Below are 55,716 nucleotides of genomic sequence, written 5' to 3'. Positions count from 1 at the left end.
CGTAGTCCTTCCGCGACCGGGCGGCCTGCCGCTGGTCGAGCACGAGGCGGACCAGCGAGTCGACCACACCGTGCAGGTCCTCGCCGCGCTCGGCACCGCCGGACCAGCGCTCGTCGAGCGGGTCGAGGCCGAGCACGCCGAGCATCGCCCGCAGCTCCGCGAGGCGTGCGACCGCCGCCTCCTTGTCGTCGGCGGTCAGCGCGGAGTTGCCCTGCCGGACGGTGGTGTGCACGATCGCCAACGCCTGCGGGACGCCCAGATCGTCGTCCATCGCCTCGGCGAAGGCGGGCGGCACCTCGGCGGCGGGCTCGACGGTCTTGCCGGCCTTCTCCACGACACGCTGGACGAAGCCCTCGATCCGCGCGAACGCCGCCTCGGCCTCGCGCAGCGCCTCCTCGCTGTACTCGATCATCGAGCGGTAGTGCGGGGTGCCGAGGTAGTAGCGCAGCACGATCGGGCGCCAGCGCTTGACCATCTCGCTGACCAGCACGGAGTTGCCCAACGACTTGGACATCTTCTCGCCGCTCATGGTCACCCAGGCATTGTGCGACCAGTACGCGGCGAAGTCGTCGCCGAACGCCTTCGCCTGCGCGATCTCGTTCTCGTGGTGCGGGAAGACGAGGTCGACGCCACCACCGTGGATGTCGAAGGCACTGCCCAGGTACTTGTGCGCCATCGCGGAGCACTCCAGGTGCCAGCCCGGGCGGCCGCGGCCCCAGGGCGTCTCCCAGCTGGGCTCGCCCTCCTTGGCCGCCTTCCACATCGCGAAGTCCCGCGAGTCACGCTTGCCGGTCTCGCCCTCGCCCGACGGCTGCCGCAGGCTGTCCAGCTCCTGGTTGGACAGCTCCAGGTAGCCGGGGAAGGAGCGCACGTCGAAGTAGACGTTGCCGTCGGCGGCGTAGGCGTGGCCGCGCTCGATCAGGCCGCGCATCATCTCGATCATCTCGGGGATGTGGCCGGTGGCCCGCGGCTCGTAGGTCGGCCGCAGGCAGCCGAGCGCGTCGTACGCCTCGTTGAAGGCGACCTCGTTGGCGTACCCGATCGACCACCAGGAGCGGCCCTGCTCGGCGGACTTCTTGATGATCTTGTCGTCGATGTCGGTCACGTTGCGGACGAACGTCACGTCGTAGCCACGGTAGCTGAACCAGCGGCGCATGATGTCAAAGTTCAAGCCCGACCTGATGTGCCCGATGTGCGGCGCAGCCTGCACCGTCGCGCCACACAGGTAGATCGAGACACAGCCCGGAACGAGCGGGGTGAAGTCACGGATCTGCCGGGCGCTGGTGTCGTACAGGCGAATCGTCACGGAACCAGGGTAGTCGGAACGAGGGAGTGCCCCGTGCCCCCTGGGGCCACGGTTTCCGAAGCGTGACGCTCGCCCGTTTCGAACCGGATGTGAGGGTGCGTGCCCGGTGCCGCGCACGCGGTCCGGTACCCCGGATTCCGCGCCCGGACGCAGCCGCCCCGCGATCACCCCTCGACGGCGGCGCGCCCGCCGTCCGCTCAGATCCGGCCCACCACTTTGCGCGGCGTGATCCGTACGACCACCTGATCGCCGCTGTCCGCCATACCGGGACGGAAGTCGGCGTAGTCCTGTCCGGTGTACTTCTGCGACAGCTCGTCCATCAGCTCCCGGCCGCCCTCGGTGGTGAGCGTGGCCGTGCCGCGTATCTCCGCGTAGAGATAGGGGGCGTCGGGCGACTGGACGAGGACGCCGATGCGGGGGTCGCGCCGGAGGTTCTCGGTCTTGCGCCGGCCGAGCGTCGTGAAGATCAGCAGCTCCTCGCCGTCCCGCTTCACCCAGACCGGGGAGAGCTGCGGACTGCCGTCCGGCTGGATCGTCGCCACGGTCACGAAGACCGGGGTGTCGAGAAGCCTCTTCAGATCGTCGGAAAGGGCGGTCGTCACTAGGGATCCTTCCTGGGAATCGGGCCGGTCGCGGACACTCCGTTCCTTCCCCAACTCCCCGCCGCCGAACGGCATTCCCGCCGTTGTCAGGGATTTGCCGGGGCTCCCCGTAGGGGCCGCGCCCAGCCCTCTGCGGGAAGACCCCGGTGTACGTCCCCTACGAGCTCACACCGCTCGCGGCCCGGTCGTTCGCGGACCGGATCACTCCGACCGCCCGCAGCCTCACGCCGTGCGGACCACCAGCGCCGTCGCCACCGCCGCGAGGCCCTCCGCGCGGCCGGTGAGGCCGAGGCCGTCCGACGTCGTGCCGGACACCGAGACCGGCGCCCCGACGGCGGCGGACAGCGCCCGCTGCGCCTCGTCCCGCCGCTTGCCGATCTTCGGCCGTACGCCGATGACCTGCACGGAGACGTTGCCGATGGCGAACCCTTCGGCCCGTACGATGCGCGCCGCCTCGGCCAGCAGGGTCACGCCGGAGGCGCCGGACCACTCGGGGCGGTCGGTGCCGAAGTGCGCGCCGAGGTCGCCGACCCCGGCGGCGGAGAACAGCGCGTCGCAGGCGGCGTGCGCGGCCACATCGCCGTCGCTGTGCCCGGCGAGGCCGTACTCGGCGCCCTCCCAGAGCAGCCCGGCGCACCACAGCTCCCGCCCCCGCTCGAAGGCGTGGACGTCGGTGCCGATCCCGACGAGCGGCATCCCGGGCAGTCCCACGGCGCCCCCCGCCTCCGGCCCGGACTGCTCGACCGGCTCAGACATACCCATCAGTGGCCCTCCTACGGGCGAGTACGGCCTCGGCCAGGACGAGGTCCAGCGGCCGGGTCACCTTGAACGCTTCCTCATGGCCGGGGACGACGACGACCGGGGCCCCGAGCCGTTCCACCAGGCCCGCGTCGTCGGTGGCGCCCTCGCCCTCGACGACCGTGTCGTGCGCCTTGAGCAGGGTCTCCCGGTCGAAACCCTGCGGCGTCTGGACCGCGCGCAGCAGCGCCCGCTCCGGGGTGCCGGTCACCGGTTCCGCCTCGCCCCGGGGGCGCGGTTCGACCTGCTTGACGGTGTCGGCGAGCGGCAGCGCCGGGACGACCGCCGGGGCGCCGGAACGGACGGTGGCGATCACCGCGTCGACGGTGTCGACGGGCACCAGCGGCCGCGCCGCGTCGTGCACGAGGACCACGTCGATGCCGTCGGGCAGCGCGTCGAGCCCGCGGCGCACCGACTCCTGCCGAGTCTCACCTCCGGGCACCACCAGCAGCTCGGTGCGGCCGAAGGAGTGCTCGTCGAGGAGGGCACGCACCTCGGGCGCGCCGTCCGGCGGCGCGACCACGACGACGAGGGAGACAGCGCGGGACGCGGCCATCGCGCGGACCGCGTGGACCAGCATCGGGGTGCCGCCGAGGGTGCGCAGCGCCTTGGGGGCGCCGGGTCCGAGGCGGACGCCGCGACCGGCCGCGGGGATCACCGCGGCAGTACGGATCGGACGGGAGGGATCTGGCATCGAGGGCTCCGGAGTCCGGGAGGTCCCGGAATTGGGGCAGACAGGTTTGTTGTCGCGGCCGACGTGGGTATGGCCTCACCGTGCCGGGCGCCACGCCTCAACCGCCCCTTCCGTGACAGTGGTCGAGGCAGTGGCCCGAGCCCGGCGCACCACTTCGCCGCCCGGCTGGCGCCAAAGCCCCGGGACCGGCCGCGCGGGCGCAGATATGCCGCAGCGCCCGGCAACAGATCCTGGGATCGTCATCGGGCACCGCGGCATCACTGCGTGCTCTTCACTGCGGCGCGTCCTCCACGCCGCTCACCACGCCGGTCCGTCCGTGTCGTCGCACGGAGCGCTGCGGCGCGGTCTGCGCGTCGTCAGGACGCGAGGACCTCGTCGAGCAGGGCCTCGGCCTTGTCTTCGTTGGTGTTCTCCGCGAGGGCAAGTTCGCTCACCAGGATCTGGCGGGCCTTGGCGAGCATGCGCTTCTCACCGGCGGACAGTCCGCGCTCACGCTCCCGGCGCCAGAGATCGCGCACCACTTCGGCGACCTTGATCACGTCACCGGAGGCGAGCTTCTCAAGATTCGCCTTGTAACGACGGGACCAGTTCGTCGGCTCTTCGGCGTACGGTGCGCGGAGCACCTCGAAGACCCGGTCCAGCCCGTCCTGGCCGACCACGTCGCGCACACCGACAAACTCCGCATTGTCCGCCGGTACACGAACCGTCAGATCACCCTGGGCGACCTTCAGCACCAAGTAGGTCTTGTCCACGCCTTTGATCTGGCGAGTTTCGATGGCCTCGATCAGCGCGGCCCCGTGATGGGGATAGACCACGGTGTCGCCAACCTTGAACGTCATGTGACAGGTACCCCTTCCGTGGCTATCCATGCTAACACGGGAACGGACCGTTCTGAATGGCGTTTTCGCAGGTCAGGGCACATCTCGGGGCTTGACAACAACGGCCGCCCCGTGCTGCACAGGGGGTCGGAATGCGGGTATCCGCAGGTGAGAGGCGCTTCTTCAGTGGACGGAAACATGCCCGCAACGCGCCCTGAAGCCCTCGCCGGAGAGGGCGAAAGGCCCGCTTTGCACCGATCCGTATGAGCGACTTCCGCTACTCCGTTCGATCTCCGTCGACCTCTCGGACGGGTTTCTGGAATTGATCACCTTCCGGCGTGCCGACCCGGTGATCAATTCTGTGGGCGGACGGTTTTCCCGGCGAATACTTCTTTCGTAGGGGAACGGCACGGAATCCGGCCGCCTGGACGCGGTAACACGCTCTCCGCGCATATTCCCGTCACGAACCATGCGCCGTCACACCTCGCCGGAGACACATCCTGAGGGGACGCTTCCGGCCCGTCGGGGCGGCTCGTGATCGCGCTGGGGGCGGGTCGGGTGCGGCGGCGCGAAGACGGCTCGGTAACCTAGCGGCGCTGACACACCCTTAGGGCGGCTTTACGTATGCGTCGACCGTGACGCGTACGCTGCGCCGCCCAGCCGTCCACCCGCGACCGGACGCCGTTCGGCCGCCGAAGATCGTCCAAGGAGATGCCGCCGCCGTGAGCCGCAGCCTTCGACGCGGCGTCCTCGCCGCCACCGTCCTTACGCTCTCCATCGCCTCGCTCTCCGCGTGCGGCGCCGGGAACAACGCCCAGACACTGGAGGTCGAGCCGGACAACGCCGAGACCTCCGTCGGTGACATCAAGGTCCAGAACGCGAATGTGATCACCCAGCCCGACCTGAAGGCCAAGGGCCCGGCCGTGGTCACCGCGACGCTGTTCAACAACGGCACCAAGGACCAGAAGCTCGACTCCGTCACCCTCCCCGGCACCGGCCAGAGCGCCGAGCTCAGCCCGGCGAAGGGCGCCAAGGGCCCCCTGACGGTGCCCGCCGGTGGCTACCTGGTGCTCGGTGGCAAGGGCAACGCGTCGGCGGTCCTGGCCAGCGGCCGGGAGGCCGCGCAGGACGGCAACGCGCAGCCGGTCACCTTCACCTTCAGCAGCACCGGCAAGGTCCGGATCCCGGCGCTGGTCGTGCCCGCGCACAGCTACTTCAAGGACTTCGGCCCCGAGATCGTCCCGCAGCCCGGTGTGACGCCGACCGAGTCCGGCCAGCCCTCCGAGAGCGGCAAGCCCTCGGAGTCGGGCAAGCCGTCGGAGTCCGGGAAGCCCTCCGAGTCGGGCAAGCCCGGCGAGCCCGCCGGGAACGGCGAGGCGGCGCACTCCGGCCACTGAGCCACCGCTCTCCGCAGCAACACGCCACTGGGGCGCTCCTCCGATCCGGAGGGGCGCCCCAGTGGCGTCCGGTGGCCGCCCCGGAGGGCGGCCGGGGCCGGTCACGGCTCGAACTTGTAGCCCAGTCCGCGGACGGTGACGAGGTAGCGGGGTGCGCCCGGGTCCGGCTCGATCTTGGCCCGGAGCCGCTTGACGTGGACGTCCAGCGTCTTGGTGTCGCCCACGTAGTCGGCGCCCCAGACACGGTCGATGAGCTGCATACGGGTCAGCACCCGTCCGGCGTTGCGCAGCAGCATCTCCAGGAGGTCGAACTCCTTGAGCGGCAGGTCGACCTTGGCGCCGCCGACGGTCACGACGTGCCGGTCGACGTCCATGCGGACCGGACCGGCCTCCAGTGCCTGCGGTGCGACCTCCTCCGGCTCGCCGCGGCGGCGCAGCACCGCGCGGATCCGGGCGACCAGCTCGCGCGAGGAGAACGGCTTGGTGACGTAGTCGTCGGCTCCTATTTCCAGGCCGACGACCTTGTCGATCTCGCTGTCCTTGGCGGTCACCATGATGACCGGGACGTTGGAGCGGCCCCGCAGCTGGCGGCAGACCTCGGTGCCGGGCAGGCCCGGCAGCATCAGGTCGAGCAGGACCAGGTCGGCGCCGTTGCGCTCGAACTCGTCCAAGCCGTCGGGGCCCGTCGCCGCGATGGCGACCTCGAAGCCCTCCTTGCGGAGCATGTACGACAGTGCGTCGCTGAACGATTCCTCGTCCTCGACGACGAGCACTCGGGTCACGGAAGGACCTCCGGGGCGGGGTGAGCAGGAAGTGGATCGTTGAAGGTCTCGTACGGGCGGTCCTCTTCGTCGAGGCCCTCCGCAGCTGTGCGGTCGGCGGGCCGTTCGCGGTCGCGTACGGCACCGGCTTCCGGGAGACGCAGGGTGAAGGTGGAGCCCTGTCCCTCAGCGCTCCACACGGTGACCTCTCCGCCGTGGGAGGCGGCCACGTGTTTGACGATGGCGAGGCCGAGGCCGGTCCCGCCGGTGGCGCGCGAGCGCGCCGGGTCCACGCGGTAGAACCGCTCGAAGACGCGGTCCCGGTCCTTCTCGGAGATGCCGATGCCCTGGTCGGTCACGGCGATCTCGATCACGTCGCCGCCGGGCGCGGACACCCGGCGGGCGGCGATCCCGACGCGGGTGTGCGCCGGGGAGTAGTTGACGGCGTTCTCGACGAGGTTGCCGAGGGCCGCGGCGAGCTGGCCGCGGTTGCCCCAGACGTTCAGGTCGGGAACGGGCAGCGGGCGCCGGCCGCTCTCGCTCTCCGCGGTGGCGCCGGAGGGCACGCCCATGTTGGAGGCCATGGTGATCTGCTTCGTACCGGCCGGCTGGCGGCAGCGGTCCATCGCCTCGGCGACCAGCTCCTGGACCGGCACCGGCTCGGCGTCCTCCAGCGGGTCGTCGTTCTGGACCCGCGAGAGGTCGATCAGCTCCTGGACGAGGTTGGTGAGGCGGGTGGCCTCATTCTGCATCCGGCCGGCGAAGCGGGTGACGGCCTCGGGGTCGTCACTGGCGTCCATCACCGCCTCGGACAGCAGGGAGAGCGCGCCGACCGGGGTCTTCAGCTCATGGCTGACGTTGGCGACGAAGTCGCGGCGGACCGCCTCGATGCGGCGGGCCTCGGTGAGGTCTTCGACGAGGAGGAGCACCAGCCGGGAGCCGAGCGGGGCGACCCGGGCGGAGACCGCGAGGGTGTCGCCGCGGCCGGTGCCGCGGCGTGGCAGGTCCAGCTCGACCTGGCGTATCTCGCCGTCGCGGCGGGTGTCGCGGGTCATCTGCATCATCGGCTCGACGGCGAGCTTCCCGCCGCGGACCAGCCCGAGGGCGTACGCGGCGGAGCTGGCCTTGACGACGGCGTCGGACTCGTCGAGCACGACGGCGGAGGAGCGGAGTACGGAGAGGACGGTGTCGACGCCGGGCGGCAGGACCGCGTCGGTGTGCAGGGAGGTGCGGGTGGGTTTGACCTGGTCCCGCTCGCTCCAGCGGAACGCCAGCATGGCGAAGACGCCGGTCCCCAGACCGGCGATCGCTGCCACTGCGGCGAAGGCCGCGTCCACGTTCATGACTCCAGGTTATGCGGCAGGTCCGACACTTCCCCAGCCGTCCGGGTGTCTGCTCGAACACCCGTCGCCCAGAGTTCACCGTGGCGTCAGAGGTGGTTCATTCCGGCGGCCGGGGATCGGCCGTTCAGGGCGAATCCCGACCGTTCCGGGCGCATCGGCAGCGCCGAACGGCTCCGTACGCTCCCCCGGAAGTGCCCTCTTCCGGGCCTGCGCCGCGCCCAGAGGGCCGTTCCGCGCGCCGCACCGGCCGTGGCCACGTCGCCCAGAGTTCACCTTGAGGCCGCCCCTGCTTCACCCCCGGTGGCACCGCTCGTCGTGATGCCCGCGCACTGTGAAGCCGTGCGGATGCGGGCGCGAAACGGTCCCGCAGCAGCGGTGCGGTCCGCCGGAGCCATCGCTTCCGGCGACCGCTCCGGATCCGGCGCCCGGGCGACCCTCCGGGGCCGGTCCGGTCCGTCCGGGGCCCCCTTCCCCGGGCCCCGGGCGGCCGACGGGCTCTTCGCGGAGTCCGGTCCGTACGCACACCGTCCGTGGGAGCGTGGGAGCGGAACGTGTGTGCGCACCGTCCGCGCCCCCGTTCGCCCACGCCACCAGTCGATGCGAGAGAAGGTCACAGATGCGGGACGCGTACCACGAGGAGCTGGATTCGATCGGCGAGGGCCTGGTCGAGATGGCCCGCCTCGTCGGCTCCGCGATCGGGCGCGCCACCACGGCGATCCTGGACGCGGACCTCAAGCTGGCCGAGAGCGTGATCGCCGCCGACGAGAAGGTCGACGACCTCCAGCGCGATCTGGAGGCCCGGGCGATAACCCTGCTCGCCCGGCAGCAGCCGGTCGCCACCGATCTGCGGATCGTCGTCACCTCGCTGCGGATGAGCGCCGACCTGGAGCGCTCCGGCGACCTCGCCCAGCACGTCGCCAAGCTGGCCCGGCTGCGCTTCCCGGAGACGGCCGTACCGCGTGATCTGCACGCCACCATCCTGGAGATGGGCCAGCTGGCGCAGCGCCTGATGGCGAAGGCGGGTGAGGTCATCATCACCAAGGACGTCGACCTGGCGCTCCAGCTGGAGCAGGACGACGACGCGATGGACCGGCTGCACCGCGCGCTCTTCCAGCACCTGATGGACGACCGCTGGAAGCACGGCATCGAGACGGCCGTGGACGTGACCCTGCTGGGCCGCTACTACGAGCGGTTCGCCGACCACGCGGTCTCGGTGGCGAAGCGGGTCGTCTATCTGGTGACCGGTGAGCACGCCGACGAGATCGCCCCGCCGACGGCGGTCGAGGGCGCGTGATCCGGCCGCTCACGGCGTAGGGGGACGGGCCCGGAGGCGGGTCGGCCGGTGCGGGGGCGCCGGTCGGCCGGAGGCGGGTGCCGGCGGCGTGCGCCGGGGCAGTGTGCCTCTGCGCGCCGTTGACGCGCCGCGGTGCGCGGGCTTGGAATGGCGGCAGGTGATCCAGAGGAGGCAAGTCATGGCACGCAGTACGGAGACCCACGACACGACGGCCCGCACCGAACAGATCCCCGGCGAACGGCCCCGTCTGCCACTGCTCGGCGCATGCGGCTGCGGCGCCGGATGCAGCTGCGGCTGCCAGGGCGGCGCACCCTGCCAGTGCGGCGGATCCTGCGGCTGACATCGGGGCGGCCGCCCCTTGAGCACGACGGCCCCGCGCGCCTTTCCGGCGCGCGGGGCTTTGTGCTGTCGGCCGCCTGCTGGACCTACTTCTTCTTCCCCTGGTTCTTCACCGCTTCGATAGCGGCCTTGGCGGCCTCCGGGTCGAGGTAGGTGCCGCCCGGGGTGAGGGGCTTGAAGTCGGCGTCCAGCTCGTAGGAGAGGGGGATGCCGGTGGGGATGTTGAGGCCGGCGATGTCGGCGTCGGAGATGCCGTCCAGGTGCTTGACCAGGGCGCGGAGGCTGTTGCCGTGGGCCGCGACCAGGACCGTCTTTCCGGTCAGCAGGTCGGGGACGATGCCGTCGAACCAGTACGGGAGCATGCGGACGACGACGTCCTTGAGGCACTCGGTCTGCGGGCGCAGCTCCGGCGGGAGGGCGGCGTAGCGCGCGTCCTCGAACTGGGAGTACTCGGCGTCGCGGGCGAGGGCCGGCGGCGGGGTGTCGTAGGACCGGCGCCACTTCATGAACTGCTCCTCGCCGAACTCGGCGAGGGTCTGCGCCTTGTCCTTGCCCTGGAGCGCGCCGTAGTGGCGCTCGTTCAGGCGCCAGCTGCGGTGGACGGGGATCCAGTGGCGGTCGGCGGCCTCCAGGGCCAGCTGCGCGGTGCGGATGGCGCGCTTCTGGAGGGAGGTGTGCACGACGTCGGGGAGCAGACCGGCGTCCTTCAGCAGCTCTCCGCCGCGGACCGCCTCCTTCTCGCCCTTCTCGTTGAGGTTGACGTCCACCCAGCCGGTGAACAGGTTCTTCGCGTTCCACTCGCTCTCGCCGTGGCGGAGGAGGATCAGCTTGTACGGTGCGTCGGCCATGCCTTCGAGCCTAATCGACGCCTGTCCGGGGACCGCCCCGAGGCCGGGCCGGGCGGGGAGCGGCCCCCGGGGCCGCCGTCGGGCCGAAGCCGCAGGTGGGCGGGGGGGCCGGGCGACCGCGGCCGGTGCGTGCGGTGGGCCGCGCGCCCCCGGGGCGGACGCCCGGAGCGTCCCGCATGCCCGGAGCCGCCCCCGCCGGAACGTCGCGTCCGGGGCCTCTCGCCGGGCCATCGGTCCCGGAGCCCCCGCCCGGCCGCCGCGCCCGGAGCGGGCCGCGTGCGCCGGGGGCGCGCGTCCGGGGCCTCCCGCCCCCGGACGTTTGACGGCTCCCGTCAATTGGATGGCCGCGGGGCGGGGGCGCTCAGTAGCTTTCCGGTCGGTGGCGGCGCCCGGTGGGGGCGTCGCCGTTCCGGTCGGGTGCCGTGCGCGGCGCCGTCATCCGTTCACCGTCGGGGGTACACGTCATGTCCGCAGCATCGCGGCTCACCAGGGCGCTGCCCGCGAGTTTTTCGGGTCTTCCGGCGCAGTTCTGGTGGCTGTGGACCAGCACCCTGGTCAACCGCCTCGGTGGCTTCGTCGCGACGTTCCTCGCCCTCTATCTGACCGTCGAGCGCGGCTACTCCGCCTCGTACGCCGGGCTGGTCGGTGCGCTGTACGGGCTCGGCGGCGTGGTGGGGTCCCTCGGGGCGGGGGTGCTGACCGACCGGGCCGGGCGGCGGCCGACGATGCTGGTGTCGCAGCTGGCCACCGCCGTGTCGGTGGCGACGCTCGGCTTCATGACGCATCCGGTGGCCATCGCGGCGGTGGCGGCCGCCGTCGGCGCCGCCGCCAGCGCCTCGCGGCCCGCCGTCCAGGCGATGATGGCGGACATCGTCGCGCCCGAGGACCGCACCCGTGCCTTCGCGCTCAACTACTGGGCGATCAACATCGGCTTCGCCGTCTCCTCGACGGTCGCCGGACTGATCGCCGAACACGGCTATCTGACGCTGTTCCTCGGCGAGGCGACGCTCGTGCTGGTCTGCGCGCTGGTGGTGTTCGGCAAGCTGCCGGAGTCCCGCCCGCGGGTGGCGGAGCCGGGCGCGGAGGCGCGGGAGGCGCCCGCGCCGGTGTCCATGCTGACGGTGGCGCGCGACGGCCGCTTCATGACCGTCGTCGGCCTGAACCTCCTCCTCGCGCTCCTCTTCCAGCAGGCGTATGTGTCGCTGCCGGTGTCGATGGGCCGCGACGGGTTCGGCAGCGGCGACTTCGGGCTGGTCATCGCCGTCAACGGCGCGCTGATCGTGCTGCTCCAGATACCGGTCACCCGCTTCATCGAACACCGCAGCCCCGCGATGCTGCTGATCGGCTCCGCGCTGCTGGCCGGGTACGGCTTCGGGCTGACCGCGGTCGGCGGTTCGGTCGCGGTGTACGCGGTGACGGTCGCCGTCTGGACGCTCGGCGAGATCATCAACTCCCCCACACAGATGGGGCTGGTGGTCCGCCTCTCCCCCACCCATGCCCGCGGCCGCTACCAGGGCATGTACTCCCTGTCGTGGTCGGTCGCCTCGCTGACCGCGCCGCTGGTCGGCGGCACCGTCATCGACCGCTACGGTCCCGACCTCCTGTGGGCGGGCTGCGCCGTCGTCGGCACCGTCGCGGCGGTCGGCTACGCGCTGCTGCTGCGCCGTCTGCCGGGCACCGGCGCCTCACAGCCGCAGCGCACGCTGCGCGTCGTGAAGGTTGGGCGGGAAGACCGCGCCCGGATGTCCGTACAGCTCGGCGCGGGTGCGCAGCGGTCCGCTGAAGTCGGGGGTGTCGATCTGCCCGAACGGCCGGACCTCGCCGATCGCGACGGTCGCGCTGTACGGGGCGATGTCGTCGAGCCGTACGCAACCGGCGCGGTGGTTGGTGACGGTGATGTTCCAGTGGGTGAAGCGGGCGCCGTAGAGCGGCCCGGCGCTGCCGTCGCCGCCGTGGGCGCCGTCGTTGGTGACGGTGATGTCCGTACGGACGTTGGCGAACGGAAGCCCGCGGTGGGTGTCGAAGGTGCCCATCGCCATCCGGCCCCGTGACCAGACGTTGTGGCTGGACAGCCCCTCGACGTTGATGCCGTGCAGCTGGGTGCCGGGCGGCGCCGGGACGGTACGGCGGTCGAGGGTGAAGTCCTCGACGAGGTTGTCGTGCGAGCCCTCGCGGCAGCAGTACGGGTGGTGGCTGCCGCGCCCGGAGACGCGGGTGCGGCGCAGTGTGCACGCCTTGGCGGCGACGAGCAGGAAGCCGTTGTCGGCGTGGCGGACGTGGACGTCGTCGACCCAGCAGTCCCAGGCGCACTGGAGAGCGACGCCGTTGTAGCCCTTGTCGAGGAGGTGCGGGGACTGCGGGGTTTCGGTCATCTCCAGGGTGAGCGCCTCGACTCCGGCGCCGGTCAGCGGCGTGACGTGGGTGGTGAGGCGGGGGTGGAAGGCGGGTCGGGCGTCGAGCGGCAGCGGACGGTCGAGGGTGATGCGGCGGTGTCGGGGTTCGACGGCGGTGACCCGGCAGGGCCACTCGTAGGGGACGTACGAGGTGAGCTTGGTCTTGTCGTCCCAGGAGTACACGGCGGCGCCCGGAATGTCGCCGCTCATATGGCGCAGCAGGGTGTGGTCGGCGTCGTCGGAGAGCTGGAGGAGGACGCGGGCGCCGGGGCGCAGCGCGGTGGTGTCGGTGACGGTGACGGTACGGTCGCCGCGGCGGGCGGGGCGGACGGCGGTGAGCGTGCGCCAGGCGTCGCGGCGGTTGCCGGTCCAGCCCTCGAACGGCCGGTCCCGGGCCTTGATCGCGTCGGTCAGCGACTCCCAACGGGCCTGCGGACAGAGCCAGATGAGGCCGCCCGCCCAGGACCAGCTGGACTTGTCGCCGCCGTACCGGCTGCCGTACGGCCCGATGAGGTCGGTGAGGCTGCGGGTGGCGTGCAGCGTGGTGCGGCCGCTGCCCGCGCCGCGCAGGACGACACGGTCGTGCCCGATCCGGACGATGCCGTCGATGCGGTACGTGCCCGGCGGGACGTACACGGTGCCGCCGCCGCGCCGCCCGGCGTCCCGTAGCGCGCGGTTGAGGGCGGGCGCGGCGTCGGCGGAACCGTCGGGCCGGGCACCGTAATCCCGGACGACGTCGGCCACTACGGGACGCCGGGGCAGATCCGCGCCGCCGCGGTATCCGGCCCGTCCCACGTAGGGGATCTGCGGGTGGGTGAAGGGGGTACGGGTGAACTCCCGCCAGAGAGCGGCCGTGCGGCCCCGGGCATGCGCCGGGACCGGCTCACCCGGGACCGGCTCACCCGGGACCGGCGGCCGGCCGGGGGTGGTGCCGGTCCGGGGTGCGGCGCTCGCGGTGCCGGATGGCAGGGCTGCCGCCGCGGCGACGCCGATCGCGCTGCCGAGCAGCCCTCTCCTGGTGGTCTCCATCCGCCCCGCCCTCCCACGTATATGTATGTGACCGTCGTTCAGGTAGCAGACGGCGTGAGGATGCCACGGGTCGCGGACGGACGGAAGAGGGCCGGACCGGAGAGCCGTGGCGTTCGGGTCCGGCGGCGCGCTGTCGGGGTGGCCGCACCGCGGATATGGGTGTCAGCCCCCTCGCGCCGGGCCGAGCGGGCCCACGATGCTGAACACGGGGTCCGCGGCAGCGCGGCGGCCGCCCGGTGGAATCCGTAGGGAAGGCGGGGGCGCCGCACCGGACGGGGCTTCGCGCGCGATGCGGCGAGGTGCGGCACCGGGCGCCGGAACAGCCGTGCACGGAGGCGGAGGGAGCGGTACGTATGGATGCGGCGGAGCAGCGGGTGATCCGGCGGGCGGCGACGGTGGCCGCCTCGGTGATGACGGTCAGCCTGATCGTGGGGGTGGCGTGGGGGACGGGCGGGGCGGATGGGTCGGGCGGACACCACGGGCCCAACGGGCCGGCGGCCACGGCGCGTTCGACGGGTTCGATGAAGCCGGTGGGGGCGTTCGGGCGGAGGCTTGACGCCGACGACCGGCATCGACCCCGGCCTCTGCCGAAGGGTTCGGGGCGAGGCGGGGCGGAGGAGTGAGGCCGGGGAGGGGCAGGCAGGAGGGCAGGCACCCTCCCCGGCCTCACTCCTCCCCCACTCCCCGGGTCAGATGCGAGAACGCCTCAAGGTTCCGCGTCGACTCCCCCCGGGCCACCCGCCACGCGTACTCCTTACGGATCGCCGTCGCGAAGCCCATCTCCAGCAGGGTGTTGAAGCTGCCGTCGGCGTTCTCCAGGACGGTGCCGAGGATGCGGTCCAGCTCCTCCTCGGTGACGGCGGCGAGGGGGAACTTGCCGACGAGGTAAATGTCGCCGAGCCGGTCGATCGCGTAACTCATGCCGTAGAGGCGGGTGTTGCGCTCCAGCAGCCAGCGGTGGACGGCCTCGTGGTTCTCGTCGGGGTGCCGTACGACGAAGGCGTTGACGGAGAGGGAGTGGCGGCCGACGACGAGGGAGCAGGTGGTGGAGAGCTTGCGGGTGCCGGGCAGGGTGACGACGTAGCGGCCGGGGGCGGGCGACTCCCACTCCAGTCCGGCGTCGCCGAGCGTGCGCTCGATCACCGCGGCAGCGGCCGCTGCGTCGCCCCGGTCCGTCCGCCCGTCCTTCACGTCAGCCACCTCGTCAGCCATGGGGTGATCGTAGGTGACGGCGCCTCTCCTGCAGTGCGGCGGTGTAGACGTCGCCGGTGGCGGCGGCCGCCGTGTCCCAGCCGAAGGACTGGGCGTGCCGGGCGGCCTCCGCGCCCATCGTGGCGGGCAGCGCCGGGGCGGCGACGAAGCGGGCCAGGGCGCGGGCGTAGTCGGCCGGGTCGTGGCCGGGGACGAGATGGCCGGTGACGCCGTCGCGGACGGCCACCGGCAGGCCGCCGACCTCGGCCGCGATCACCGGCGTACCGCACGCCTGCGCCTCGATGGCGACGAGCCCGAAGGATTCGCTGTACGAGGGCATGACCAGCACGGACGCGGCGCGGTACCAGTCGGCGAGCTGCTGCTGGCCGACCGGTGGGCGGAAGCGGACGACGTCGGCGATGCCGAGCAGGGCGGCGAGTTTCTGGAGCTCTTCGGGCTTGGCCAGGCCGCTGCCGCTGGGGCCGCCGACCACCGGGACGACGAGCCGGGAGCGCAGCTCCGGCCGCTCCTCCAGGAGGACGGCGACGGCGCGGAGCAGCACGTCGGGGGCCTTCAGGGGCTGTATCCGCCCGGCGAAGAGGGGGATGAGGGCGTCCTGCGGCAGGCCGAGGCGGTCGCGGGCGGCGGCGCGGCTGGCGGCGACGGAGGCGCCCGCGCCGGGGCCGGTCAGCGTGACGGGGGTGGCGCCGGGGCCGGTGGGGCGGAAGCGGTCGAGGTTGACGCCGGGGTGGACGACGGCGACCCGGCCGGGGTCGGCGTCGTAATGGCGGACCAGCTCGTCGCCCTCCTCGGCGGTGTTGGCTATGAGGCGGTCGGCGGCGCGGACGATCTGGGTCTCGCCGATGACGCGGGCGGCGGGCTCGGGGGTGTCGCCCTCGGCGAGCGAGGCGTTCTTGACCTTGGCCATGGTGTGCATGGCATGGACGAGGGGGACGCCCCAGCGTTCGGCGGCGAGCCAGCCGACGTGGCCGGAGAGCCAGTAGTGGGCGTGGACGAGGTCGTAGTAGCCGGGGCGGTGGCCCGCCCATGCCTGCATCACGCCGTGGGTGAAGGCGCACAGCTGGGCGGGCAGCTCCTCCTTGGCGAGCCCTTCGTACGGTCCGGCGTCGACGTGGCGGACGAGGACGCCGGGGGCCAGCTCCACGGCGGGCGGGAGGGTGGCGGTGGTGGCGCGGGTGAAGATCTCCACCTCGATGTTGATCGCGGCGAGCTTCCGGGCGAGCTCGACGATGTAGACGTTCATACCGCCCGCGTCGCCGGTGCCGGGCTGGTGGAGCGGGGAGGTGTGGACGCTGAGCATCGCCACCCGGCGGGGGCGGCGGGCGGCTCCGGGGAGCCGCAGCCGGGACGGGCCCGGGTGCTGGCCGAGGGGACGGCTGCGGAGCCGGGACACGTATGGGCTCACTGCGAGCTACCTCTCTCCTGTGGCGGGCTGCGCGCCTCCGGCCTGGTGTAACAACGCGGGCGCGGCATCCATTTCCCCCGGACCGCCCGAGTTCCCGCCGTTATCGAACCGTGACCGTGCGCGGCGGGGTGCCGACTGGACGTGACGATTGCGAGGCGGACGGGATTCCGCTCGGGCCGCTTAGGCTCGTCGTATGCCCCGCCGCTCCTCCGTCCCCGCGTCCGCCCGTCCCGTCGGGAACGCCACCCGGGGCACGACCAACCCCAACCGGCTGCGCCGGATGGACCGCTGGATCGCCGCCGAGCACGGGGCGGCGCTGCGGCGCAGCGGGGACCCGGTCGCCGTCGATCTCGGGTACGGGGCGGCGCCCTGGACGGCGCTGGAGCTGCTGACGCGGTTGCGGACGGCCCGGCCGGACGCGCGGGTGGTCGGGGTGGAGATCGATCCGGAGCGGGTGGCGGCGGCCCGGCCGTTCGAGCGGTCCGGGCTGGAGTTCCGGCACGGCGGCTTCGAGGTGCCGCTGCCCGGCGCCCCGGGGCGGGCGCCGGTGCTGATCCGCGCGGCGAATGTGCTGCGGCAGTACGACGAGGACGAGGTCACGGCGGTCTGGCGGCGGCTCTGCGCGCGGCTGGCGCCGGACGGGCTGCTGGTCGAGGGCACCTGCGACGAGATCGGGCGCCGCCATGTGTGGGTGGCGCTGGGCCCGGAGGGGCCGCGCACGGTGACCTTCGCGGCCCGGCTCGCCTCCCTGGACACCCCGTCCGACCTGGCCGAACGGCTGCCGAAGGCGTTGATCCACCGCAATGTGCCGGGCGAGCCGGTGCACGCCTTCCTCCGCGATTTCGACCGCGCCTGGGCGGCGGCGGCCCCGCTCGGCGCGCTCGGCGCCCGGCAGCGCTGGCTGGCCGCCACCCGCGCGCTGGCCGCCGACTGGCCGCTGACCGGCGACCCGCGCCGCCGCCGTCAGGGCGAGATCACGGTGCGGTGGGAGGCGGTGGCGCCTCGGGGGTGAGGGGGCGGCAGCGGGCCCGGCGGCAGGGCCGAACCCGACGCGGCCCCACGCCCGGCCCCCGGCCCGGCGCCTCCGGCCCCCGGCCTCGTGCCCGGCCCACCGGCCCGGCGCCCGCACCCGGCCCCCTTACGCCGCCGGGACCCGCTCCCCCGCCACCCGCCGGGCCAGCTCCCGCAGCCGGGTTTCCGTCAGGGAGCCTTCCTGAGCGCTGTACGTGACGAGGAGCTGGTCGTCCTCCGCGGCGAGGCGGAGGCTTTCGAAGGTGATGTCCAGGGCGCCGACCTGCGGGTGCACGATCCGCTTCACGCCGTACCGGCATTCGCTGACCGCCTGCGCCTCCCACGCCGTACGGAACTCCGGGCTGCGGTCGAGGAGTTCGCCGACCACGGCCCGGATGCGCGGGTCGTCCGGGTAGCGGCCGCTCTCGGCGCGCAGGGCGCCGACGGCCTGTTCGGCGACGCGTTCCCAGTCCGGGTGGAGGGTGCGCGCCGCCGGGTCGAGGAAGACCAGCAGCGCGGAGTTGCGCCGGTCGGGGGCGATGGCGTCGAGGTCGAAGCCGATCCGGCCGCCCAGCGCGTTCCAGGCGAGGACATCCAGCCCCCGGCCGAAGATCATGGCCGGGACCGCGCCGTCCATCGCGTGCAGCAGCTGCCGCACCTCGGGCCGTACGGTCCGGCCGGGGTCGTCCGGGCCCCGGGCGTCCGGTGTGCGGCGGCCGTGGGACGCGAGGTTGCGCAGATACGTCGCCTCCCCGCCGGTCAGCCGCAGCGCCCCGGCGAGGGCGTCGAGGACTCCGTCGGAGATCGCGGGGGCGCGGCCCTGTTCGATGCGGGTGTAGTAGTCGACGCTGATGCCGGCGAGCTGGGCGACCTCCTCGCGGCGCAGGCCACGCACCCGGCGGCGGTGCAGCCCGCCGGGCAGCCCGAGGGCGTCCGGATCGAGCGCCGCGCGGCGGGCCTTGAGGAACGAGCTGATCTCGGCTTCGGCAGACGGCATCCGCCCAGTATGCGGCGGGGCCCGCTCGGGTGGTTCTGCCGGACCCAGGTTGCGGTGGGTCTGGTGGCGCGGGCGGGCGGGCCACAGGCTGAGGTCACCGCGCGCCGCCGGACCCGTAGGGGACCGGCGGGCGGCGTCGTCCGCCGTGGACACGGCAACCACCCGCACTCTCCGCAGGAGGAGCAGCAGATGAAGCACAGGACGCTCGGCGGCACCGGGATCTCCGTGAGCGAGTTCGCGCTGGGCGCGATGATGCTCAGCCCCATGGGCAACACCGACCCCGACGAGAGCGTGCGGGCCGTCCACCGGGCGCTGGACGCCGGGATCAACTTCGTGGACACCGCCGACATGTACGCGGCGGGCGAGTCGGAGAAGATCGTCGGCCGGGCGCTCAAGGGCCGCCGCGACGACGTGGTGCTGGCGACGAAGTTCTTCCACCCCATGGGCGACGACCCCAACCAGCGCGGCGGGTCCCGGCGTTGGATCGTCCGCGCGGTCGAGGAAAGCCTCCGGCGGCTGGGCACCGACCGCATCGACCTCTACCAGATGCACCGCCCGGACCCGGCCACCGACCTGGACGAGACGCTCGGCGCGCTGTCGGATCTCGTACGGGCGGGAAAGGTGCTGGCGGTGGGGAGTTCGACGTTCCCCGCCGAGCAGATCGTCGAGGCGCAGTGGGTGTCGGAGCGGCGCGGGCACGTCCGCTTCCGCACCGAGCAGCCGCCGTACTCGCTCCTGTCCCGGGGTGTGGAGGCGGCGGTGCTGCCGACCGCGCAGCGGTACGGCATGGGCGTGCTGACCTGGGGTCCGCTGAGCGCCGGATGGCTGTCCGGGCGGGATCTGTCGGTCAGTTCGCGGGCGTCGCTGGAGACTCAGAAGTTCGACCTGTCGCTGCCGGGGAACGCCCGCAAGGCGGAGGCGGTGGCGGAGTTGAAGCAGCTGGCGGCGGAGGCGGGGCTGTCGCTGCCGCATCTGGCGACGGCGTTCGTCCTCGCCCATCCGGCGGTGACGTCCGTGATCATCGGGCCGCGCACCCTCGACCAGCTGACCGGCCTGCTGGAGGGCGCGGACGTGACGCTGAGCGCGGATCTCCTCGACCGCATCGACGCCATCGTCCCGCCGGGCATCGACCTCAACCCCACCGACAACTACTACGTCCCTCCGGCGCTGGCGGACGCGTCGCTGCGGCGGCGGTGACGCGCCCGCTCCGGCGGCTTCGGGGGCCCCGGTGCCTGGGTCACCACGGCACCGGGCCCGCGTCCTCGAAGAAACCGCCGGTCGGGCCGTCGCCGGCTCGTCCGGGCCGCGACCCGTATCTGATCCGCGCGGAAAACGCACACGGGCGGGCCTTTCGAATTCCGCCGCCGGAATTCGAACTCCTTTCACCCGCCCGGCCCGCCGTCACGGATCCACCCGCCCCCGGGGAAGAATTCCGCACTAGATTTGACGGGCGTCCGGATTCCGGGATTTCCGGAGGAGAATTACGGGCGCACCGTGAATCCGTGAATTCCGCACCCGGGAGAGAACGTTGACCCTGCCGTCCCGACCACGCCCCGACCGCCCGTCCGCCGCCGCCCGGCGCCCGGTGTCCCGGCCCCGCGCGTCCCGTCGTACCGTCCGCGCCGCCGCCCTCGGGGTGGTCGCCGTGCTGGCCGCCGCCGTGCCCGGCGTCGGCGCCGCGGCCACCCCTCCGGCGCCCACCGCCCCGGTAGCCGATGGCGTCTATACGCTGGGCCAGCGCGGCCAGTTGGTGACGCAGCAGGTCGCGGACCCGGACGCGCACGCCACGCTGGTGCCGCCCGCGGAGCGGCCGCCCGCGGAGCGGCCGGACGTGCAGGGGCCGGACGTGCAGGGGCCGGACGCGCAGCGGTGGGACATCCGCTGCGACGACGGCGGCGCGTGCACGCTCCGCAATGTGCGCAGCGGCGCGTTCCTCGGCCACCGCGGCGGGCCGAGTGCCCACCAGCCGGTGGCCGCGCGGACGGCGCCGATGGCCTGGCGCCTCACCCCGGCGGGCGCGCCCGGCACCTATCGACTGCTCTCCGCCGAGGACCCGAATTACACGCTGGACATCTCGCCGCTGCTCATTTATCCGCCCCGACTGGAGCTGAACAAGGCCAACGGGAACAGCAGCCAGGTGTGGGAGGTCCGGCCGGCGCATTCCTGAGCCGGAGGCGGGCGTTCCCGATCCGGATACGGGGCGGGCGGGTGTGGCGCGGCTGGAGTGGCCGCGCCCGCCCGTATACGCGCCTATACCGCGTATACGGAGACGCCCGGCCGAGGCGCGCCCGTCCACGTACACGCGGATACCCCGTCCACGTACGCGCGGATACGGAGACGCCCGGCCGAGGCGCGCCCGCTCGCGCATGTGAGCGCCCGGCCGAGGGGCGCTCACCCGCACTCAGGGGCGCACGCCCTGGGAGCGCACGCCCCTCACCGCAACGCCTCCAGCAACGCGTCCACCAACCCCCGATCACGCTCCTGCGTCACCCGCGCGCGGGCGGCCTCCGGGGTCAGCCACAGCAGCCGGTCGACCTCGCGGTTGGGGGTGAAGTCGCCGCCGGTGGCCTCGGCGGCCCAGTAGCGGACCTCCTTGGGGTGGCCGTCGACGACGTAGTGGACGGTGGGCAGCCGGGGGCCGAGGGTGCAGGTCATGCCGGTCTCCTCGACCGTTTCGCGGACCGCCGCGGCCCGGAAGCTCTCGCCCGGCTTCAGCTTGCCCTTGGGGTGCGACCAGTCGCCGTACCTGGGCCGCCCGACGAGCGCGATCTCCAGCCCGTCGCCGTACCCGGCCGGGCGCCACAGGACACAGCCCGCGGCCCGGATCGGACGCGCCCCCGGGGTAGCGGGCGTCTTCTCGCTCACCGTCGTCATCTCGTCGCTCCTCCTGCCGGTCACGGGCCTCCTCGGGACGTCGTGCGCGGGCGTCAGCTCCAGCGGCTCTCGGGCGCGGGCCCGGGGAGCCAGAGGCGGCTGAAGGTGTGGCGGGCCGCGGCCACCTCGTGGCGCTGGTCGGCGTGGAGGACGCCGAGGGCGTACGCGGTGGCCGGGGCGATGCGGGGCGTACGGGCGGCGGACGCCGCGGCGGACGCGGCCTCGGTGGCGTCGCGGAGGCGGCCCAGCGCCCGCCCGGCCTCCGTCAGCCGCGGGTCGGCGCGCCCCGGTGCGACGACCTCCTGGGCGTAGCGGCTGAGCCGGACCAGCGTCCGCACCTGGTGCCAGGGGGCGTCCTGGCGGTGCTCGGCGGAGAGCGCGTCAGCCTGGTGGGCGTGCCCGGCGCGGGCCGGCGGCAGCGCGGCGACGGCCTCGGCGAGGCGGCGGTGGGCGTTCTCGGCGAGCGGGTGGAGCGCCCCGGCGGCCGAGGCGGTGCCCGCGGCGCGGGCCAGCGGCACCTCGGACGCCAGGACCGCGACGGCGTCGGCGAGCGCGTGGAAGCGGGCGGAGCCCAGGGCCTGGAGGGCGGCGGAGTGGGCGCGGCTGCGGGCGAGGGTGAGCTGCCGGTCGAGGAGGGCGGCGGCGCGGGCGGCACCCTCCGACAGCAGCCCGTCGGTGTCCGGCTCGCCCGCCGACGGCTCCGCCGCGGGCCCGCCGGCGGTGCGTCCGCGCATCGGTCCGGCGCCCCGGACGGCGGCCGTGCGGTCGCCGCCGCGCCCGGTGGCGCGTCCGGCGGACTGGGGCCGGTCGGTGCGGCCGGTGAGGCGCTGGAGGGCGGCCATCAGGCGGTCGCGGCGGTCGGCGAGGGCGTGTTCACGGGCGAGGGCACCGGACAACCAGCCCAGTTCGGCGCGGAGTTGGTCGGCCCACGCCTCCTCGGTCAGCGGCCGGAAGGTGTGCAGGGTGGCGCTGATCCGGCGGGCGGCGCGGCGCAGCTGCCGGGCGGCCTCCTCGGTGCCGTCGGCGTCCGAACCGCTCTCGCGGTGCTGCCGCAGGCTGCGCAGGAAGTCCGCGGACCGGTCGTGGAGGTACCCGGCGAGGGCCTGCCCGGCGGTGACGCCGTCGGGCGGCGTCTCCCCCGTCCCCGCCGCCCCCTCGGAGGAGCACCCGTACGGGCCGGGTCCGTCCACCACCGCGGCCCGGGTGCCGCACCCCGGGCCGGGCTCGGGTCCGCTGCCGATTCCGATGAGACCGCCCGGCCCCCCGGCCGGAAGGTCAGGTCGCTGGGCCACGCCGGCGCCTCCGCGCGTCAATGAGCATTTCCTGTACGTTGCGCAACGGCTTGCCGTCCGCGTCGACCGCGTTCCGGGTCCAGTCGCCGTCGGGGCCGAGGTGCCAGGACGATGTCGTGTCCGACGTCCCGGTCTCCAGCAGCCTGTTGAGGGCGGAGCGGTGCGCGGGGTCGGTGACCTGCACCAGCGCCTCGATCCGCCGGTCGAGGTTCCGGTGCATCATATCGGCGCTGCCCAGCCACACTTCGGGCTCGCCGCCGTTGCCGAAGGCGAAGACGCGGGAGTGCTCCAGGAAGCGGCCGAGGATGCTGCGGACCCGGATGTTCTCGCTCAGTCCGGGCACTCCGGGGCGCAGCGCGCAGATGCCGCGTACCCATATGTCGATGGGCACCCCGGCCCGGGAGGCGCGGTAGAGCGCGTCGATGACCGCCTCGTCGACGATGGAGTTGACCTTGATGCGGACATAGGCGGGGCGGCCCGCCCGGTGATGGGTGATCTCCTTGGCGATCCGCTGGAGCAGCCCGTCGCGCAGCGAGCGGGGGGCGACCAGCAGGCGGCGGTAGGTGGCGCGCCGGGAGTAGCCGCTGAGCCGGTTGAAGAGGTCGGAGAGGTCCGCGCCGACCTGCGGGTCGGCGGTGAGCAGGCCGAGGTCCTCGTAGAGCCGGGCGGTCTTGGGATGGTAGTTGCCGGTGCCCACATGGGCGTAGCGGCGGAGCGTTTCGCCTTCCTGGCGGACGACGAGCGACAGCTTGCAGTGCGTCTTGAGGCCGACGAGCCCGTAGACGACGTGGCAGCCTGCCTCCTCCAGCTTCCGCGCCCATGTGATGTTGGCCTGCTCGTCGAAGCGGGCCTTGATCTCGACGAGGACGAGGACCTGCTTGCCGGATTCGGCGGCGTCGATCAGCGCGTCGACTATCGGCGAGTCGCCCGACGTGCGGTACAGCGTCTGCTTGATCGCCAGGACGTCCGGGTCGGCGGCCGCCTGCTCCAGGAACGCCTGGACGGAGGTGGAGAACGAGTCGTACGGGTGGTGCAGCAGGACGTCCCGGGCGCGCACCGCGGCGAAGATGTCGGGCGCGGACGCGGACTCGACCTCGGCGAGGTCGCGGTGGGTCCCGGCGACGAACGTGGAGTACTTCAGCTCGGGCCGGTCCAGCGCGCCGATGCCGAAGAGCGCGGTGAGGTCGAGGGGGCCGGGCAGCGGGTAGACCTCGGCCTCGGAGATCTTCAGTTCCTGGACGAGCAGGTCGAGGACGGACGGATCGATGGACTCCTCGACCTCCAGCCGCACCGGCGGCCCGAAGCGGCGCCGCATCAGCTCCTTCTCCAGCGCCTGGAGGAGGTTCTCCGCGTCGTCCTCCTCCACCTCCAGGTCCTCGTTACGGGTGACCCGGAACATGTGGTGGGCGCGGACCTCCATCCCCGGGAACAGCTCCTCCAGGTGGGCGGCGATGACGTCCTCAAGGGGGACGTACCGCTGCGGGGAGGCTTCCAGGAAGCGGGAGAGCAGCGGCGGGACCTTGACCCGTGCGAAGTGGTCGTGGCCGCTGGCCGGATTGCGGACGACGACGGCGAGGTTCAGCGAGAGGCCGGAGATGTACGGGAAGGGGTGCGCGGGGTCGACAGCCAGCGGAGTGAGGACGGGGAAGATCTGCTGACGGAAGAGGGTGAACAGGCGGGCCTGTTCCTTCTCGGTCAGCTCGGGCCAGCGGATGAGGTGGATGCCCGCGTCGGCGAGGGCGGGGGCGACGTCCTGCTGGTGGCAGGCGGCGTGCCGGGCCATGAGCTCCCGTGAGCGGGTCCAGATGAGGTCGAGGACCTCGCGGGGCTGGAGGCCGGAGGCGGAGCGGGTGGCGACGCCGGTGGCGATGCGGCGCTTGAGTCCGGCGACGCGGACCATGAAGAACTCGTCGAGGTTCGACGCGAAGATCGCCAGGAAGTTGGCGCGCTCCAGCAGCGGGGTGGCCGGGTCCTCGGCCAGCTCCAGCACCCGTTCGTTGAACGCCAGCCAGCTGCGCTCGCGGTCGAGGAAGCGTCCGGCGGGCAGCTCCTCGCCGCCCGCCTCGGGGGTGGCGGTCTCCTCGTACGTGTCCGGGTCGGAGTCGAGGTCGGGCGCCAGCTCCGGGACGGACGGGGCGACCGCGTTCGGGCGGTGGGCCGCGAGGGAACCGACCGACGGCTGGGCCGCGGGGCCCCGGTCCGGCGTCGCCACGGCGGTCCGGGGCGGGGCCGGCTCGCCGGTCGCGGTGGGGACCTGAGCGCTCGGCTGCTGGTTCATGTCCCCATTCTTCCGCGCCTCGTGCGTTCCAGGCGCGTCGGACGGGTAAGCGGCTGAGAGCCGTGGTGGGGGAACGTTCGGCACAGCGGGCTGCATTCACCGATGCTCGCAAGCGCGCCTGAACCACCGGTAACGTGAACGTGGCGACCAGGCAAGCGGGGCACTACCGGGCGGGGACACGGCGCGGCCTACGGGGGCGTGCGGGGCGCGCCGGGGCGGCGGAATCCGGCCCGCGCGCGGGGCGCGCGGGCCCCCGTTTGTTCTATTTGAGTCGATTGAAGTAGAACACCCTGCGCCTGCGGCGGTCTGCGGTGCGGTCGAACCACCCGGACCCGCTCCAGGATGGCCGAGGCACGGTCAGGTGTGAGCGAGGAAGTCGACGGCGCGGTCGTCGAGTGCGGCTGCGCACCGTACGCCGCGGGCCCGGAAGCGGGCGAGGTCGCGGCGCATGCTGGTGATGGCCTTGGTGGTGCGCGCGGAGCGTACGCCGTCCATGTGGTCCATCGCCCGGCCCCAGGTGGCACATGCCTGCTCGATGCTGCCTGCATCTCGGCCTGCGCCACCAGGTCCAGGGCGACGATACGTGCGTAGGTACCTGACGGTCGGCTCGCCGCTGCCGCACCGTACATCGACGCGGCCCGACGCCGGTCGCCGAGCCTTTCTAGGGCCTTGGCCGTCCGGCTGTGAACGGTGGCGGCGGGCGGTCCCCACGACAGTACCCAGAAGGGCACGCCGTCGCCCTTTTCCGAACTTATGGCGGTGCGGGCGCGTTCGATCTCCCGGACGGCCTTCTGCCGCTGCCCCGCCTTGGCAAGGGCGTGTGCGTGGGTGCCGGCGAACAGCGCCTCGGTCTGCGTGTCGACCCGTGGAAAGCCTGACGGCCCACCGCTGCGAGGACGCCGACCCCGCCACCGATGACGCCTTCGTCGGTCAGTGCGAACGGGTCATCTCCGCACAGAACGAGGGGTGGATGGCGAAGTGGCTCAGCGAGTAGGCCATCGCGGAGGCACTACCGGACACCCCTGCCACCGAGGGCTGCCTGAACGGGGGAACCGGTCGGGCAAGTTCACGCGCTCAGCGCCAACGTGAAAGCACCTTCGCACTTCGGCATCAACTGACCCCGCCTCAAATGAAATGTAGGCTATTCACATTTTCGCCAAATGGCGAAAATCTGGCCGGAGGTTGGAAAAGAGTCATTGGTACGTGAAATTGGCTGGGAGAAACACTCCCGGCGGTCGCTGCATATGCGAGGGTAGGGACTTCTGAACCGTAGGGGAAAGGGAAGAAATGAAGCTGCCCGTGCGTCGTTCCGTTGGTATCGCTGCCGCCTCTGTGGCTGCATTGGTCGCCGCGGCGGTCCCCGCCACGGCGGTGTCTCCCTCGAACGCCGTCGCCTCGATCCACCGTACGTCCTGTACCGAGCGCGCCTTTTTGACGATCCACAATAACAACGGCCATGACATGCTCTGTTACGCCGACGCCGGATCCACGGCCGTCGCCATTTACGGCGTCAACTGGGTCGAATCGGGGAACAACGTCGTGACCCTCCAGTACCAGAAGGATTTGAACAACCCGAAGCTCGACAGCGTCACCCTCCAAAAGCGGCAAGCATGGAACCCCGGCCACGTCCACAAGATCATTTCGATCCGGATTCACTGATTTCGCCGAGGTCGAAGTCCGCTGAATAGCCTCGGTATTTCGTGACGGTCCGCCGGATCCTCCGGCGGACCGTCACGGCCACTCGAAGTGAGGGTGGGCATGCCGGTGACTCGGCTGTCGCGTCGGGTGGGCGCCGGGATCCACGGCTCCGGTAGGCGATCAGGCCCGTCGGGGCAAGTCGTTATTGCTCGTCAGCCGGGGTTCGGCAGGAAAGCGAGTCGTGCGAGGACTGTGGTGATCTCGCCGGTCCACAGCCAGCGGCGAGCGAAGCGGAGGACACGAGCACTCCGTCCAGGGCCACGGTTACCTGCCCGCCAGCATCCGGAGCCCGGTCTCCGGCCAACCACCAGACCTGGCCGCGGGCTTGGTCCCGTGTCCTGCGGATCGCACCCAGTGCCTTCTCGCCGGCGGCGACGCCGGAGGTCACTCGTCGCCGTCGTCTCCCATGACACTCCTGCCTCTCCTGCCCACACGCCTCGCAGCGGGGCGCGGCCGCGGGCATGCCTGGGCCTGGCGGAGGAAGCCGACCCTGCTGGAGTGCCGCCGGCAGACGAAGGGCAGCTGACTCACGGTGTCGGGGCATCGCCACCAGATCAACCACGGAGCACCGGCCCGGCCGGAGGTCCGTCGCCGCAGCGCTGCCAGAACACGGCGACGGCGCCCGGCCCGCCCGGGAGGGGACGGACCAGGCGCCGTCGCGCCGGGGGCCGGTCAGGCGAACTGCCGCCGCACCACCCGGTAGAGCACCGCCGTCACCACCGCGGCCAGGGCGAGGGCGATGCCCGCCTCCACCCAGGCGAGCGGCCAGTGGTGGGCGGCCGGGTGCTGGACGACGTACGAGCCGCCGTCGACGTGGTGGGCGACCAGGCACTCCTGCATACCGGGCCCGGCGGAGCAGGTGCCCTGCGGGAGGTGGTCGCCGCCGGTGGTGAGGCTGCCCTCCCACAGGACCCAGGCGTTGTCCGGCACCGTGCCGCCGTGCGGGAAGTCCGTGGCCACGGGCGGCAGCAGATACTGCCTGACCTGTATGAACGCGAAGGTCAGGACGCCGGTGACGCCGAGGGTGACGACCATCGACGCGACGGTGCGGCGCAGCAGGAACCCGGTGAGCGTGCCGATCGCCAGCGCCAGCAGGCTCTGGGCGACGGGCACCGGCCCGAGCGCCAGGAATCCGGAGTCGGAGTACCAGTAGGCGCCCAGCGTCTCCTGGCCGCCGGAGCGCCACATCCACAGGTAGCCCGCGGCGAGCCCGGCAGCGGTGACGGCGACCACGACGGCGGGCAGCGCGAGCTTCGCGGTCAGCCAGCGCAGCGGCCCGACCGACTGGGTCAGCATCAGCTTGTGGGTGCCGTTCTCCAGCTCCCGGGAGAGCAGCGGCGCGCCGATGAAGAGGCCGGTCAGCGCGGGCAGCATCACCAGCAGCATCTGCGCGAGGCGGAAGCCGTTGCCGTACGTCGACCGGAAGGTCTCCACCGCCTCCCGGACGCCCTCGCAGCGCGGATCGGTGGAGATCAGCGCGCAGCCCGCGATGTCGTGCTCGGCGAGGTACCCGGCCATCGCGCCGCGCTGCACCGCCATGCCGATGCCGCCTGCCACCAGCAGGGCGAGGAGGCCGAGCGCCATGCCACGGTTCTGCCGCCACACCACCCACAGCAGTCCGCCGCGCCGCCCCGTACCGGCGGTGCGTCGCGCCGCCCCGGTCGCCCGGGGTTCCGTCGCCGTGCTCATACCGTCACTCCTTCGTTGCCGTGCAGTTCCCACCTGTGTCCGCGGCGGTCCGCGCCGCCCTGCCGCCGTCCGCGCGGGATGCCGGACAGCAGCGGTCCGCCGGTCGTCCGGAACGCCGTGCCGCCCCGGGGCGCGGCCCCGTTGCGCGGCAGTCCCGGGACGCCCGGCCGCTGCCAGAGCCGGGGGCCCGCCGGTGCGGCGCCGGACGCGGGGAGCGCGGGCGCCCCGGGCGAGCGCAGATAGCCGAGCAGCAGCTCCTCCAGCGACGGTTCGGCGGCCTCCCACGGCCCGTCGAGCGGCCCCTGCCGCCGTACCAGTGCGGTGTAGCGCCGCCCCGACCACTGCGCGTCGACGACCGGATGCGCGGCGATCCCGGCAGGCAGCGCCCCGGGCCGCTCGGCGGTGCCCAGCAGCAACCCGTGCGCGGCGATCACGTCGTCGACCTCGCCCGCCAGCCGGGCCCCGCCGCCGCCCAGCAGAAGCAGGTGATCGCAGATCCCGTCCAGCTCGGCGAGGGCGTACGAGGAGAGCACCAGGGTGGTGCCGTACACCGCCGCCTGCTCCATCAGCTGGGCGGCGACCTCGTGCCGGGTCAGCGGGTCGAGCCCGGCGAACGGCTCGTCCAGCAGCAACAGTTCGGGTCCCTTCGCGAGCGCCAGCGCCAGCGCGAAGCGGGCGTACCGCTCCGCCGACAGCTCCCCGACCCGTGCCTGGAGCGGCACCCGGCCCGCCTCCAGCACCCGCGCGGCGCGCGCCGTCTGCCAGGGCCCGTCGTGCCGGGCGCGGGCGTGCCGCAGCGCCTCGGCGACGGTGCGCCAGGGCCGGGTGAACCGCTCGCGGCCGAGGTACGCGACCCGCCCTCGCCCGTCCGCCGTCCTGGGGTCGGCGCCGAAGACGCGGACGGTGCCCTCGGCGGGGCGGAGGCGTCCGGCGGCGAGGGCGAGGAGCGTGCTCGTACCCGCGCCGGGCGGCCCGGTCAGCGCGCAGATGCGTCCTGCGGGCAGCCGGAACGTGCAGTCCCGCAGCTCACCGTGGCGCCGGTCGCGCCTGCCGAGGCCGGTCGCCTCCATCGCCGTCCCCCTCGAAGCACCGCCGAGGGAGCCACTCGTCGCCCGCCGCACCCGCACACCTCATTCCACTAATTAAGTAGTGGAAGAGTGGGGGAAAGGGGCTGCGCCTGTCAACCTGAGCCGTCTACGCTCCCCCGATGCCGACCCCTCCCGCGCACCCGCCGCTCCCCTTCACCCCGCCGTACCCGCTGCGCACCGCCCGCCTCGACCTCCGCCCGGTCACCGACGACGACTTCGCCGCCATCCACGCCTACCAGCGCCTCCCCGAGGTCTGCCGCTATCTGTACTGGGGCCCGCTCGACGAAGCCGGCTCCCGCAAGTCCGTCACCACGAAGGCGACCCGTACGGCACTCCACGCCGAGGGTGACGTCCTCCAACTCGCCGCCGTCGTCCGCGAAACCGGCACCCTCATCGGCGACATGACCTTCGTCTGGACGAGCGCCACCCACCGCCAGGCGAGCATCGGCTACGTCTTCCACCCCGCCCACCACGGCCACGGCTACGCCACCGAGGCGAGCCGCGCCCTCCTCGCCCTCGGCTTCGACCACCTCCAACTCCACCGCATCCAGGCCGAGTTGGACGCCCGCAACACCGCCTCCGCCCGCCTCCTGGAACGCCTCGGCATGCGCCGCGAGGCCCATCTCGTCGAGAACGAGTTCCTGGACGGGGAGTGGTCCGACGAGGTCATCTACGCGATGTTGGCGCGGGAGTGGGAGGCACTGCGGGCGGCGGATCCGGGGGCGGCGCCCACCGCTTGAGCCGTGGTCGCCTCCCCTCTCAAGGGCGGAGGGCCGGGACCGAGGCGCAATTCGGGCCGACACTCTGAAAAAACTCAAGCCCCTTGCTACACACAGAGCACGAATGACACGGTTGTTCACATGGCAGGCATCACAGGACTGAGCAGAAAGCACGACGTCGTACCGGTCATCCGGGACGCAGACGTGATCGTGGCGGCGCTGCGCCAGGCGCTGGCCGAGGCATCACCCGAGGAGCGCCCGGGTCTGGAGCGCGCCGCCGCCCTCGCGGAGTCCACCGCCGCGGCCACCGAGGGCCAGATGCGCGCCCGCTGGGTCCGCTCCCAACTGGCAGCCGTCGGCTTCACCGGAGACCTCGACTCGGTCGCGGCGGTCAAGGCGCTGCGCCGGGCGGAGCCGAAACTGAGCCTGCTGGCAGCGGTCCAACTCCAGAAGGCAGCCCTGAACCATCCGCAGTGACCCGGTAGGGCGACCGTTGCCCGGCCTTACGCGGCGGCCGGGCCGGGCGCGGCGGCCGGGCCGTGGGCTCCCACCCCGGGGCCCGCCGCTTCCGCCTCCGCGCCCGGCGCCCCGGGCCCCGCCCCGCCGATCTCCGCCGCCAGATCCACCACCGTGCACCGCCGCAACTCCACCACCAGCTGCGACGCCAGGAACCACGCCGCGTGCGGATGCCCGTACGGCAGGAACCCGTCCTCCGACGCGGCGGTCAGCACGCCTCCGCTGGGCGCGTGGAATCCGCCGTACACCCCGCGCACCCGCGGCTTCCGTACCCGTACGGCGACCGGATCGCCCAGATGCGGGCAGTACCGCACGGCCACCGCCGCGCACCCCACGCAGGCCGGCGGCTTCATCCCGTACGCCCCCTCCGGCCACCCCGGCGCGCCGCCCTCCGGCCGGGGCAGCAGGAACAACCACCCCCGCCCGGTCCGCCCCGCCGGGCCCCCGCACACCTGGCACAGCCCCTCCAGCAACGCCCGCCGCTGCCGCACCGGATGCACCACCCGGAACCGCGGACGCCCCTCCCCCGGCGCCTCCACGATCCGGCTCCACAACACCCCATGCGCGTCCCGGTCCCCGGCCACCTCGTCCCGGTACGCCAGCCCCGCCCCGTCCGCCCGCACCGCCAGCGAACGTACGGCCACCCGTTCCCCACTCCAGGCGGTGATGTACGGAACGGGCACCTTGCCGTGTCCTTCGGAATGCAGCATTGCCGTCGGCCTCCTCGTCACGCGGTTCGCGTCGCACTCCCGGGTGAAGTCACCGCGGGATGTGGTCAGTTGGTCACTGGGGGAACGCACCGGGCAATACGATGGCGTCACTTAAACGGCAACGTTGAAAGCGCTGACCTGCCGTAACGCTGGCCGGAACCACCAGAAGCAGAGGTCGCGGCATTGGAAGAGACAACACCGTCGGAGCGTTTGAATCCCCTCCAACGCTTCGGACTCGACGTGAGACGCGTCCGGTTGGGCCGCCGACTCACCCAGAAACAGTTGGGCACCGCCACCGGCTACTCCCACGCCTACGTCAGCATGGTGGAGGCCGGAAAGGTCATGGCGAGCATGAAGTTCGCCAAGGGCTGCGACCTGGCCTTCGGCACCAACGGCCTCTTCGAGGGCATGCTGACGCGGATCGACGAGGGGGATCATCCGTCGTGGTTCGTGCCGTATCTGAACCTGGAGCGGGAAGCATCGAAGATCCTGTCCTACGCGACGAACCTCGTCACGGGCATGGTGCAGACCGAGGAGTACGCGCGGGCAGTCTTCCGTGCAGCCAATCCCCATGCGACACCGGAAGGCGTCGAGGACAAAGTCGCGGCACGGCTACGCCGACGCGAGGCCCTGGAACGGGACAAGCCTCCGTTCCTCTGGGTCATCCTGCACGAGGCGTGCCTGCGCACCATCGTCGGCGACTACGAGGTCATGGCCGGTCAGCTCGAATATCTGCTGTCCCTGACCGAGTCGCCGGACTTCAGGCTCCAGGTGATGCCGTTCTCAGCGAGCATCCCTGCCACGTCCACGATGCCCTTCATCGTGCTGCGCTTCCCGGACTCCCCCACGGTGCTCTACACGGAAACCCGGGTAGGAGGACGGATGCACGATTCCGCACAAACAGTCGAAGCCGCCCTGGATGATTATGATCTGCTCAGGGCGCATGCGCTGTCCCCGGACCACTCCCTGAACCTGATCAAGTCACTGCTGAAGGAGTACCGAGCATGAGCCTCGACGTCGATCTCACCGCCGCCGAGTGGGTCAAGTCCTCGTACAGCGAAGGCAACGGCGGCGAGTGCGTCGAGTTCTCCCGCACCTTCACCTGGATCAAGTCGTCCTACAGCGAAGGCAACGGCGGGGCGTGCCTCGAATTCGCGCCCGCCGCGCAGGCGCACGGCGTCGTCCCCGTCCGCGACAGCAAGAACCCCGACGGGCCCGCGCTGGTCTTCCCCGCCGGGCACTGGACGGCGTTCGTCAAGGCCCTGAAGGGCGGGGAGTTCGGGGCCGCCTGACATCCCTAGGTCCGGCCGATTCAACCGAAGGAGCCCTTGCGCATGAGCACCAGCATGGATCTCACCGCCGCCGAGTGGATCAAGTCGTCCTACAGCGACGGCGACGGCGGCCAGTGCGTCGAGTTCTCCCGAACCTTCACCTGGATCAAGTCCTCGTACAGCGACGCCAACGGCGGGGATTGCGTCGAATTCTCCCGCAGCCTCACTTGGGCCAAGTCGTCCCACAGTGACGCCAACGGCGGACAGTGCCTCGAATTCTCCCGTTCCCTCGCCTGGACCAAGTCGTCCCACAGCGGCGGCAACGGCGGCCAGTGCCTCGAATTCTCGCCCGCGCTCACGCGGGCCCACGGCATCGTCCCCGTCCGCGACAGCAAGAACCCCGACGGACCCGCGCTCGTCTTCCCCGCCGGACACTGGACCGCGTTCGTCGCTGCCCTGAAGGGCGGGGAGTTCGGAGCCGCGTGACGCCCGAAAGTCCGCTGACCCCCGGTGCTGCACACCGGGGGTCAGCTTCCTTTTCGGGCAGCGCGTCAGCGGGACCCACGACCCGCCGCGCGGTGGCCGGTCAGCGGTTGTAGATCGGCATGATCGCCTGGCTGTCGTCGCACCACACCTCGTGGTACCCGTTCGCCTGGGCGTACTGCAGCTCCGTCGCCTCGCACTGCGCCTTCGAGGGGTACCTCTCGGCACCGACGGGCACCCAGCCGTCACCGGGCGGCGGGGCCGCGAAAGCGCTGGCGGCGGAGAGCGGGATGGACACCGCCGCGGCACCGACCGCGAGACCGATACCGATACGGGAACGCCACGACTTCATTTTTCCTCCATGCGACAGGGCTGAATTCAGCGCTGCTCGACACGCACACACCCCATTGCCAAGTCCCCCTCTGTACAGGGACGTTGGTGGTACGCGTTTTCTCATGGAGGGAGATGCGGGCTCCGCGGCGGAAGTTCGCCGCGAGTTGTGGATTTCTTGGGGCCTGCCCTTCTGCGGGCCACCCCCTGGTCCGTACGGGCAAGCCTCGGGATAGTCCCCGTAATGCAGGGGCAAAGTGGCAGGTCGTCAGTGATCTACGGAACGGTCGGGCCGCCCGCTGCATCTCAACCCTGAGGGCCCGCGACCGGGGTGTGGTCGCGGGCCCTCAGGGTGGCAAACGGGCGGGCTCAGGTCTCCGAGCGGTACATCAGGTCCGTCTCGTGCGTGACGAAGCCCAGGCGTTCGTACACGGTGACGGCGGCCGTGTTGTCCGCGTCGACGTAGAGCATCGCGGTCGGCAGGCCCTCGGCGGCCAGGTGGCGCAGGCCGATGGCGGTGAGGGCCTTGCCGAGGCCGCCGCCCTGGGCGCCGGGGCGGACGCCGAGGACGTAGACCTCGCCGAGGCCCTCGTCGGCGTGCACCTTCGTCCAGTGGAAGCCGAGCAGCGTGCCCTCCCGCTCCGCGAGGAAGAAGCCCTTCGGGTCGAACCACGCCTCGGCCTTGCGGGCGTCGAGGTCGCGCTGGGTCAGCGAGCCCTGTTCGGGGTGGTGCGCGAAGGCGGCGGCGTTCACCTCCAGCCAGGCGGCGTCGTCCTGGCCGGGCTGGAAGGTGCGGATCGTCACGCCGTCGGGGAGCCGCGGTTCGGACAGGTCCAGGTTGGTCAGCGGGCGGCGCATCTGGCGCAGTTCGCGGAACTTCGTCAGGCCGAGGGTCTGCGCCAGGTGCCGGGCGGCGGCGTGCCCGCCGTGGGCCCAGACACGCAGGCGGCGGCCGGACTGGGCGAGCAGTTCACCGCCGAGCGCCCGGCCGTGGCCGCGGCCACGGTGCGCGGGGTGGACGACCAGTTCGGCGGCGGGCGCCTCCACCGGGTCGGTGTCCTCCAGCTGGCCGTAGCCGACCAGCTCGGCGCCGCCCTCGGCCTCCTCGGACGGTACGGACACCAGCAGGTGCCGCACCCCTTCCCGGGCCCCGCCGCGCAGCTGGAGCCGTCCCTGTTCGGACACGGCGGGCTGCCCGTCGGTCCGCGCGGCCTGCTCGATCAGCGCGAGCACCTCGGCGCCTTCCTGGGGCGTGAGCGTGTCGGCGACCCGAATCCGGCGGCCGGTGGGGCCCATCTCCTGTGCAGCGTCAGTCATGCTCCGAAGCGTACGGCCCCGGGACCCGGCCCGGACGGACTCCGGGGGGCGGCCCTTACGGGCCCGGGGTCTCAGGGCCGACCCGTACGGGATGCCGGGTTCTCAGGGGCACCCCGTACGGGTCCGGGCAGGCGTCAGCCCACGGTCATCGCCTGCTTGACCGCCGCGCGGCCGGGCCGGGGCGGCGTGTAGCCGCGCGACGGCGACCGGTCCGGGTACAGGGCGTGGTGCGCGGCGCGGGACACCTGCTCGATGGTGTCGATGCCGTAGTACCAACCGTCGGTGGCCGGGCGGCCCTTGGGGACGCGGTTGTTCTCGGTGAGGACGGCGAGCCCGTAGTCGTACCGGCCGCCGGTGAAGGCTCCCAGACTGTTGACCTTCCAGTCACCGCGGTCGAACGGGTCGCGGGGACCGTTCTGCGAGCGCTGCAGCCAGCCGTTCTTGACCTGGATCGTGGACGTGTCGGGCGCCCCGGCGGGCGTCCCCCAGCGCTGGTCCTTCTCCACCGCGTGCATCAGGCGGAGGGCGTACGCGCGCGAGGCGTGGGAGAGGACGGCGTTGCCGCGCCCGGTGAAGAGCTTCAGCAGGGTGATCTGGTCCGCCGCGGAGATCTGCGTCAGGCCCCAGTTACCGGTCCGGTCGAGGACGGTGTCCCGCATTCCGGCCGCGTTACAGGAAACGCTGAATGGCGACGGGGTTGGGCTTTTGGGGATTGCTGGTATCCGACAGTTTTCGCCACAGGGTCGTGGTCGCGGCATTGTCGGAGTTCACTATCATTTTCCGCGCCAGTTCCGCTTCCTTGGCGGTGAGGTTTCCCTTTCCCGCCAGGAGAAGCGCGCCCAGGACGATCGGTTTGACCGTGCTCGCGGAGTCGTATCTCTTGTGCGCGCCGTAGGTACAGGTCGTCGCGGTGGTGCGGTCGTAGAGGGCCAGCGAGGCCATGCTCCTGCGGCTCTTCAGTCGCTTCGCCAGGTCGGCGGCCAGCCGTTGTGCCAGTCCGGGCCGGTGGGACGAGCAGTCGACGGTCGCGGCGCCCACCGCGCTCCGTGCGGTCCCGCCGGAGGGGAGCGCGACCGCATGCGCCGGCGCCACGGCCGAAACGGAGGCCGCCAGGGCTATTATCCCGGCGGCCCATTTCGAAGCCCTGTTGCCGGACTTCGCCCCGGCCTTCCTTCCGGCCCTCGCTCGGCCCTTCTCTTCGGCCTTCTTCTCGGCCTTCTTTTCTATTGTCACCCTTGATGGCTCCTGGGTTAACTTTCTCGGTACGTCCGGGCCGGTACGGGAAAATTCGGACAGTGCCACGATTTCCGGGATCCGGCCCCTTCGGACCCTACCGCGGGGAGTTCAGGCGTCCACCAAGAAAGGGCAAGGGGTACGGGACACGCGCATTCGGTGCGGTAATGCCGGGTATTTCACCGTGGCGCAAATGACGCGCGGGGTGAATGCGGGCCCTCACCTTGCGGCCGGGCGGTACGTCAGCAGGACGTTGCCGGAACGGAAGGTCGTGGTGCGCCACAGGTCGAGCGGGAGGCGCTTGCCGAGCGCGGAGAAGAGGGAGTGGCCGGCGCCGAGGAGGATCGGGTTCACAAGGATGCGCAGTTCGTCGATCAGGCCGCGTTCCCGGCGTGCTGCTCATCGAACCCGAACCGGTTGCGAAGTGCAAGCACTTCGGGGAGGGGTGGCCCTCGGCGCGATCGAGGGGCGGCCCTTGGTGCGATCGGGCCGACCACCCGTCACCATCCCGCCATCTCCCAGAACCTGTTGCGCTACGCGCGTTGACCATAGGCTGCGTCCGCCCGGACGCGTCGGCGTGCCGGCACCGCAGCCCCGCCCGGCCGCCCGCACCCGCGCGGCGCCGCCGGGTGCCCGGTCCACGGAAGGGATCCCATGCAAGCGACACCCCAACGGCGCCGCCTCGTGCGCAGATTGACGGCCGGAGCCGCGGTGCTGGCCGCCGCCACCGCGGTCACCGCGGCGTCCCTGCCGTCCGGTGCGGGACCGGACACCGGCCGCGCGGGCACCGCCCAGGGACGGACCGTCGACGTCCAGCTGCTCTCGTTCAACGACTTCCACGGCAACCTGGAGCCGCCGCAGGGCTCCTCCGGGACCGTTGACGAGATCCAGCCGGACGGCAGCAAGAAGACCGTCGCGGCGGGCGGCGTCGAGTACCTCGCCCGGTCCCTGCGTACGGCCCGTAAGGGGCACCCCTACTCCGTCACCGCGGCCGCCGGGGACATGGTCGGGGCCAGCCCGCTGCTCTCCGGGCTCTTCCACGACGAGCCGACCATCGAGGCGATGAACAAGCTCGACCTCGACGTCACCTCCGTCGGCAACCACGAGTTCGACGAGGGCCGGGCCGAGTTGACCCGCCTCCAGAAGGGCGGCTGCCACCCCAAGGACGGCTGCTTCGAGAAGGGCAGGACCTTCCAGGGCGCCGACTTCCCCTACCTGACGGCCAACGTCACCGACGACAAGACCGGGAAGCCGCTGCTCAAGCCGTACACCGTGTGGAAGCACCACGGCGTGAAGATCGGCTTCATCGGGGTGACCCTCAAGGGGACCCCCGACATCGTCAACGCCGACGGCGTCAAGGGGCTGACGTTCCACGACGAGGTCGCCACGATCAACAAGTACGCCAAGGTCCTCGACCGGCAGGGCGTGAAGTCGGTCGTCGCCCTCATCCACGAGGGCGGGATGCCCGCCTCCACCTCGTACAACTACGACTGCGACAGCCCCGGTCCGGGCGACGGCATCTCCGGGCCGATCACCGCGATCGCCAAGAAGGTCACCCCGAAGGTCGACGCGCTGGTCACCGGACACACCCACCAGTCGTATGTCTGCACCCTCCCCGACCCCTCCGGGAAACCCCGTACGGTCACCTCCGCCGCGTCCTTCGGGAAGCTGTACACCGAGACCACGCTGACGTACGACCGCGCCACCGGCGACATCGTGCGGACCCACGTCACGGCGCGGGGCGGCGCCGGGCGCGCCGTCAACCACGTCGTGGACCGGACGCAGCCCAAGGCGGCGGACATGACGTCGCTGATCAGCCGCTGGAACAAGCTGGCCGCGCCGGTCGCGGACCGGCCCGTCGGGCACATCTCCACCGATATCCCGGGCCGGGGCGCGCAGACCCCCGAGTCGCCGCTCGGTGATGTCGTCGCCGACGCGCAGCGCGAGGCGACCGCGGCGCCGGACAAGGGCGGCGCGCAACTTGCCCTGATGAACCCCGGGGGGATCCGTTCGGATCTCGCCTACGCGGCGTCCGGCAAGGAGGGCGACGGGGTCGTCACCTACGGGGAGGCGTTCACCGTCCAGCCGTTCACCAACATGATGCGGACCGTCGACCTGACCGGCGCTCAGCTGCTCACCGCGCTTCAGCAGCAGGTCAGCGGCGCGAATGAGGCGTCGCCGAAGATCCTTCAGGTGTCGGACGGGTTCACGTACACGCTGGATATGACGAAGTCGGGCGCCGACCGGATCGTCAAGGACTCGGTGAAGCTGGACGGCGCCGCGCTCGACCCGGCGAAGACCTACCGCGTTGCGATGAACGAGTTCCTGGCCGGTGGCGGCGACGGCTTCCCCGCCTTCAAGGACGGCATGAACCCGCACGTCGCGGGCTCCGACCTGGACGCCTTCACCGCCTATCTGACGGCCCACTCGTCGGCGGACAAGCCGCTCGCCCCGCCGAAGGCCGACCGGATCACTCTCGTGAAGTGACCCCGCAGGGGCGGTGGTTGCCCCGCCGCCCACCTCCGGGATTGCCCTTGCGGGTACCCCTACGGGCCCGCCCCCGGCCACCGCTCCGGCCGCGCGGCCCGTAGGGGGCTGCCCCACCGGGTACCCGTACGGGCCGGGCGCCGGGCCCCGGCCGGGCTGCCCCGAGCGACCCGTAGGGGACCCGCATCCGGGCCGCAGGGCCGATCCGCCGGATGCCCGTACGGACCCGGCCGACCGGCCACCCGGCGCGGATCACCCCACCCATGGTCGGATCCCCGCCCGATTTTCCCCCTCCACCCCCTCCACCCCACCCTCAATCGTGGCGTTGCGCACTTACGGCCGGGTGGAGTTGCTAACGGGGGACCCGCTCATGGTCAGATGTGCGGATGCGAACCCCCCCACGCATATCTTCACCCTCGTCCCCGCAGCCCGACCCGGGATCCGCCGCCCCACCGGCACCGGACGAGACGGAGCGGGACACCCGTGAGTTCGAGCCGGTCAACCCGTACGCGGACCTGGCCGCCCTCGCCGACCCGGAGCCCGAACCGGAGCCGGAGCCGGAGGTCGTCGAGCCGCACCGGCTGGAGCACCGCAGGTACCTCAACGAGCGCGACGGCACCGACGATCCGCTCGGTCTGGGCCTGCGCTCCGACGAGGAGGAGGATGCCTGGCAGCCGCCCAACCACCGGCGGATGAAGCGCGGCATCAGCCGCTTCGCCGCCGTACCGCTCACCCTCAAGGTGGTCGTCGCGGTCGCGGTGGCCGCCGCGTTCCTCACCCTCGGCGACCGGTTCGCCGTGCTCTACGCGCAGAACAAGGCCGAGCAGCAGATCAAGAAGGCGATGCACCTGACGGCCGCCCCCGAGGTCGACATCAAGGGCTTCCCCTTCCTCACTCAGGTGCTGGACAAGCACCTCGGACAGGTCGACGTCACCATCCCCGACGTCGCGGCCGACCGCGTCTCGCTCGCGAAGTTCGAGGCCAGCGCCCGCGACATCCGGCTGGACGGCGATCTGCCCACCGCCATCAAGGGCGCCACCATCGGGCAGATGCACGGCACCGTACTGCTCGCCTTCGACGACATGAACCGTGAACTGGGCGCCTCCCAGGTCACGTTCAGCGAGATGGGCCCGAACGAGGTCCGCGCCGTGGGCCGCCTGCCGATCGCCGGACACGAACTGCGGGTGCACGCCCAGGCCCGCATCCAGCAAGCCGGCGACCGGGGCGTGTCCACGCAGATCAGCAAGATGCGGCTGGACATCGGCGACGTCGCCGTCTACCGCCCCGGCACCGGCAAGGAGGAGGGCCTGCGGCTGACCCAAAAGGCCGCCGGGGAGCTGAGCCGCCAGGCCGGGAAGATCAAGTCGATGCTGAGCGTCCCGGCGATCGTGCAGCGCATCGGCATCCCGCAGGAGTACGTCGATCAGGCGCTGCACAACGAGGACAAGCTGCACAAGCTGACCGGCTCGCCGGACTTCGTCTCGAAGCTGATGAAGGTCAACCTCGTCGATGTGGTCGTCGACCACCCGTGGCTGCTGGAGAAGGTCGGCATCGACCCGAAGGTCCTCGGCGCCCTCTCCGGCCTGACCAAGCCGCAACTCGCCGACCAGCTGTCCCTGTCGTTCCGCCTCCCGAAGACCCCCGGTGACGTGCGGCTGCGCCACATCTCCGTCGAGGAGGACGGCATCCGCGCCGAACTCGACGGACGGGACCTGCCGTTCGGGGACGCGGCGAAGAAGTCGGGAGCGGCCGGGAAGTAGGGGATACGGGGCGGGACCTGCCCGAGGCCGGGCGGGCGGGACCTGCCCGAGGCCGGGCGGGCGGGACCGCATCCGGCGCCCGGCGCCTGACATCCGGTGCCCGGCCGGGTCAGGCGCCCCGGCCCGGCCCCGCCCTCACCCCGAAGCCGCCCCTGTCTCCCCCGGCGGCTCCGGCCTCGGCGTCGGATCCGGTGGCGGCGGCGTAGGCGCCCCCGGCAACGTCAGCACCGCCTCCGTGCCGCCGCCCGGCGCGGGCCGCAGCAGGACGCCGCCCCCGGCCTGTTCCGCCGTCCGCGCGACGATCGACAGGCCCAGGCCGCTGCCGGGCAGCGAACGGGCCGACGGCGAGCGCCAGAACCGCGCGAAGACGTGCGGAAGTTCGTCCTCCGCGATGCCCGGACCGTGATCGCGCACGGTCAGTTCGCCCGCCGCCAGACGCACCTCGACGGTGCCGCCCGCCGGGCTGAACTTCACCGCGTTGTCCAGCAGGTTGACCACCGCGCGCTCCAGCGCCGCCGGCTCCGCGCGGACGTACCAGGGGGCGAGGTCCGCGGTGACGGTCAGCGTCGGGCCGCGCAGCCGGGCCCGCTCCAGGGCCGTGGCGACCGTGTCGTGCAGCGCCACCACCCGCACCGCCGGGCCGCCGGGCCCGCCGCCCGGTGTCCGCGACAGTTCCTGGAGGTCGCCGATCAGCGACGCCAACTCCCCCATCTGCGCCTTCACCGACGTCAGCAGCGCCTCCTTGTCGGCGGGCGGGATCGGACGGCCGGACCGTTCGCTGCGTACCAGCAGGTCGATGTTGGTCCGCAGCGACGTCAGCGGCGTACGGAGTTCGTGCCCGGCGTCCGCGATCAGCTGCCGCTGGAGCTCCCGGGAGGCGGCGAGCGCCGCCGTCATGGAGTTGAACGCACGCGACAGCCGGGCGATCTCGTCCTCGCCGTCGGCCGGGATCCGGATGGTCAGGTCCTCGGTCCGCGCGATGTGTTCGGCGGCGTCGGTGAGCCGGTCCACCGGCTTGAGTCCGGCGCGCGCCACCCACAGCCCGGCGGTCGCGGCGCCCAGCACCCCGACCCCGGAGACGATCAGCAGCACCAGCGCCAGCTGGTTCAGCGGCTGGGTGACCTGGTCCATCGGCGCGGCGACGGAGATCGCGATGCGGTTGCCGCGGGCGTCGGTGACCGGGCCCGGGTAGTGCAGGGTCGCCACCCGCATCCTGGTGCCGTCCGCGGAGCGGGTGGTGTGGACGGTGCCGTCCAGCCGCCCGTCCGCGACGGCCACATCGACGCGCTGCGCGGGGATCGGGTCCTTGTCGGGCGAGGTGCACACGTCCCCGGAGGTCGACACCAGCTGCACGGTGTACGGCGTCGGCTGGAACGCCACCTGACCGTCGGCCGTGCCCGAACAGGAGATCTTCAGCGCCTGGACGTAGCCCTGGCCGACGTCGACGCTGCGCAGCGTGGAGTCGAGCTGTTCGGTGAGCCGGTCGCGGGTGATCAGCCAGCAGGCGGCGGCGGACGCCGCGACGGCGAGGGCCACGGCGACGGCGGTGAGCATCGCCAGCCGGGAGCGGAGCGGCAGCTGCCGGTAGCGGCGGGCGGCGCGCGCCAGCAGGCCGGGGGCGGTCTCCGCCGCGGTGGCGCCGCCCGGGGTCCCGGACGGCGGGGGCGGCGTGGGCGGCGTGGTCATTCGCTGCCGCCCTCCACCCGCAGGACGTAGCCGACGCCGCGCACCGTGTGCACCAGCCGCGGTTCGCCCGCCGCCTCCGTCTTACGGCGCAGATACATCACGTACACGTCCAGGGAGTTGGAGGTCGGCTCGAAGTCGAAGCCCCAGACGGCCTTGAGGATCTGCTCGCGGGTGAGGACCTGCCGCGGGTGCGCGAGGAACATCTCCAGCAGGGTGAACTCGGTACGGGTCAGCTCGACGGGCCGCGCGCCGCGGGTCACCTCGCGGGTCGCCAGGTCCATCCGCAGATCGGCGAAGGCGAGGACGTCGCCGTCGGCGGGCGGCGCCCCGGCGGCCGCCGCGTAGGAGCTGCGGCGGAGCAACGCCCGGATGCGGGCGAGGAGTTCGTCCAGTTCGAAGGGTTTGACGAGGTAGTCGTCGGCGCCCGCGTCGAGGCCGGTGACGCGGTCGCCGACGGTGTCGCGGGCGGTCAGCATCAAGATCGGCACGGTCACGCCACCGGCCCGCAGGCGGCGGGCGGCGGTCAGCCCGTCCATCCGGGGCATCAGGACGTCCAGCACGATCAGCTCGGGGTCGTACGAGGCGACCTTCTCGACGGCGTCGAGCCCGTCGACGGCCTCCTCGGTGGCGTAGCCCTCGAACGCCAGCGAACGCCGCAGCGCCTCACGGACCGCGGGTTCGTCGTCGACGATCAGGATGCGGGCGGGCTGGTCACCGTGGTCGGCGGGGCTCATGCGCGGCTACCTCTGGATACCTCTGGAGCGATACGGAACGGCGGGCGGCGGGCCGCCCGCGTCAAGCGTCGCACGAGGGTCGTACGAGGGGGCGCCGCATGGGGCGGCTATCTGCGGGGGTCGCGCGCCGGGCGGGTTCCCGTGGCCGCGGGGCGTCCCCGGCGGACGCCGCCGTCCGATGCGGCCGGACGCGCACGCGACGGCCACGGCGAGCGCCCGCCGGGCACGGCAGACCGGGACGGTGAGGCTGCGGGGCATGACGTCGTCGTCTCCTCGTCTACGGGATCGGGGTACGGGCCCGGCTCGTACGGCCGGGCGGACCGGCGGCGGCCCGGCCCGAGGGGAGGTCGGGCCGGACGCGGGCCGGAGGCCGGGCGCGGCCGGAGCGCGGATGCGGGGCGCGGGCCGGGGCGGCCGACCGGCCCCACACCGGCCTGCCGCCCCTTCGCCCGGGTCACACCCCGCTGTTGGGCCCCCCGCTCCCGCCGCCGCGCAGCGCGGCGAGGTCGGCCTTGACGGTGTTGATCGGGATGGCGAACCCCAGCCCCACGCTCCCGGCCGTGCTGCTGGTCGCCGAACTCGGCGAGTACATCGCGGAGTTGATGCCGACAACCTGCCCCGCCATGTTGATCAGCGCACCGCCGGAGTTACCGGGGTTGAGCGAGGCATCGGTCTGTATGGCCTTGTACGAGGTCTTCGACGAACCGGTGTCGCCGTTGTAGCGGTTGCCGCCGAACTCGAACGGCCACTGGTCCCCGCCCTGCCCCGGCCCCTGCCCCTGCTCCTGGCTCTGCCCGTTGCTCTTCGGTACCGTCACGTCGCGGTTGAGCGCGGAGACGATGCCGCTGGTCACCGAGCCGGTCAGGCCCTCCGGCGAGCCGATCGCCACGACCTGGTCGCCGACCGCGATCCGGTCGGAGTCCCCGAGGCTCGCGGGCGTCAGCCCCTTCGCGTCGTGGACCTTGACCAGCGCCAGATCCTTGTCGGGATCGGTCCCGACGACCTCCCCGGTCTTCCGGCTGCCGTCGCTGAACGCGACGGTCACCGTCCGGGCGCCGGCCACCACATGGTTGTTGGTGACGATCTCGCCCTTGGCGGTGACGACCACACCGGAGCCGGTGGACTCGCCCTCCGCGGTCCGCGCCTGGATCTCGACTATCGACGGGCTGACCGCCTTCGCCACCGCGGAGACCCCGCTCCCGCTGGTCTTCCCCGCGTTGACCAGCGGCGCCGACACCGTCGAGTCCTGCCGGTGCTGCGTCGCCCCGGCGATCAGCGCCGCACTGCCGCCGCCGATCAGACCGGAGGCCAGCGCCACCGCCGCGATCAGCGCGACCGGCCGCCGCGCCCGGTGCCGCGGCGCCTCCGGCGGTGCGGCCGGGTTGGCACCCGCGAACCCCGCGTACGCACCCTCGCCACCGGGCGCGTACGGAGGCGGCGACGGGTACGCCTGCCCCGCCCCGCCCACGCGGGCGTCGTCGCCGTGGCCGTAGCCGTACGGCCCGTCCTGGGACATCTCATCGCCGCTGCCGCGGTAGCTCTCGGTCATGTGATCACTGTGCGCGGCCACCATGAGAACGGGGTGAGAACGCCCTGAGAGACCCGACAGAAGTAGGTATGCCCGGTATAAGACCACCCGCCCGGAGGCGCCCGGCGCGCGCCACGCCGCCCGGTGCCAGCCGCCGGAAGCGCGCCCCGGTGTCAGCCGCCGCAGCCGCAGGAGCGGCGGATCACCAGCCGCGAGGGGAACTGCCGCAGCCGCTCGCGGCGCGATCCTGCCACCCGCACCCCGTCGTCGAGGACGAGATCGACCGCGGCGCGCGCCATCGCCTCCCGGTCCGAGGCGACCGTCGTCAGCGGCGGATCGGTCAGCCCGGCTTCCTTCACATCGTCGAACCCGGCGACCGCCAGCTCCCCCGGCACGTCGATCCGCAGCTCCCGCGCGGCCCGCAGCACCCCGATGGCCTGGTCGTCGGTGGCGCACATCAGGGCCGGCGGCCGGTCCGGCCCGGCCAGCAGATCCAGCGCGACCTGGTAGGCGTCGTAGCGGTTGTACGGGGCCTGGAAGTACCGGCCCTCCAGCGAAAGGCCCGCCTCCAGCATCGCCCGGCGCCACCCCTCGACGTGGTCGGTGACCGGGTCGCCGGACTTCGGGGTCGCCTCCGTACCGCCGAGGAACGCGACGTACGGGTGGCCGTGCTCCAGCAGATGCCGGGTGGCGAGCTGGGCGCCCCACACGTCGTCGGTCATCACCGCGACGTCGTCGATCGCGTCGGGCCTGCGGTGCAGCAGCACCACCCGGGCGTCCCAGGCGTCGATCTCGGCGGCGGCGTGCTCGCTGGGACCCTGACTGATGAGGATCAACCCGGAGACCCGCATCCCGAGGAACGCGCGCAGATAGTGGACCTCGCGCTCGTCGAGGTAGTTGGCGTTGCCGACCAGCACCATCTTGCCGCGCTCGGCCGCGGCCTGTTCCACGGCGTGCGCCATCTCCGCGAAGAACGGCTGCCGGGCGTCGGGGACGATCAGCCCTATGAGATCGGTGCGGCGCGACGCCATGGCCTGCGCGACCCGGTCCGGGCGGTACCCCAGCTCGTTGATCGCGGCGAGCACCCGCTCCCGGGTGGCCGGGGCGACCGGCCTCGGTCCGTTGTTGATGACGTAACTGACCACCGCGGTCGAGGTCCCCGCCAGCCTTGCCACATCGTCCCGCGTCACCTTGGCCACGGGCGGCAGTCTACGCGGGTGGGCAGGCGTGCCCCCAGGGGGCGGCCGACGGTTCACAGAGCGGACGGGGAAGCGTCCCCGGCCGGGCCGGAGGCCGTGAACCGTCGGCCCGCGTTCACTTCCTGCCGGTCCGCGCCCCGGTCGCCGTGGAGCCGGAGCGGACGGCCTCCTCCGCGGTCGGCGGGGCCGCCGTCTTCTTCTCCTTCGCGGCCCTCTCCTTCGCCTCGGCCGCGCGCTCCGCCTTGTCCGGCACCACGAAGCGGTAGCCGACGTTGCGGACGGTGCCGATCAGCGACTCGTGCTCGGGGCCGAGCTTCGCGCGCAGCCGCCGGACGTGGACGTCCACGGTGCGGGTGCCACCGAAGTAGTCGTAGCCCCAGACCTCCTGGAGCAGCTGGGCGCGGGTGAAGACCCGGCCCGGGTGCTGCGCGAGGTACTTCAGCAGCTCGAACTCCTTGAAGGTCAGGTCCAGGACCCGGCCCTTGAGCTTGGCGCTGTAGGTCGCCTCGTCCACCGAGAGATCACCGGTGCGGATCTCCATCGGGCTGTCGTCGAACGAGAGCTGGCGGCGGCCGAGGGCCAGCCGCAGCCGGGCCTCGACCTCGGCGGGGCCCGCCGTGTCGAGCAGGACGTCGTCGACGCCCCAGTCGGCGGTGACGGCGGCGAGTCCGCCCTCGGTCACCACGAGGATCAGGGGACAGCCGGGGCCCGTGGACCGCAGCAGCTGGCACAGCGACCGCACCTGTGGCAGGTCGCGGCGGCCGTCGATGAGGATGACGTCCGCTCCGGGGGTGTCGATCAGGGCCGGGCCCTCGGCAGGAGCCACCCGCACGCCGTGCAGCAGCAGGCCGAGGGCGGGGAGCACCTCCGCCGACGGCTGCAGCGCGTTGGTCAGCAGCAGGAGGGAACTCACTTCCGACCACCTGCCCGGTACCCGGCCCGTTCTTGTCGGTACTGCTCGCTTCGCTCGCCCATGACGTCTGGTTCCTCCTCGGTCCCTGCGACGGGGGCACCACCCGGCCTCGGCCGGGGGAGTCTGCGGCACTGCTTCGTACGCTGCTTTCGGCCACGCACCGTGCCTGTCCGAAAGCACAAAAGGATCCGGGGGCTTCGCTGCCCGGATCCTCCACGCCCAGCAGAATAGCCCACATGCCCCCCGGACCCGAGGTCGATCCCGGCCGCTCCCGTGTTCCTTCGATCACGTCGCGTGGTCACCGAGCGTCGCTGCTGACCGCCGACGGCGTCCGGATCGAGGCCACGTACACCCCGCGCTCCGGCGCCGTCACCGCAGGTCGTACGGGTGCCGCCGACGACCTCGCGCTGGTCGTCGCGCACGGCTTCACCGGCTCCCTGGACCGCCCGGCGCTGCGCCGCGCGGCCGCCGCCTTCCACGGGCGGGCGGCGGTGGTGGTGACGTTCTCGTTCCGCGGCCACGGCCGCTCCGGCGGGCGCTCCACCGTCGGTGACCGCGAGGTGGAGGACCTGGCCGCGGCGGTCCGCTGGGCCCGCGCGCTGGGCCACCGCCGCGTCGCCACCCTCGGCTTCTCCATGGGCGGCTCGGTCGTCCTGCGCCACGCGGCGCTGCACCGACCGGCGCACGGGGGGCGCACCGCAGCTCACACCGACGCGGTCGTGTCGGTGAGCGCCCCCGCGCGCTGGTACTACCGCGGCACCGCCTCGATGCGCCGACTCCACTGGGCCGTCACCCGCCCCACCGGCCGCCTCGTCTCCCGCGTCGGCCTGCACACCCGCATCCACCCCGAGGACTGGGACCCGGTGCCCCTCTCCCCCGTCGCCGCGGTCCCGCTCATCGCGCCCGTCCCGCTGCTCCTCGTCCACGGCGACCGCGACCCGTACTTCCCCCTCGACCACCCGCGGATGCTCCACGCCGCCGCCGACCCGGCCACCTGCGACCTCTGGCTCGAACCGGGCTTCGGCCACGCCGAGAACGCCGCCGCCCCCGACCTGCTGGACCGGATCGGGGGGTGGATCGCGGAGCGGCAGGCGGGGGCGGGCAGCGGCACCGGATGAGCTATCCGGCCTCCACCACCGCCTCCGCGAACTGGGCCGCGTAGAGGCGGGCGTAGGCGCCGTCGGCGGCGAGGAGGGTGTCGTGGGTGCCCTGTTCGACGAGGGCGCCGGATTCCATGACGAGGATCAGGTCGGCGTCGCGGATGGTGGAGAGGCGGTGGGCGATGACGAAGCTGGTGCGGCCGGTGCGGAGCCGGGCCATGGCCTGCTGGATCAGGACCTCGGTGCGGGTGTCGACGGAGCTGGTGGCCTCGTCGAGGACGAGGATGGCGGGCTCGGCGAGGAACGCGCGGGCGATGGTGATCAGCTGCTTCTCGCCGACGGAGACGCTGCCGCCCTCGTCGTCCACGACGCTGTCGTAGCCGTCCGGCAGGGTGCGGACGAAGCGGTCGACGTGGGTGGCGCGGGCGGCCTCGACGACCTTCTCGTGCGGGGTGCCGTCGGGGGCGCCGTAGGCGATGTTCTCGGCGATGGTGCCGCCGAAGAGCCAGGTGTCCTGGAGGACCATGCCGATGCGGGAGCGCAGCTCCTCGCGGCCGACGGTGGCGATGTCGGTGCCGTCGAGGGTGATCCGGCCGGAACGGGTCTCGTAGAACCGCATCAGGAGGTTGACGAGGGTGGTCTTCCCGGCGCCGGTGGGCCCGACGATGGCGACGGTCTGGCCGGGCTCGACGGTCAGCGACAGGCCCTCGATCAGCGGCTTGTCCTCGTCGTAGCGGAACGAGACGTCCTCGAAGGCGACGCGGCCGACGGTGCGTGCCGGGGCGGCGGACGGCTCCGGGTCGGGCGTCTGCTCCTCGGCGTCGAGGAGTTCGAAGACCCGCTCGGCGGAGGCCACGCCGGACTGTACGAGGTTGGCCAGCGCCGCGATCTGCGTGAGCGGCTGGCTGAACTGCCGGGAGTACTGGATGAACGCCTGCACCTCGCCGACGGAGAGCGCGCCGGAGGCGACCTGCAGCCCGCCGACGACGGCGATCAGTACGTAGTTGAGGTTGCCGACGAAGGTCATCGCGGGCTGGATGAGGCCGGAGATGGCCTGTGCCTTGAAGCCCGCCTCGTAGAGCGCGTCGTTCTGCTCGCGGAAACGCTCGGCGGACTCCTTCTGGCGGCCGAAGACCCGCACCAGGGAGTGGCCGGTGTACATCTCCTCGACATGGCCGTTGAGCTTGCCGGTGGACGACCACTGCTTGACGAACTGCGGCTGCGCGCGCTTGCCGACCCGGGTGGCGACGATCACCGACAGCGGCACCGTGGCCAGCGCGACCGCCGCCAGCAGCGGCGTGATCCAGAACATCATCGCGAGGACGCCGAGGACGGTCAGCACCGACGTGACGATCTGGCTCAGACTCTGCTGAAGGGTCTGCTGGATGTTGTCGATGTCGTTGGTCGCCCGGGACAGCACCTCGCCGCGCTGCTGCTTGTCGAAGTAGTTCAGCGGCAGCCGCGCCAGCTTCTCCTCGACCTGCTCGCGCATCCGGAAGACGGTGCCCTGGACGGCGGTGGTGACCAGCCGCGCCTGGAGGAAACCGAAGAGGGCGGCCGCCGCGTAGATCAGCGTGGCGTAGAGCAGGACGGTGCCGACGGCGGTGAAGTCGATGCCGTGGCCGGGGACGAGCGGCAGCTTGCCGATGAGGTCGGCGAGGCCGCCCTGGCCGTGGGCGCGCAGCTGCTCGGCGGCCTGTTGCTCGGTGACGCCGGACGGCAGGTGACGGCCGACCAGTCCGGCGAGGAGCAGGTCGGTGGCGTGCCCGAGGACGCGCGGGCCGGTGACGGTCAGCGCCACGGACGCCACGGTCAGCAGCAGCGCGCCGGTGAGCGCGGCGCGCTGCGGCCGCAGCTGGCTCAGCAGCCGCTTGCCGGAGCCCTTGAAGTCCAGCGATTTGACGAGCGGCGGGCCGCCCATGGCGCGGGCCGGTCCGGCGGGGCGCGCCGCGCGGCGCAGCTCCTCCGCGCTCGCGGCGTCCTCGTCGCGGGCGTCCTCGCCGCGGGCGTCCGTTTCCCTGTCCGCGGTGGTCACGCCGCCTCCTGCTCGGTGAGCTGGGAGAGCACGATCTCCCGGTACGTGGCGTTGTCCGCCATCAGTTCGGTGTGGGTTCCGGTGCCGACGACGCGGCCCTCGTCGAGGACGATGATGCGGTCGGCGCCGCGGATGGTGGCGACGCGCTGGGCGACGATGACGACGCTTGCGCCGCCGGTCTCGCGGGCCAGCGCGGCGCGCAGCGCGGCGTCGGTGGCGTAGTCGAGGGCGGAGAACGAGTCGTCGAAGAGGTAGAGGTCCGGCTTGCCGACCAGCGCGCGGGCGATGGCCAGGCGCTGGCGCTGCCCGCCGGAGACGTTGGAGCCGCCCTGCGCGACGGGCGCCTGGAGGCCGCCCTCCATCGCCGCGACGAACTCCTTGGCCTGCGCGGTCTCCAGGGCCCGCCACAGGTCCTCGTCGGTGGCGTCCGGGTCGCCGTGGCGGAGGTTGCTGGCGACGGTGCCGGAGAAGAGGTACGGCCTCTGCGGGACGAGGCCGATGGTGCGGGCCAGCGTCGCCTCGTCGAGGGTGCGGACGTCCTCGCCGCCGACCAGGACGGTGCCGCCGGTCGCGTCGAAGAGGCGCGGCACCAGGCCGATCAGGGTGGACTTGCCGCTGCCGGTGGAGCCGATGACGGCGGTGGTCTCGCCGGGCCGGGCGCGCAGCGAGATGTCCTTGAGGACGGGTTCCTCGGCGCCGGGGAAGCGGAACTCCACACCGCGCAGCTCCAGCTCGCCGGGGCGGCTCAGGGTGGAGACGGGCCGCTCGGGCGGGACGACGCTGCTGTCGGTGTCCAGCACCTCCTGGATGCGCTCGGCGCAGACCTCGGCGCGCGGCAGCATCATCGTCATGAACGTCGCCATCATGATCGACATCAGGATGTACATGAGGTAGCTGAGGAACGCGGTGAGCGCGCCGATCTGCATCGCGCCGGAGTCGATGCGCAGCCCGCCGAACCAGACCACGGCGACGCTCGACAAGTTCACGATCATCATGACCAGCGGAAACATCGTCGACATCAGCTTGCCGGAGCGCAGCGACACGTCGTAGAGGTCGGTGTTGGCGGCGGCGAACCGCTGCTGTTCGTGACGGTCGCGGACGAAGGCGCGGATGACGCGGATACCGGTGATCTGCTCGCGCAGCACGCGGTTGACGGTGTCGATGCGCTCCTGGACGCTGCGGAACAGCGGCCGCAGGCGGCGCACGATGAGGGAGACGAAGATCCCGAGGATCGTGACGATGACCAGCAGCAGGCCGGAGAGCGGTACGTCCTGGTTGAGCGCCATGATCACGCCGCCGACGCACATGATCGGCGCCGACACCATCATCGTGAACGTCATCAGGACCAGCATCTGGACCTGCTGGACGTCATTGGTGGTGCGGGTGATCAGCGAGGGCGCGCCGAAGGCGGCCACCTCGCGGGCGGAGAACGTCTGGACCCGGTCGAAGACCGCCGCCCGGATGTCCCGGCCCAGCCGCATGGCGGTACGGGCGCCGATGTAGACGGCGCCGGTCGCGCAGACGACCTGGACCAGCGCGATGGCGATCATGAAGCCGCCGACGCGCAGGATGTAGCCCGTGTCCCCGCGGACGACACCGTTGTCGATGATGTCGGCGTTGAGGGTGGGCAGCGAGATGGTGGCCAGCGTCTGGATCAGCTGGAGGAGGACGATCAGCGATATTGCGCGCCTGTGGGGCCGCAAATGCGCCCGCGCGAGTCGGACCAACACCGTACGACCCTATGCGAACACTTGCCCGCCGCAACCGGATTTCCCCGAGGCAAACGGATTTCTCCGACAGCGCCTGGATGCGCGGTTCCGCGCCGTGGGCCCGCTCGTGTTCGGGTGCGGCCCGCCCTCGTGCCCCCTCCCCCACCCGTGTGCCGGTGCCGCCCGCCCGGACGCCGCCTCCCCCACCCGGGTTCCGGCGCCGCCCGCCCGGCCCCCGGCCGCGACGGGCCCGGCCGGGCGTACGCCATCATGGACGGCGCGGCCCGGCGGACGGCCCCGCCCGTTCCGGTGCCGCGGCGGGTCCCACGCACCCCGCACCCACGACACCCACGACGAAGAGGCCGCCGTGACAACAACTGGCACCGTGCGCTACTGGGCAGCCGCCAAGGCCGCCGCAGGCACGGCCGAGGAGCCCTACGCGGCGGAGACGCTCGCCGAAGCGCTGGACGCGGCGCGCACCGCGCACGCCGCGCACCCGGAGTTCGCGCGCGTCCTGCGGCGCAGCTCGTTCCTGGTGGACGGCGCACCGGTCGGCACCCGCGACCACACGGACGTCCCGCTCGCCCCGGGCGGCACCGTCGAGGTCCTGCCGCCGTTCGCGGGAGGGTGAGGAAGCGATCATGAACGAGTCCCAGCAGCAGCCTTACGGCACTCCGGAGCAGCAGCCCGGACCGGGCCCGCACCCCGGCACCGGTCCGTACGCCGCCTCCGGCCCGTACCCCGGCCAGCCGTCCCCGCAGGGGTACGAGCAGGGGTACGCCCCTCAGCAGCCTTACGGGCAGGAACCCTACGGACAGGGGTACGCCGGACAGCCGCCCCAGGGCCAGGCATCCCAGGGCCAGGCGCCCTACGGGCAGGAACCCTACGGGCAGGATCCGCACGGCCAGGGGTACGGCGGCCAGGCCCCGTACGACCCGACGCCGTACGCCCGGCCTCATGCGCCGCAGGAGCAGTACGCGGCGCAGCAGCCGTACGCGGCGCAGCAGCCGTACGCGGAGCAGCAGCCCTACGCGGAGCAGCAGCCCTACGGCCAGGTCTCGTACGAGCAGCCCGGCCACGGGCAGACCCCGCACGGGCAGGCCCAGGCCGTCCCGTACGAGCAGGCCCCGGCCGCCCCCTACGCCCCGGCCGCCACCGTTCCCGCTCCCGGTGACGGGGACCCCGCCGCCCGGCCGGACGGCGGCCTCGCGCAGCCGAACGCGCCGCAGGGAACCCCGGCCCCGGCCGCCCCCCAGGACCTCTCCCGCCTCGCCCCCAACCAGCGGGCCCGTGCCGAGGGCCGGTCGCCGATCATCGCGCCAGGGCTCCAGCCCGCCGCGCTGACCGCCGTCCTCGCGCTGCTGCTGGCGCTGACCGCGCCGCTGCCGGAGGCGGTGCGGTGCGTGCCGGTGGTGCTGTTGCAGGCGGTGACCGCGGCCGGGTGGTTCCGGCTGAACGGGATGTGGCCGGCCCGGCAGGGCATCGCGCTGGCGTTCCTGGCGGGTGTGACGACGGACGTGGCGCTGCTCGCGACGGACCAGGAGGACGCGCCGCTGGTGGTGCTCGGCACGCTTGGCGTGTGGTGTCTGTTCGTTCTCGTCCTCCAGCTGCGCAACCGCAGCAGCGCCGACGAGCGGATGTACGCGCTGACCGCGGGGCTGACCTCCACGGCGCTGGCCGTGCTCGCCGCCGGGCAGCTCTCCGCCACCTCGGACGCGGTGGTGGTGGGCGCCGCCGCCGTCGCACCGGCCGTCCTGGTCCGCGCGCTGCCGCTGCCGGGTCCGGTCTCGGCGGTCCTGGCGCTGCTCGCCGCCGCCGGTGCGGGCGCCGCCGCCGGACAGCTCAACGCGTTCGGCACCGCGGGCGCCCTGCTGGGCCTGGCGGCCGGATGCTGTGCGCTGATCGGCCTGCGGGTGGCGAGCTACGACTACCCGTCCCGCTTCGTCCACCTCACCGCGGGTGTCGCCCTCCCGCTGGCGCTCGCCGCCCCGGCCGTCCATCTGCTGGGGCCGGTCCTGAGCTGACCCGCCCGTTTCCCGACCGGCCGCCGCCGGGCGCCCCGCGCGCCCCCGGCGGCCGTTCGCGTTCCGGGAGCCGTCGCGCTCCGGGGCCGTCGTGGTCCGGGGCCGTCGTGGTCCGGGAGCCGATCGCCCCCGTCGTTGCCCGCGGCCGGTCGTCTAGGCTCGCCGGTGCGCGGGCAGGGGGCCCGTGACGTACGGAGAACGAAGCGATGGGCCGGGCGGACCGGCCGGGTGGGGAAGGGTTCGATGCGCGCACTGAAGGTGCTGCTGATGCTGGTCGTCGTGGTCGGCGGGTTGTTCGTCGCCGCCGACCGGGTCGCGGTCAATCTCGCCGAGGACAAGGCAGCGGAGAAGATCCGCGGCAGTCTGGGACTGTCGGCGACCCCGGAGGTCTCGATCAAGGGCTTCCCGTTCCTGACCCAGGTCGCCGGGCGCAATCTCGACGAGGTCGACACCGAGCTGGGCGATCTCAAGGCCCGCGCCGACGGCCGCACGCTCCGTGTCGAGAAGCTGAAGGCGACCTTCCACGACGTCCGGCTCTCCGGCGACTACAGCGCGATCGAGAACGCCGCGTCGGCCACCGCCACCGCCACGCTCTCCTATCCGGACCTGACCCAGGCGTCCGGCGAGAACGTCCAGGTGGCGTACGGCGGGCAGAAGGACGGCCAGGGCCGGGTGAAGATCTCGCCGAGCATTCCGCTGCTCAGCTCGCTGGAGGTGACCGGCTCCGTCACCGCGCACGGCGACACCCTGCGGCTGCGCGCCGACTCCATCCCGACCATGTGCCGCCTGATCCCCGGCTGCGCCGACAAGGTCCGCGAGCAGACCGACCACGAGTGGAAGCTGGACCAGCTGCCCTCCCACCTCAAGCTCGACCAGGTCACCGCAGGACCCGGCGGCGTGAAGATCACCGCGACCGGTACGGACGTCAAGCTCCCCGGCTGACCGGCGCCGCCGCCCGCCGGACCCCCACCGTCCAGCCGTTGAGACGGCACATCCCGTACGACAGACCCCCCACCGTCCCACCGCCGCCCGGCACCCGCGAGGGAGCGCCGGGCGGCGGCGCACGTTCCGCATCGCGGACAATCACGTCTCGTCATATGACACACCGGTGACAGGGCCCGGTGTCCGTCCCTACGATCGACGGCATGCAGAGCGCATCGAGCGGTCTCCGTTTCCGGGGACAGGCGAACCTCACGAAGCGGCGGGCAGTCGACCTGTGCCGCGTCGCCACCATGCTCTGTCGCCCTGTCTGACGGGTCCGTCCCCGTCGTCGGCCGGATCGCCCCCGGCCGCTCCGCCTGATCGCCGTTCCCGTTGTGCCACGCCGCGCCGCGCGCCGTCCTACGCCGCCGCGCTTCCCCGGCGTATCCGCGTGCCCGTCCGCAAGCACCCCCGCAACTGCCCCGGAGGAGAAGAACATGAGCCGCAGTGACGTTCTGGTGGACGCCGAGTGGGTCGAGGCCCACATCGACGACCCGAAGGTCGTTCTCGTCGAGGTCGACGAGGACACCGCCGCCTACGACAAGAACCACATCAAGAACGCCGTCCGGATCGACTGGCAGCGCGACCTCCAGGACCCGGTCCGCCGCGACTTCGTCGACCAGGAGGGCTTCGAGAAGCTGCTCTCCGCCAAGGGCATCGCCAACGACGACACCGTCGTCCTCTACGGCGGCAACAACAACTGGTTCGCCTCGTACGCCTACTGGTACTTCAAGCTCTACGGCCACGACAGCGTGAAGCTGCTCGACGGCGGCCGCAAGAAGTGGGAGCTGGACTCCCGCGACCTGGTCGACGGCGCGCAGGTCCCCAGCCGCCCGGCCACCGCGTACAAGGCCCAGGCGCAGGACACCTCCCTCCGTGCCTTCCGGGACGACGTCATCGCCGCGATCGGCGCCGAGAACCTCGTCGACGTGCGCTCCCCCGACGAGTTCAGCGGCAAGCTGCTCGCCCCGGCGCACCTCCCGCAGGAGCAGTCGCAGCGCCCCGGCCACGTGCCGAGCGCCCGCAACATCCCGTGGTCGAAGAACGCCAACGACGACGGCACCTTCAAGTCGGACGACGAGCTGAAGGCCCTCTACGAGGACGAGCAGGTCGACCTCGCCAAGGACACCATCGCCTACTGCCGTATCGGTGAGCGTTCCGCCCTGACCTGGTTCGTGCTGCACGAGCTGCTGGGCCAGGAGAACGTCAAGAACTACGACGGTTCCTGGACCGAGTACGGCTCGCTGGTCGGCGTGCCGATCGAGCTCGGCGCCAACAAGTAAAGGCCCCAGCAAGTAACTCCGCCCCACCCCAACCCTCAAGGAATCCCCATGTGTGGAGCACAGGCCGGCGGCCCCGACGCCTCGACCATCAAGCCCGGTGAGACCACGATCCAGGGCAGCGTGACCCGCGACGGCGAGCCCGTCACCGGCTACGTCCGTCTGCTGGACAGCACCGGCGAGTTCACCGCCGAGGTCCCCACCTCCGCGACCGGACAGTTCCGCTTCTACGCGGCCGAGGGCACCTGGACGCTGCGCGCCCTCGTCCCCGGCGCCACCGCCGACCGCACCGTGGTCGCGCAGCAGGGCGGCCTGGCGGAGGTCGCCATCGCCGTCTGACGACAGTGTGCGGTGGGTGTGCGGCGGCGGTCGCGCACCCACCGGCCGAAGGGCCGCACCCCGGGGTTTGGACGCCTTGCGGGGGGTGCGGCCCTTCGTGCTGCGTACGGGCGGCGGGACGCGCCGAGAACGGGCCGCCGGGGCTTCTTTCCGGGGCCGCGCGGACTTACCGTGGAGGTATGCCTGGTTGGCCGCC

The 55,716-nt window shown here is 72.6% G+C and carries 54 protein-coding genes and 1 pseudogene (2 of these 55 cut by a window edge); 24 read left to right on the top strand and 31 right to left on the bottom strand.

Annotated elements, in window-relative coordinates; translation table 11 throughout:
- The 5 genes from cysS to OG422_RS18405 all read right to left on the bottom strand — a co-directional run.
- Nucleotides 1-1,306, bottom strand: partial view of a cysteine--tRNA ligase gene (gene cysS / locus OG422_RS18425; protein WP_143940594.1) — the 5' portion only. 89 nt of this gene lie to the left of the window's left edge; the window shows 1,306 of its 1,395 coding nt (coding positions 1-1,306); its start codon is at nt 1,304-1,306; the stop codon falls past the left edge of the window.
- Nucleotides 1,307-1,503: 197 nt separating this feature from the next.
- Nucleotides 1,504-1,908 carry a PPOX class F420-dependent oxidoreductase gene (locus tag OG422_RS18420; RefSeq protein ID WP_405743751.1) on the bottom strand — a complete coding sequence of 135 codons (405 nt, stop codon included), beginning with the start codon at nt 1,906-1,908 and terminating at the stop codon, nt 1,504-1,506.
- A 222-nt stretch (nt 1,909-2,130) separates the two neighbouring features.
- Nucleotides 2,131-2,664: a 2-C-methyl-D-erythritol 2,4-cyclodiphosphate synthase gene (gene ispF, locus OG422_RS18415; RefSeq protein WP_405747870.1), complete on the bottom strand. Its 534-nt coding sequence runs from the start codon at nt 2,662-2,664 to the stop codon at nt 2,131-2,133.
- The gene (gene ispD, locus OG422_RS18410; protein WP_405743750.1) at nt 2,657-3,400 is read right to left on the bottom strand and encodes a 2-C-methyl-D-erythritol 4-phosphate cytidylyltransferase; all 744 of its coding nucleotides are present in this window, start codon (nt 3,398-3,400) and stop codon (nt 2,657-2,659) included. Before ispD ends, ispF begins: the two co-directional genes overlap by 8 nt.
- 356 nt (nt 3,401-3,756) lie before the next feature.
- Nucleotides 3,757-4,239, bottom strand: coding sequence for a CarD family transcriptional regulator (locus OG422_RS18405; RefSeq protein WP_003953493.1), 483 nt, complete (start codon nt 4,237-4,239; stop codon nt 3,757-3,759).
- A 701-nt stretch (nt 4,240-4,940) separates the two neighbouring features.
- On the opposite strand from OG422_RS18405, the gene OG422_RS18400 reads away from it, so the two are divergent.
- Nucleotides 4,941-5,615, top strand: coding sequence for a DUF461 domain-containing protein (locus tag OG422_RS18400; protein ID WP_405743749.1), 675 nt, complete (start codon nt 4,941-4,943; stop codon nt 5,613-5,615).
- A gap of 101 nt (nt 5,616-5,716) precedes the next feature.
- Here OG422_RS18400 and OG422_RS18395 read toward each other — a convergent pair whose 3' ends face one another.
- Both OG422_RS18395 and OG422_RS18390 read right to left on the bottom strand, forming a co-directional pair.
- Complete coding sequence (locus tag OG422_RS18395) at nt 5,717-6,397, bottom strand: response regulator transcription factor (RefSeq protein ID WP_143940598.1); 681 nt, start codon at nt 6,395-6,397, stop codon at nt 5,717-5,719.
- Nucleotides 6,394-7,719, bottom strand: a complete 1,326-nt coding sequence (locus OG422_RS18390; protein ID WP_405743748.1) for a sensor histidine kinase — start codon at nt 7,717-7,719, stop codon at nt 6,394-6,396. The genes OG422_RS18395 and OG422_RS18390 overlap by 4 nt, the downstream gene beginning before the upstream one ends.
- A 616-nt stretch (nt 7,720-8,335) precedes the next feature.
- Between OG422_RS18390 and phoU the strand changes: the two genes are divergently transcribed.
- The gene (gene phoU / locus OG422_RS18385) at nt 8,336-9,013 is read left to right on the top strand and encodes a phosphate signaling complex protein PhoU (RefSeq protein ID WP_143940600.1); all 678 of its coding nucleotides are present in this window, start codon (nt 8,336-8,338) and stop codon (nt 9,011-9,013) included.
- A gap of 178 nt (nt 9,014-9,191) precedes the next feature.
- Nucleotides 9,192-9,353: a hypothetical protein gene (locus tag OG422_RS18380; RefSeq protein WP_185993860.1), complete on the top strand. Its 162-nt coding sequence runs from the start codon at nt 9,192-9,194 to the stop codon at nt 9,351-9,353.
- 85 nt (nt 9,354-9,438) lie between these two features.
- Here OG422_RS18380 and OG422_RS18375 read toward each other — a convergent pair whose 3' ends face one another.
- The gene (locus tag OG422_RS18375) at nt 9,439-10,200 is read right to left on the bottom strand and encodes a phosphoglyceromutase (RefSeq protein ID WP_143942128.1); all 762 of its coding nucleotides are present in this window, start codon (nt 10,198-10,200) and stop codon (nt 9,439-9,441) included.
- Between the two features lie 464 nt (nt 10,201-10,664).
- Here OG422_RS18375 and OG422_RS18370 point away from each other — a divergent pair.
- Nucleotides 10,665-11,837: pseudogene (locus OG422_RS18370) on the top strand (MDR family MFS transporter); the annotation flags it as partial.
- 48 nt (nt 11,838-11,885) lie between these two features.
- On the opposite strand, the gene OG422_RS18365 reads toward OG422_RS18370, so the two are convergent.
- The 3 genes from OG422_RS18365 to mshA all read right to left on the bottom strand — a co-directional run bounded on the left by OG422_RS18365 (nt 11,886) and on the right by mshA (nt 16,239).
- On the bottom strand, nt 11,886-13,622 hold the full coding sequence (locus OG422_RS18365; protein ID WP_405743747.1) for a glycoside hydrolase family 55 protein: 1,737 nt from the start codon (nt 13,620-13,622) through the stop codon (nt 11,886-11,888).
- Between the two features lie 666 nt (nt 13,623-14,288).
- Nucleotides 14,289-14,834, bottom strand: a complete 546-nt coding sequence (locus OG422_RS18360; protein ID WP_405743746.1) for a YbjN domain-containing protein — start codon at nt 14,832-14,834, stop codon at nt 14,289-14,291.
- Nucleotides 14,827-16,239, bottom strand: a complete 1,413-nt coding sequence (gene mshA / locus OG422_RS18355; protein ID WP_143944671.1) for a D-inositol-3-phosphate glycosyltransferase — start codon at nt 16,237-16,239, stop codon at nt 14,827-14,829. The genes OG422_RS18360 and mshA overlap by 8 nt, the downstream gene beginning before the upstream one ends.
- 193 nt (nt 16,240-16,432) lie before the next feature.
- Here mshA and OG422_RS18350 point away from each other — a divergent pair, with 193 nt between their 5' ends.
- Nucleotides 16,433-17,251 (top strand): class I SAM-dependent methyltransferase, encoded by an 819-nt coding sequence (locus OG422_RS18350; RefSeq protein WP_143944672.1) that lies wholly within the window; start codon nt 16,433-16,435, stop codon nt 17,249-17,251.
- Between the two features lie 126 nt (nt 17,252-17,377).
- On the opposite strand, the gene OG422_RS18345 is transcribed toward OG422_RS18350, so the two are convergent.
- A complete protein-coding gene (locus OG422_RS18345) occupies nt 17,378-18,247 on the bottom strand; it encodes a helix-turn-helix domain-containing protein (RefSeq protein WP_405743745.1) in 870 nt (289 codons plus the stop codon).
- A gap of 189 nt (nt 18,248-18,436) precedes the next feature.
- On the opposite strand from OG422_RS18345, the gene OG422_RS18340 reads away from it, so the two are divergent.
- Nucleotides 18,437-19,444, top strand: coding sequence for an aldo/keto reductase (locus tag OG422_RS18340; RefSeq protein ID WP_405743744.1), 1,008 nt, complete (start codon nt 18,437-18,439; stop codon nt 19,442-19,444).
- 331 nt (nt 19,445-19,775) lie between these two features.
- Complete coding sequence (locus OG422_RS18335) at nt 19,776-20,414, top strand: RICIN domain-containing protein (protein WP_405743743.1); 639 nt, start codon at nt 19,776-19,778, stop codon at nt 20,412-20,414.
- 266 nt (nt 20,415-20,680) lie between these two features.
- On the opposite strand, the gene OG422_RS18330 is transcribed toward OG422_RS18335, so the two are convergent.
- The 4 genes from OG422_RS18330 to OG422_RS18315 all read right to left on the bottom strand — a co-directional run bounded on the left by OG422_RS18330 (nt 20,681) and on the right by OG422_RS18315 (nt 25,186).
- Entirely contained in the window at nt 20,681-21,121 is a 441-nt protein-coding gene (locus OG422_RS18330; RefSeq protein ID WP_405747868.1) for an NUDIX hydrolase, read from the bottom strand.
- Nucleotides 21,122-21,174: 53 nt separating this feature from the next.
- Nucleotides 21,175-22,413: a CHAD domain-containing protein gene (locus OG422_RS18325; protein WP_405743742.1), complete on the bottom strand. Its 1,239-nt coding sequence runs from the start codon at nt 22,411-22,413 to the stop codon at nt 21,175-21,177.
- Nucleotides 22,397-24,691 carry an RNA degradosome polyphosphate kinase gene (locus OG422_RS18320; protein WP_405743741.1) on the bottom strand — a complete coding sequence of 765 codons (2,295 nt, stop codon included), beginning with the start codon at nt 24,689-24,691 and terminating at the stop codon, nt 22,397-22,399. The genes OG422_RS18325 and OG422_RS18320 overlap by 17 nt, the downstream gene beginning before the upstream one ends.
- A 357-nt stretch (nt 24,692-25,048) precedes the next feature.
- Nucleotides 25,049-25,186 carry a hypothetical protein gene (locus OG422_RS18315; protein WP_405743740.1) on the bottom strand — a complete coding sequence of 46 codons (138 nt, stop codon included), beginning with the start codon at nt 25,184-25,186 and terminating at the stop codon, nt 25,049-25,051.
- Nucleotides 25,187-25,556: 370 nt separating this feature from the next.
- Here OG422_RS18315 and OG422_RS18310 point away from each other — a divergent pair, with 370 nt between their 5' ends.
- Entirely contained in the window at nt 25,557-25,685 is a 129-nt protein-coding gene (locus OG422_RS18310) for a hypothetical protein (protein WP_405743739.1), read from the top strand.
- A 293-nt stretch (nt 25,686-25,978) separates the two neighbouring features.
- Nucleotides 25,979-26,350: a beta/gamma crystallin domain-containing protein gene (locus OG422_RS18305; protein WP_405743738.1), complete on the top strand. Its 372-nt coding sequence runs from the start codon at nt 25,979-25,981 to the stop codon at nt 26,348-26,350.
- Between the two features lie 711 nt (nt 26,351-27,061).
- On the opposite strand, the gene OG422_RS18300 is transcribed toward OG422_RS18305, so the two are convergent.
- Together OG422_RS18300 and OG422_RS18295 are read right to left on the bottom strand one after the other, a co-directional pair.
- Nucleotides 27,062-28,078, bottom strand: coding sequence for an ABC transporter permease (locus OG422_RS18300; protein ID WP_405743737.1), 1,017 nt, complete (start codon nt 28,076-28,078; stop codon nt 27,062-27,064).
- Complete coding sequence (locus OG422_RS18295; RefSeq protein ID WP_405743736.1) at nt 28,075-29,148, bottom strand: ATP-binding cassette domain-containing protein; 1,074 nt, start codon at nt 29,146-29,148, stop codon at nt 28,075-28,077. The genes OG422_RS18300 and OG422_RS18295 overlap by 4 nt, the downstream gene beginning before the upstream one ends.
- A gap of 137 nt (nt 29,149-29,285) precedes the next feature.
- On the opposite strand from OG422_RS18295, the gene OG422_RS18290 reads away from it, so the two are divergent.
- Together OG422_RS18290 and OG422_RS18285 are read left to right on the top strand one after the other, a co-directional pair.
- Complete coding sequence (locus OG422_RS18290; RefSeq protein ID WP_405743735.1) at nt 29,286-29,906, top strand: GNAT family N-acetyltransferase; 621 nt, start codon at nt 29,286-29,288, stop codon at nt 29,904-29,906.
- Nucleotides 29,907-30,026: 120 nt separating this feature from the next.
- On the top strand, nt 30,027-30,362 hold the full coding sequence (locus tag OG422_RS18285) for a hypothetical protein (protein WP_405743734.1): 336 nt from the start codon (nt 30,027-30,029) through the stop codon (nt 30,360-30,362).
- Nucleotides 30,363-30,388: 26 nt separating this feature from the next.
- Here the strand turns inward: OG422_RS18285 and OG422_RS18280 are convergent, their stop codons facing one another.
- Nucleotides 30,389-31,111, bottom strand: coding sequence for a hypothetical protein (locus OG422_RS18280; protein ID WP_405743733.1), 723 nt, complete (start codon nt 31,109-31,111; stop codon nt 30,389-30,391).
- 183 nt (nt 31,112-31,294) lie between these two features.
- Here OG422_RS18280 and OG422_RS18275 point away from each other — a divergent pair, with 183 nt between their 5' ends.
- The 3 genes from OG422_RS18275 to OG422_RS18265 are packed head-to-tail and all read left to right on the top strand — an operon-like array spanning nt 31,295 to nt 32,868.
- On the top strand, nt 31,295-32,119 hold the full coding sequence (locus OG422_RS18275) for a helix-turn-helix transcriptional regulator (RefSeq protein WP_405743732.1): 825 nt from the start codon (nt 31,295-31,297) through the stop codon (nt 32,117-32,119).
- A complete protein-coding gene (locus tag OG422_RS18270; RefSeq protein ID WP_405743731.1) occupies nt 32,116-32,403 on the top strand; it encodes a DUF397 domain-containing protein in 288 nt (95 codons plus the stop codon). The genes OG422_RS18275 and OG422_RS18270 overlap by 4 nt, the downstream gene beginning before the upstream one ends.
- A 42-nt stretch (nt 32,404-32,445) precedes the next feature.
- Nucleotides 32,446-32,868 carry a DUF397 domain-containing protein gene (locus tag OG422_RS18265; protein WP_405743730.1) on the top strand — a complete coding sequence of 141 codons (423 nt, stop codon included), beginning with the start codon at nt 32,446-32,448 and terminating at the stop codon, nt 32,866-32,868.
- Between the two features lie 100 nt (nt 32,869-32,968).
- Here the strand turns inward: OG422_RS18265 and OG422_RS18260 are convergent, their stop codons facing one another.
- From OG422_RS18260 to OG422_RS18240, 5 genes are all read right to left on the bottom strand, one after another.
- Entirely contained in the window at nt 32,969-33,217 is a 249-nt protein-coding gene (locus OG422_RS18260) for a hypothetical protein (RefSeq protein WP_143943765.1), read from the bottom strand.
- Between the two features lie 347 nt (nt 33,218-33,564).
- Nucleotides 33,565-34,491 (bottom strand): mycothiol synthase, encoded by a 927-nt coding sequence (gene mshD / locus OG422_RS18255; protein ID WP_405747866.1) that lies wholly within the window; start codon nt 34,489-34,491, stop codon nt 33,565-33,567.
- A gap of 155 nt (nt 34,492-34,646) precedes the next feature.
- On the bottom strand, nt 34,647-35,171 hold the full coding sequence (locus tag OG422_RS18250) for a hypothetical protein (RefSeq protein WP_405743729.1): 525 nt from the start codon (nt 35,169-35,171) through the stop codon (nt 34,647-34,649).
- Between the two features lie 10 nt (nt 35,172-35,181).
- Nucleotides 35,182-35,745: a hypothetical protein gene (locus tag OG422_RS18245; protein ID WP_405743728.1), complete on the bottom strand. Its 564-nt coding sequence runs from the start codon at nt 35,743-35,745 to the stop codon at nt 35,182-35,184.
- A gap of 219 nt (nt 35,746-35,964) precedes the next feature.
- The gene (locus OG422_RS18240; protein ID WP_405747864.1) at nt 35,965-36,120 is read right to left on the bottom strand and encodes a hypothetical protein; all 156 of its coding nucleotides are present in this window, start codon (nt 36,118-36,120) and stop codon (nt 35,965-35,967) included.
- A 279-nt stretch (nt 36,121-36,399) separates the two neighbouring features.
- On the opposite strand from OG422_RS18240, the gene OG422_RS18235 reads away from it, so the two are divergent.
- Together OG422_RS18235 and OG422_RS18230 are read left to right on the top strand one after the other, a co-directional pair.
- Nucleotides 36,400-38,232 (top strand): bifunctional metallophosphatase/5'-nucleotidase, encoded by a 1,833-nt coding sequence (locus tag OG422_RS18235; RefSeq protein ID WP_405743727.1) that lies wholly within the window; start codon nt 36,400-36,402, stop codon nt 38,230-38,232.
- 386 nt (nt 38,233-38,618) lie between these two features.
- Nucleotides 38,619-39,992, top strand: coding sequence for a DUF2993 domain-containing protein (locus OG422_RS18230; protein ID WP_405743726.1), 1,374 nt, complete (start codon nt 38,619-38,621; stop codon nt 39,990-39,992).
- A 135-nt stretch (nt 39,993-40,127) separates the two neighbouring features.
- On the opposite strand, the gene OG422_RS18225 is transcribed toward OG422_RS18230, so the two are convergent.
- The 5 genes from OG422_RS18225 to OG422_RS18205 all read right to left on the bottom strand — a co-directional run bounded on the left by OG422_RS18225 (nt 40,128) and on the right by OG422_RS18205 (nt 46,052).
- Nucleotides 40,128-41,678, bottom strand: a complete 1,551-nt coding sequence (locus OG422_RS18225) for a sensor histidine kinase (RefSeq protein WP_405743725.1) — start codon at nt 41,676-41,678, stop codon at nt 40,128-40,130.
- Nucleotides 41,675-42,412, bottom strand: a complete 738-nt coding sequence (locus OG422_RS18220) for a response regulator transcription factor (RefSeq protein ID WP_405743724.1) — start codon at nt 42,410-42,412, stop codon at nt 41,675-41,677. Before OG422_RS18220 ends, OG422_RS18225 begins: the two co-directional genes overlap by 4 nt.
- A 454-nt stretch (nt 42,413-42,866) precedes the next feature.
- A complete protein-coding gene (locus OG422_RS18215) occupies nt 42,867-43,961 on the bottom strand; it encodes a S1C family serine protease (RefSeq protein ID WP_185993994.1) in 1,095 nt (364 codons plus the stop codon).
- A gap of 152 nt (nt 43,962-44,113) precedes the next feature.
- Entirely contained in the window at nt 44,114-45,139 is a 1,026-nt protein-coding gene (locus tag OG422_RS18210) for a LacI family DNA-binding transcriptional regulator (RefSeq protein ID WP_405743723.1), read from the bottom strand.
- Between the two features lie 115 nt (nt 45,140-45,254).
- Nucleotides 45,255-46,052 (bottom strand): response regulator transcription factor, encoded by a 798-nt coding sequence (locus OG422_RS18205; protein WP_405743722.1) that lies wholly within the window; start codon nt 46,050-46,052, stop codon nt 45,255-45,257.
- Nucleotides 46,053-46,288: 236 nt separating this feature from the next.
- On the opposite strand from OG422_RS18205, the gene OG422_RS18200 reads away from it, so the two are divergent.
- On the top strand, nt 46,289-47,170 hold the full coding sequence (locus OG422_RS18200; RefSeq protein ID WP_405743721.1) for an alpha/beta hydrolase: 882 nt from the start codon (nt 46,289-46,291) through the stop codon (nt 47,168-47,170).
- 1 nt (nt 47,171) lies between these two features.
- On the opposite strand, the gene OG422_RS18195 is transcribed toward OG422_RS18200, so the two are convergent.
- Complete coding sequence (locus tag OG422_RS18195) at nt 47,172-49,073, bottom strand: ABC transporter ATP-binding protein (protein WP_405747862.1); 1,902 nt, start codon at nt 49,071-49,073, stop codon at nt 47,172-47,174.
- 110 nt (nt 49,074-49,183) lie between these two features.
- On the bottom strand, nt 49,184-50,917 hold the full coding sequence (locus OG422_RS18190; protein WP_405743720.1) for an ABC transporter ATP-binding protein: 1,734 nt from the start codon (nt 50,915-50,917) through the stop codon (nt 49,184-49,186).
- Nucleotides 50,918-51,281: 364 nt separating this feature from the next.
- On the opposite strand from OG422_RS18190, the gene OG422_RS18185 reads away from it, so the two are divergent.
- The 7 genes from OG422_RS18185 to OG422_RS18155 form a co-directional block, all read left to right on the top strand.
- Nucleotides 51,282-51,527 carry a MoaD/ThiS family protein gene (locus tag OG422_RS18185; RefSeq protein ID WP_405747860.1) on the top strand — a complete coding sequence of 82 codons (246 nt, stop codon included), beginning with the start codon at nt 51,282-51,284 and terminating at the stop codon, nt 51,525-51,527.
- A 10-nt stretch (nt 51,528-51,537) separates the two neighbouring features.
- Nucleotides 51,538-52,920, top strand: a complete 1,383-nt coding sequence (locus tag OG422_RS18180; protein ID WP_405743719.1) for a hypothetical protein — start codon at nt 51,538-51,540, stop codon at nt 52,918-52,920.
- Nucleotides 52,921-53,163: 243 nt separating this feature from the next.
- Nucleotides 53,164-53,862, top strand: coding sequence for a DUF2993 domain-containing protein (locus tag OG422_RS18175; RefSeq protein ID WP_405743718.1), 699 nt, complete (start codon nt 53,164-53,166; stop codon nt 53,860-53,862).
- A 203-nt stretch (nt 53,863-54,065) separates the two neighbouring features.
- Nucleotides 54,066-54,173 carry an Ms5788A family Cys-rich leader peptide gene (locus tag OG422_RS18170; protein ID WP_391640940.1) on the top strand — a complete coding sequence of 36 codons (108 nt, stop codon included), beginning with the start codon at nt 54,066-54,068 and terminating at the stop codon, nt 54,171-54,173.
- 165 nt (nt 54,174-54,338) lie between these two features.
- Nucleotides 54,339-55,184 (top strand): sulfurtransferase, encoded by an 846-nt coding sequence (locus OG422_RS18165; protein WP_405743717.1) that lies wholly within the window; start codon nt 54,339-54,341, stop codon nt 55,182-55,184.
- 48 nt (nt 55,185-55,232) lie between these two features.
- On the top strand, nt 55,233-55,520 hold the full coding sequence (locus tag OG422_RS18160; RefSeq protein ID WP_143943862.1) for a DUF1416 domain-containing protein: 288 nt from the start codon (nt 55,233-55,235) through the stop codon (nt 55,518-55,520).
- Between the two features lie 179 nt (nt 55,521-55,699).
- A protein-coding gene (locus OG422_RS18155; RefSeq protein ID WP_143943863.1) for a DUF3099 domain-containing protein crosses the window boundary here: on the top strand, nt 55,700-55,716 show its beginning. The gene runs 262 nt beyond the window's last position; 17 of the gene's 279 nt are visible here — the first part of the coding sequence; it begins with the start codon at nt 55,700-55,702; its stop codon lies beyond the right edge, outside the window.

The organism is Streptomyces sp. NBC_01525 (assembly GCF_045040405.1).
Taxonomy (GTDB): Bacteria; Actinomycetota; Actinomycetes; order Streptomycetales; family Streptomycetaceae; genus Streptomyces; species Streptomyces benahoarensis.
Note: the sequence above shows the minus strand (reverse complement) of the source record. Positions and strands in the feature narration are given on the sequence as shown.

Coding starts and splice junctions, on each gene's coding strand:
- ispF (WP_405747870.1), bottom strand. CDS start 2,664: ATGTCTGAGCCGGTCGAGCAGTCCGGGCCGGAGGCGGGGGGCGCCGTG.
- ispD (WP_405743750.1), bottom strand. CDS start 3,400: ATGCCAGATCCCTCCCGTCCGATCCGTACTGCCGCGGTGATCCCCGCG.
- OG422_RS18405 (WP_003953493.1), bottom strand. CDS start 4,239: ATGACGTTCAAGGTTGGCGACACCGTGGTCTATCCCCATCACGGGGCC.
- OG422_RS18390 (WP_405743748.1), bottom strand. CDS start 7,719: ATGAACGTGGACGCGGCCTTCGCCGCAGTGGCAGCGATCGCCGGTCTG.
- phoU (WP_143940600.1), top strand. CDS start 8,336: ATGCGGGACGCGTACCACGAGGAGCTGGATTCGATCGGCGAGGGCCTG.
- OG422_RS18380 (WP_185993860.1), top strand. CDS start 9,192: ATGGCACGCAGTACGGAGACCCACGACACGACGGCCCGCACCGAACAG.
- OG422_RS18375 (WP_143942128.1), bottom strand. CDS start 10,200: ATGGCCGACGCACCGTACAAGCTGATCCTCCTCCGCCACGGCGAGAGC.
- OG422_RS18365 (WP_405743747.1), bottom strand. CDS start 13,622: ATGGAGACCACCAGGAGAGGGCTGCTCGGCAGCGCGATCGGCGTCGCC.
- OG422_RS18360 (WP_405743746.1), bottom strand. CDS start 14,834: ATGGCTGACGAGGTGGCTGACGTGAAGGACGGGCGGACGGACCGGGGC.
- OG422_RS18350 (WP_143944672.1), top strand. CDS start 16,433: ATGCCCCGCCGCTCCTCCGTCCCCGCGTCCGCCCGTCCCGTCGGGAAC.
- OG422_RS18345 (WP_405743745.1), bottom strand. CDS start 18,247: ATGCCGTCTGCCGAAGCCGAGATCAGCTCGTTCCTCAAGGCCCGCCGC.
- OG422_RS18340 (WP_405743744.1), top strand. CDS start 18,437: ATGAAGCACAGGACGCTCGGCGGCACCGGGATCTCCGTGAGCGAGTTC.
- OG422_RS18330 (WP_405747868.1), bottom strand. CDS start 21,121: ATGACGACGGTGAGCGAGAAGACGCCCGCTACCCCGGGGGCGCGTCCG.
- OG422_RS18320 (WP_405743741.1), bottom strand. CDS start 24,691: ATGAACCAGCAGCCGAGCGCTCAGGTCCCCACCGCGACCGGCGAGCCG.
- OG422_RS18315 (WP_405743740.1), bottom strand. CDS start 25,186: ATGGACGGCGTACGCTCCGCGCGCACCACCAAGGCCATCACCAGCATG.
- OG422_RS18305 (WP_405743738.1), top strand. CDS start 25,979: ATGAAGCTGCCCGTGCGTCGTTCCGTTGGTATCGCTGCCGCCTCTGTG.
- OG422_RS18300 (WP_405743737.1), bottom strand. CDS start 28,078: ATGAGCACGGCGACGGAACCCCGGGCGACCGGGGCGGCGCGACGCACC.
- OG422_RS18295 (WP_405743736.1), bottom strand. CDS start 29,148: ATGGAGGCGACCGGCCTCGGCAGGCGCGACCGGCGCCACGGTGAGCTG.
- OG422_RS18290 (WP_405743735.1), top strand. CDS start 29,286: ATGCCGACCCCTCCCGCGCACCCGCCGCTCCCCTTCACCCCGCCGTAC.
- OG422_RS18285 (WP_405743734.1), top strand. CDS start 30,027: ATGGCAGGCATCACAGGACTGAGCAGAAAGCACGACGTCGTACCGGTC.
- OG422_RS18280 (WP_405743733.1), bottom strand. CDS start 31,111: ATGCTGCATTCCGAAGGACACGGCAAGGTGCCCGTTCCGTACATCACC.
- OG422_RS18270 (WP_405743731.1), top strand. CDS start 32,116: ATGAGCCTCGACGTCGATCTCACCGCCGCCGAGTGGGTCAAGTCCTCG.
- OG422_RS18265 (WP_405743730.1), top strand. CDS start 32,446: ATGAGCACCAGCATGGATCTCACCGCCGCCGAGTGGATCAAGTCGTCC.
- OG422_RS18260 (WP_143943765.1), bottom strand. CDS start 33,217: ATGAAGTCGTGGCGTTCCCGTATCGGTATCGGTCTCGCGGTCGGTGCC.
- mshD (WP_405747866.1), bottom strand. CDS start 34,491: ATGGGCCCCACCGGCCGCCGGATTCGGGTCGCCGACACGCTCACGCCC.
- OG422_RS18250 (WP_405743729.1), bottom strand. CDS start 35,171: ATGCGGGACACCGTCCTCGACCGGACCGGTAACTGGGGCCTGACGCAG.
- OG422_RS18235 (WP_405743727.1), top strand. CDS start 36,400: ATGCAAGCGACACCCCAACGGCGCCGCCTCGTGCGCAGATTGACGGCC.
- OG422_RS18230 (WP_405743726.1), top strand. CDS start 38,619: ATGCGAACCCCCCCACGCATATCTTCACCCTCGTCCCCGCAGCCCGAC.
- OG422_RS18225 (WP_405743725.1), bottom strand. CDS start 41,678: ATGACCACGCCGCCCACGCCGCCCCCGCCGTCCGGGACCCCGGGCGGC.
- OG422_RS18220 (WP_405743724.1), bottom strand. CDS start 42,412: ATGAGCCCCGCCGACCACGGTGACCAGCCCGCCCGCATCCTGATCGTC.
- OG422_RS18215 (WP_185993994.1), bottom strand. CDS start 43,961: ATGACCGAGAGCTACCGCGGCAGCGGCGATGAGATGTCCCAGGACGGG.
- OG422_RS18200 (WP_405743721.1), top strand. CDS start 46,289: ATGCCCCCCGGACCCGAGGTCGATCCCGGCCGCTCCCGTGTTCCTTCG.
- OG422_RS18195 (WP_405747862.1), bottom strand. CDS start 49,073: ATGGGCGGCCCGCCGCTCGTCAAATCGCTGGACTTCAAGGGCTCCGGC.
- OG422_RS18180 (WP_405743719.1), top strand. CDS start 51,538: ATGAACGAGTCCCAGCAGCAGCCTTACGGCACTCCGGAGCAGCAGCCC.
- OG422_RS18175 (WP_405743718.1), top strand. CDS start 53,164: ATGCGCGCACTGAAGGTGCTGCTGATGCTGGTCGTCGTGGTCGGCGGG.
- OG422_RS18170 (WP_391640940.1), top strand. CDS start 54,066: ATGCAGAGCGCATCGAGCGGTCTCCGTTTCCGGGGACAGGCGAACCTC.
- OG422_RS18165 (WP_405743717.1), top strand. CDS start 54,339: ATGAGCCGCAGTGACGTTCTGGTGGACGCCGAGTGGGTCGAGGCCCAC.
- OG422_RS18160 (WP_143943862.1), top strand. CDS start 55,233: ATGTGTGGAGCACAGGCCGGCGGCCCCGACGCCTCGACCATCAAGCCC.